Genomic DNA, 56,022 nt, shown 5'->3' with positions numbered 1-56,022 from the left:
CCGGGGCGCAACGACATGTCGGGGTCGTCGAACAGCGACCGCATGGCGGTGGCGGATCGGGCCTCCATGACGTCGAAGATCCGCGGCACGACGAGGCGGCCGACACGGTTGCGGATCACGGCCGTCATGTCCACGTAGAGGCGCTGACCGGCGTCGGAGAAGAATCCGGGACCGGCGAGGGCGTCCTCGACGGGCAGCCCGAACATGCGGCGGCCACCGGTGCCGATGAGGTGGAACACGGCCAGGCCCATGGGGGTGATGGGACGGTACAGGCCCTGGGCGACGGTGGCGCAGAGGTACGCGTGCCGACCGCGACCGTCGTTGGAAGGGCTGTCGGGCAAGGGATACAGGGTGGTGATCGGACGGGCCTGGGTCAGCCACAGCGAGCCGTCCGAGGAGATGGCCCACTCGGTGTCCTGGGGACTCCCGTAGTGGTGCTCGACGCGATCACCCAGGGCGGCCAGCGCTCGGATCTGGTCGTCCGACAGGGAAGGCTCGGACGAGTCCACCGGAACGGACTCGGTGCCACCGCTGGGAAGAGCCCGAACGGCAACCTTCTTGTCGCCGAGACGACGCTCCACAATGGACCCGGAAAGCGTGTCCACGATGAAGTGGTCGGGATTGACGGAACCGGAGACGACGGACTCCCCCAGACCGTAACTCGCGTCGATGACGGCCTGCCGCCGACGCCCGGTGACGGGGTTGGCGGTGAACAGCACACCGGCGACCTCCGCGTCCACCATGCGTTGCACGACAACGGCCAACTCGACGGTGGCGTGGGAAATGCCATTGCTGTCCCGATACGCGTACGCGCGATCGGTCCACAGCGACGCCCAGCAGCGGCGCACGGCGTCCAGCACGGCGTCGACGCCAACGACGTTGAGGTACGTGTCCTGCTGACCGGCGAAGCTGGCGAACGGCAGGTCCTCGGCGGTGGCCGACGACCGGACGGCGACCGGGACGTCCTCGCCCAGCGCCTCGTACCGCGAGCGGATCTCGGCGGCGATCTCCTCGGGGATCGAGACCCCGAGCAGCGCGGCCCGCGCCGCCGAGGGGTCGTCGACGGGCACGCCCACGGCGACCCGCCGGTACGCCTCGGTGGTCACGCAGAACCCCGGCGGCACCGGCAGCCCGGCCCGGGTCATCTCCCCCAGGTTGGCGGCCTTGCCCCCGACGGTCACCAGCATCGCGCCGTCGATGTGGGAGAAGTCGAGCGTCACCATGACGCCGAGGTTAAGACCATGCGGCGCGAAACTCAACAGCTGTTGAATAACGAACTCACGACTCGGTGTGCCGGTGCACCGCGAACATGGCGGCCTCCGATCCCTCCCCGACGCAGTCGACCAGCCGTTCCTCCAGGCCGCTCATGTCCACGCCGATCAGCACCAGGCTGGTCCGCCGCGGCTCGTTCCTGCCCCATCGGGCACGGCGGAACCGCAGGAAACCGCCGACCACCTGGAGCTCGTACCGCTCGGGCTGTCCGAAGTGGACGAAGCCCTTGATCCGGAAGACGCCGTCCGGGCGGCTGTCGAGAAAGGCCATCAGCCGCTCGGGATGCATCGGCTCGTCGGTCTCGAACACCACGCTCTGGTACAGCGCGTGCACGTGCTGCTCATGGTCCTCGAGGTCGTCGAACGACAGCTGCGCCGGCCGGGGCCGCTCGCGCCGGTCGAACAGCAGGCCGGGGTCGAGCCGGCCGTGCTCGGTGGTGACGATCGCGGCGCCCTCGGCCAGCTCGGTGACCACGGCGAACACCTCCGCCAGCTCGGCGGCGTCCACGCGGTCGACCTTGTTCAGCACGATCAGGTCGGCGACCCGCAGGTGCTTGTCGAGTTCCGGATGGCGGAGGCGGGTCGCGGCGAACTCGACGGCGTCGACCACCTCGACCAGGCCGCCGTACTCGACGGACGTGTTCGTGCTGGCCAGCACCTGCTGGGCCACGGCCTGCGGCTCGGCGATCCCGCTGGCCTCGATGACGATCACGTCCACCGACCCCGTCAGCGTGCCGAGCACGTCGCCCAGACCGCCCTCGTCTGTCACGCAGCACACGCAGCCGTTGGACAGCGACACCATGCTGTCGACCTGCCCGGCGACGGCCATCGCGTCGATGTTCACCGCGCCGAAGTCGTTGACCACCACGCCGATGCGGGTGCCGGAACTGGTGCGCAGCAGGTGGTTGAGCAGCGTCGTCTTGCCCGCGCCGAGAAAACCGGCCAGCACCACCACGGGAACAGCGGTCATGGCCCCTTCCTCGACGGATTCACGTCGATGATAACCAGGCGGGCCGATCGCCTCGCACGTGCTATTAGCTAGCGCATGGAAACCCTGCCGTGCGGCCACGTGGCGCACGCCTCCCCGATCCGGCTCTGCGAACACCTGATCACGGAGGACCCGCCGCAGTGGGCGCGTCGACTGACCGGCACCGCCGTGGAGTACGACGCGCTGTGCGTGCCCTGCGCGGACGCCGAGGCCACGCCGATGGTGGCGTGCGTCGGCTGCGTGGAGAAGATCGACCGCGACCTGTGGACTTCGGCCGGCTGGCGCGGGACGCCGGAGATCCGACACCGGGACGAGCCGCAGTCGGCGCCGGATTCCCTGCCGTGCGAGGTGATTCCACTCAACGACCACTGCCTGGCCGCGCTGCCGTCCGGCTGGCTGGCGCTCACCGCGGACGGACTGGTGACCATCGGCGGCGACAAGATCCATGCCGTGTCGCTGCCGGCCGAGGAAGGCGAGTTCAACGGCCGCACCGCCGCGCCGGCCCTGCACGTCTCCCCCGACGGCCGCTTCGCCGCGGTGGTCACGGACTACGGCCGGCACGGCGTGGTGATCGACCTCGCCGACGGGTCGGTGGCGCTGGAACTCGACCGGGGCACCTACCCCCCGAGACGACCCCGTTCCCGATCGCCTTTCTGGGGGACGGCACGGTGGTCGCGGCGACGGCCTGGAACCGCCTCGACCGATGGGTCACGGCGACCGGCGAACGCCTGACCACCGACGACGACACGAAGCTGGACTACTTCCACGGCCGGCTGACCGCGAACCCGAGCGGCCGACGCTTCGCCGACGACGGCTGGGTGTGGCATCCGGTCGGCATGGTCACGGTGAGCGACCTGGACGCCGACGAGCGGATCACCGTCACGCAGCGTGCCTACGCCTGGGACCAGCCGGTCGCGTGGCTGGACGACGACACCCTCGCGGTGCAGCGGCTCGGCCCCGACGACGAGCTGATGATCGACGGCGTCGCCCTGTTCCGGGCGCCCGGCTACGAGCGGATCGGGATGTTCGCCGGTCCGAGCGGCCGGATGTGGACGTCCATGGGCCGGCTGCACGTCGTCACCGAGGCGGGCCTGGAGGTCTGGGACCCGGCCGACGGGGCGCGAAAGGGCGTGGTCGAGGGCTTCCGGCCGACGGCGCACAACCCCGTCACCGGCACCTTCGCGGAGCTCACCGGCGGGCAGCTGCGTACCTGGCGGTAACCCGCCGGGCGGCGCAACGGCGACTGCTCCCGCTGGCGGCACTGCGGCGCGACGGCGTTTCACACCACGCATACCGGGCAGCCATGGGTCACATCCGAGTGAGGAGGAACCCATGTCGACCACTGCGATCATCGTGCTGGTCGTGGTCATCGTGGTGCTGGCGGCGGCCGCGGCCGCGGCCCGCCCGTACCTGCGGAGCAGACAGCTGCGCAACCGGTTCGGCCCCGAGTACGACCACCTGATGCGGAACAAGGGCGACCGCCGCGAGGCGGAGCGGGAGCTCGAGGACCGCCAGCGCCGGCACGACAAGTTCGAGCTGAAGCCGCTCACCGCCGAGAGCCGGGAGGGCTACCTGCGCGACTGGACCTGGGCGCAGGAGCAGTTCGTGGACTCGCCGCGCGGCGCGGTCCGCCGGGCCGACGAGCTGGTCGGCCAGATCATGCGCGAGCGCGGCTACCCCGTGGAGGGCACCGAGCAGCAGATCGCCGACCTGTCCGTGGAACACGCGTCCGTGCTGAACCACTACCGAACCGCGCACGCGATCTCCAGCCGAGGCGACGAGGACCCGCCGTCCACAGAGGACCTGCGCAACGCCATGCGGCACTACCGGACGCTCGTCGAGGACCTGCTGGACCACGCCACCACGGAACGGAGCAAGTGATGCACCAGCACGAGGACATCCGCCCCACCACCGAGGACATCGCCTCGACCGACGAGCCCCGCGAGTTCGAGCGGGAGCCCGCGCAGAGCCAGGTCGTCGAGGTCGACGAGACGGCCCGCCCGGCGGACGACACGCTCGCCGAGGACCACCAGCACCCGGACCAGGACCGGCAGCCGCGGACCCGCGAGAACGTCACCGACGTGCTGTTCGACGAGGGCGAGGCGACGCGCTTCCAGGAACGCTGGCGGGAGGTGCAGTCCCAGTTCGTCGACGACCCGAAGCGGGCCGTGCGGGACGCGGACGTGCTGGTGGCCGAGCTGATGCAGACGCTGGCCTCAGCGTTCAGCGAACGGAAGCGGCTGCTGGAGCAGCAGTGGAGCGAGGGCTCCGACACGGAGACCGAGGATCTGCGCCTCACGCTGCGCGGCTACCGGTCGTTCCTGGACCAGTTGCTGACGCACTGACCCCACCGGGGCGAAACCCTGATTTCGACCCCGAGACGACCCGGAACATCGGCGGATCCGTCGCCCGGGACGGCCGCGGCCGGGCACCATGGCCGCATGAAGACCTTGCTGAACCTGATCTGGCTGGTGCTGTGCGGCTTCTGGATGGCGCTCGGCTACGCCGTCGCGGGCCTGATCTGCTGCGCGCTGATCATCACGATCCCGTTCGGCATCGCGTCGTTCCGGATGGCGAGCTACGCGCTGTGGCCCTTCGGCCGCACCCTCGTCGACAAGCCGGGCGCCGGCGCCGGGGCGGCCCTGGGCAACATCATCTGGCTGGTCTTCGCCGGCTGGTGGCTGGCACTCGGGCATCTGGTCACCGGCTTCCTGCTGTGCGTCACGATCATCGGCATTCCGCTCGGGGTGGCCAACTTCAAGCTGATCCCCGTGTCACTGCTGCCGCTCGGCAAGGAGATCGTCGAGGCCTGATTTCGTCACGCCGCGAGCCGCGAGGGCGTGTTTGAACGCGTGCAGCGCCGCGAAGGCGTCCTTCGCGGCGCCTGCGCGTGTCACCAGCACGTCTCGGTGGTGGGGTTCCAGGGCGAACAGCGCGTCGGCGACCGCGAGCTGACGACGCTGGCCGACCGGCACCACGCTGTCGGTGCCCTCGCCCACCACGTCCTGCACCGTGCGGAACAGCCACAGCCGGGCCTGCGTGTCCTTGCCCAGGCCACGGGCCCTGGCCGCGCGCACCAGCGTCTCCGTGACCACGTCCTCGGCCCAGGCCCGGCGGCCGCCGGTCAGCCGGCTCGCGTACGCCATCAGCGCGGCCCCGTGCTGCTCGTACAACGCCCGGACGACCCGTTCACCCCTCGCCATGATTCGAGTTTCAACGATCGCCGGGCCCCGGACATCGGGGAAACCCACAGCGCTCAGTTGCGTGACGAAACCCGGCCGCGCTCGACCGCCCACGCCGCCACCTGGGCGCGGGTGCGCAGGTCCAGCTTGGTGCGGATGTGCAGCAGGTGCGTCTCCACGGTCCGTTCGGAGATCGACAGCCGGACGGCGATCTCCCGGTTGGTCAGCCCCTCCGCGGTCAGCATCGCCACGTCCAGCTCCCGCTGCGACAGCGGCGAGTCCTCGGCCAGCGGCGTCCGCAGCGAGTACGCGATCGCCTGCGCCAGCGTCATCCGCTCGCCGGCCTCGGTGGTCTCGCGGGCCGCCTGCGCGCTCAGCGCATCCCGGGCCGCGGCCATCGCGACATCCACGTGCCGCTGCCAGTACGGCTCCCGGCCCAGCCGCCACTTCCGCAGCTGCGCCGCCATGGCCGTGCCCAGCAACAGGGCGCGCTTCGGCTCGCCGGTGTGCGCGGCGACCACCGCCAGCCCCTCGATCGGGTACATCGCCGGCGAGCCCGCCTCGGGGCAGGCCTCCAGGCTGCGCAGGAAGTAGTCGCCGGCCTGCACGTGCTGCCCGCGTTCCAGGGCGAGAGCGCCCGCGGAGTGCAGGGTCTCCAGCTGCTTCACCGGGTCGGCCAGCTCCAGGTAGACCGGCAGGCTCTCCTCGATCAGCGCCGCCGCCCGCGCCAGGTCCCCGGTCGCCATCAGGGCGTAGCCGAGATTGTGCATGCTGACCGCGGTGTCCAGCGGCCGGTTGAGCGGCCGCAGCAGCTCGACGACCCGCTCGGCGCAGCGCACGCTCGCCGCCGTGTTGTCGGTCGACTGGTACACCACCGTCAGCAGGGCCAGGCCGCGCGCCAGCGCCACCGGCCGGCCGCGCGGCTCCTCCAGCTCCATCGCCTCGACGGCAAGCTCGCTGGACCGCTCGAAGTCCCCCGCGTTGTAGGAGAACCAGCCCAGTTCCTGCAACGCCAGGCTGCGATACGGGTTGTCCCGCTTGGTGATCGTCAGCGCCGCCTCGAGCAGCTTGCGGATCTGCACGGTGTGGCCCTGCCGCCGCCACGCCCCGCCCAGCGCCGCCGCCAGCACCGTCAGCCGCTCGTCGCGCCGCTCGGTGGCCCATTCCACGGCTTGCAGCAGGTTGTCCCGCTCGTCGTCGACCTTGGGACCGTCGTCCTCGACCGTGTACAGGATCTGGTCCACGTAGTGCGATTCGGCCAGCCCGGTCAGCCAGCCGACCAGGCGCTCGGTGGTCTCCGCCAGCTCGCCCGCGTCGACCAGCTTCTCCCGCGCGTAGAGCCGGATCGACTCCAGCTGGCGGAACCGCTGCACCACCCCCGGCACGGCCACGACCAGCGACTTCGCGTCCAGGTCGGCCAGCAGCCGCAGGGTGGCCTGCGGGCTCGTGCCGCACACCGCGCCGGCCGAGTCGAGGCTGAAGTCGCCGGCCAGCACGGAAAGTCGGCGCAGCGCCGCCCGTTCGGCGTCGTCGAGGAGCTCATAGCTCCACTCGATGGTCGCCCGCAGGTCGCGGTGCCGGACGGCGGCCGTGCGCGGGCCCCGGGACAGCAGTTCGAACCGGTCGTCGAGGCGGGCCAGGATGTCCTCGACGGACAGCACCCGCACCCAGCGGGCGGCCAGCTCGATCGCCAGCGGCATGCCGTCCAGCCGTACGCAGATCTCGGCGACGACCTGGCGCGTCGCGTCCGTCGGCTCGAAGTCGGGTCGCAGCAGGCGGGCCCGTTCCACGAACAGCTGAACCGCGTCGGAGCGCGCCACGGGCGTGTCGTCGGGCAGCGACAGGTGACCGACCCGGAGCACCGCTTCCCCTGGCAGGTCAAGGGATTCCCGGCTGGTGACGAGGATCCGCAGCTGCGGGCAGCCGGTGAGCAAGGCATCGGCGAGCGAGGCGCTGGCGTCGACCAGGTGCTCGCAGTTGTCCAGCACGAGCAGGGCTCGCTTTCCTTGCAGCGCCTGGACAATCGTGTCCACGAGGTCCTCGCCGCCCTGCTCGCGCACGCCCAGCGCGGCCGCGATCGTCGGCACGAGGAGGTGTTCGCTGGTCAGCGGGGCCAGCTCGACGAGCCACACGCCGTCGGGGCCGGTGGTTGCCGCACGGGCGGCGAACTCGGTGGCCAGCCGCGTCTTGCCGGCACCGCCCGGGCCGACCAGGCTCACCAGCCGCGACCGGCGCAGCAGCGCGGTGATGTCGGTCAGCTCCTGGGCGCGGCCGATGAACGCGTCGCGGCTCGCCGGCAGCGGACGCGCCGAGGTGGCCCCCCGATTGACCTCGGGCTGCTCGACCTCGGGCTGCTCGACCTCGGGCTGCTGGTCGCCGCTGCGCCGGCGGTAGGCCCGCTGGCGGCACGCCCGCGAGCAGAACCTGGCCGGCCGCCCCGGTCCGTCCCCACGCGCCGGCAGCTCGTCACCGCACGTCTCGCAGCGTGTCGGCGCCTCGGACAACGGCACTCCCTTTCCCGCACCCGTGCTTCGACCCTACCCGTGCTGTGACGGGTCAGCGTAAACCGCCGGCCTGACAGGTCACAGGGGTTGCCCGTCCGTTGCCAGATACCTCTGAGCGTTCCGGGCAGTGGGAAATGGTGCGCGGGGGCAGAGATCCGCGGTCAAACGGGCCTGCGCCAGTCCAACTGGGCCGCGATGTCGATCTCCGGCGCCGGCGCCGGGCGGGCGGCGCCGGACGTGCGGGCGGCGGTCATCCGCGCCGAGTTGGCGATGTTCTGCTCGACGCGGGGCCGGCGGAGCTCCTCGTACGCGTCCAGCGCCTCGGCCGTCACACCCAGGTCCCGCACGGCCTTGCCCAGCACGACGGCGTCCTCCATGGCCATCGACGCGCCCTGGCCGGTCGCCGGCGAGGCGGCGTGCGCGGCGTCGCCGAGCAGCAGCATCCGGCCGGCCCGCCACGGCAGCCCCTCCGGCAGGTCGGACGCATTGGTGACCATGAGCCGGCCGGTGGCGGCGATGATCTCCGCCGCGGGCGTGGCGTCCGTGCTGACCAGCGGCAACAGGGCGTCGCGCCACTGCTCGGGGGTGCCGGCGGCGATCTCCTCGGGCGTCAGCTCCGCGTCCGGCACGCGGCAGAACCAGTTCGTCTCGCCGGCCGGCGACACCGCGTAGCCGATGGCGGTGCCGCTGCCGCGCAGCATCTCGATGCGGCCCGGCTCGTGATCGGGTTTGGCGTCGGTGGTGTAGCCGTAGAAGACGCGCTGGCCGGCGTAGCGGGGGTTGGTCGGCGCGATGAGGCCGCGGACCGTGGAGTTCAGGCCGTCCGCGCCGACGATGAGGTCGCCGGTGGCCGTGCTGCCGTCGGCGAAGGTCACGGTGCCGTCGTCGACCCCGGTCAGGCGCTTGCCGTGCACGATCTCGATGCCGCGCCGCTTGGCCTCCGCACGAAGGGCCGCCCCCAGCTCGGCGCGGCCGATGCAGCGGTAGTGCCGGAGCGGGTCGTCCTGGTCGCCGATCGGCGTGACGGCCAGCACGTCGCCGGTGTGCCCGGTGACGCGCATCGAGGTCAGCGGGAAGCCGACCCGCGCGACGGCCTCGTCGGCGTCGAGCTGGGCCAGCGCGAGCATGCCGTTGCTGGCCAGCGTGAGGAATGCTCCGATGTCGGCGGCGCCGTCGGGATGCGCCTCGAACACCGTCACGTCGACGCCCGCCTTGTGCACCGCCAGCGCCGTGGACGTGCCGGCGATGCCCCCACCGATGATCAGGATCCGCGTCACGGGTCCAATAGTGCCACCGACCGAGGAGGTGCCGATGCCAGGACCGCTGACCGGACTGGTGGTCGTCGCGCTGGAACAGGCCGTCGCCGCGCCGCTGGCCACCCGCCAGCTGGCCGACCTCGGCGCGCGCGTGATCAAGATCGAGCGGCCGGGGGTGGGCGACTTCGCGCGCGGCTACGACCGGACCGTGCACGGGCAGTCCAGCCACTTCGTCTGGCTCAACCGCGGCAAGGAAAGCGTGGAGCTGGACGTGAAGGAGGACACCGAGGTGCTGCGCGCGCTGGCGGCGCGGGCGGACGTGTTCGTGCAGAACCTCGCGCCGGGCGCGGCGGAGCGGCTGGGTTTCGGGGCGGCTGAGCTGAGTTCGGCCTTTCCGAGGCTGATCACCTGTGACATCTCGGGCTACGGCTCGGACGGCCCGTACCGCGATCGCAAGGCCTACGACCTGCTGATCCAGAGCGAGGCCGGGCTCATCTCGATCACCGGCTCACCTGCTGAGCCGGCCAAGGTGGGCATCGCCGCCGCGGACATCGCGGCGGGGATGTACGCGTACGGCGGCATTCTGACCGCGCTGTACGACCGCGAGCGCACCGGGCGGGGCTCGAACATCGAGGTGTCCATGCTGGAGGCGCTCGGCGAGTGGATGGGATTTCCCTACTACTACGCCACTTACGGCGGATCGGCGCCGGAACGCAGTGGTGTGCGTCACGCGACCATCGCGCCGTACGGGGCCTTCCGGGCCGGCGACGGGACGGTGATCCAGCTCGGCATCCAGAACGAGCGCGAGTGGCAGGACTTCTGTGCGAAAGTGCTCCTGATGCCGCATGTCGCCACGAATGCGCGTTTCGTGTCGAACTCGTCCCGGCTGGCGCACCGCTCGGAGCTGGACGCCGTGATCGACTCCGTGTTCGGCGGGCTGACCGGTTCGGAGCTCGTGGCGCGGCTCGAGGACGCCCGGATCGCCTTCGGCCGGCAGCGGACCGTCGCGGAGTTCGCCGAGCATCCCCAGCTGCGGCAACGTGATCGCTGGCGAACGGTGTCGACACCGGGCGGCGACGTGCAGGCTCTGCTCCCGCCGGCGACCTTCCGTGGGTGGGAGGCCGACATGGGGCCGGTGCCGGCGTTGGGCGAGCACACCGAGGCCGTGCTGCGCTGGCTTCGATCGAATGGGGCCTAGTTCTGCAGGGCCTCCGCCAGCGGCAGGAAGTTCGTCAGGAAATCCTGCCAGGTCATGGCGCCTGCGGGTCTGAGCACGAACTTCGTCAGGCCGGCGTCGAGGTAGCCGTCGAGCAGCCGACGGGCGTCGTCCCAGCTGGCGGCGACCAGGTCGTTCGGATCCGTGCCGGGTGCGCGTTCGGTCGCGGCCCGGGCCAGCTCGGGCGGAATCCCGTTGGGGGCAACGGCAAGCGACAGCCCGTAGTGGTCCTCCTCCACCTCTCGTCCCGCCTCGGCGGCGGCCGCCTTGATCGCCTCGACGGCGAGTTTCGCCTGCTGGGGCGTGACGAAGCTGCCGAGCCAGCCGTCCGCGAGCCGGCCGATCCGGGTGAGGGCGGACGGCGCGCTGCCGCCGAGCCAGATGTCCAGCGGCCGCTGCGGGCGATCCTTCAGGCTGACGCCGTCCACCTGGAAGAACTCGCCGTGGAAGGTGACGTCGTCCTCGGTGAGCACGAGCCGGAGCAGTCGCAGCGACTCGTCGAAGACGGCCGCGCGGCGACCTGCCGGCACCGGGAACAGGTTCCACTCGCCGCGGCGGGCCGGGCGTAGGCCGAAGACCGGGAGCACGCGCTTGGGCGCGAGGCTGGCGAGCGTGGCCAGCTGCTTCGCGACCAGCACCGGGTTGCGGCCGGGCAGCACGGCGACGCCGGTGCCGACCTTGAGCTTCCTGGTGCGGGCCAGCGCGTGGGCCATGCCGATCATCGGCTCGACCTGGTTGCCGTAGACGATCTCGGACAGCCAGAGCGAGTCGACGCCGGCGGCCTCCAGTTCGTCCACGATCGCGGGAAACTCGCTGGTGGCCGTGTCCGGCCCCAGTCCGACGCCCAAGCGCACCTTCATGCCTTCGGTCTTACCAGAGCCACTTGCGCATGTCACCGAACTTACGCTTTGATAAGTACTGCACAGATGAGGGGGAAAGACATGGACCCGAGGAACTGGGACGCCGACGAGGTGCGCCGATACCTCCAGCTCGGCACGCTGCCGGCGGACACGGAAGGCGTGTCCGGCGAGGGCGAGCGGGCGATGATGGTCGGCTCCACCGGACCGTTCGCGCAGCTGGCCGGGCGGCAGGTGTTGGCGGCCGGCGGCAGCGCGGTCGACGCCGTCATCGCGACGTCGCTCGCGCAGATCGCGCTGGCCGCCGGGTCATGGGTGAGCTACGCCGGCGTGTTCAGCCTGACACACTTCGCCGACGGGGCAACGGATTCGCTGAGCGCGGGCTTCGCCACCTTCGCGGCGGAGGACGACCCGAGCACCATCCCGCGCCAGCCCACGCCCAGCGGTCGGACCGCGCTGGTGCCCGGCTTCATGGCGGGCTTGCAGGCGGCGCACGACCGGTTCGGGCGGTTACCGTGGGCCGACCTGTTCGAGCCGGCGATTTTCGTCGCCTCGGAAGGGTTTCCGGTCGGCGCCGGGCGGGCGCGGCAGTTCGCGCTGCGCAAGGACGTGCTGCCCGCCGGGTTCATGGCCGTGGAGGGCGAGGAGTTCCGGCAGCCGGAACTGGCCCGCACGCTGCGCGCCGTCGCCGCCGAGGGTGCGGAGTGGATGTACCGGGGGCCGTGGGCGCGGCAGTTCGTCGACGTCGTGCGGGCCGCCGGCGGCAAGGCGAGCCTGTCGGATCTCGCTTCGTACCAACCGATCTGGGCCACGCCGCTGGTCGCCGACTTCCACGGGACGCAGGTGCACACCGTCGGCCGGCCCCATCGCGGCGGCGCCCAGCTCGTGGAGGCGTTACGGCTGGCCGAAGGCGTCGGCGACCCGATGACCGATCCGGCGGCACTGCGAGAGCTGATCCACATCTCGCGGCAGGCCATGCGTCCCGGCAGCCACTCCGACTTCGTGCTGGCCGTCGACTCGCACGGCGCGGTCGCCGCCGCGTGCCACTCGATCAACACCAGCCTGTGGGGCACCACCGGCCTTTTCGCCGGCGGCGTCTCCATTCCCGACGCCGCATCCTTCCAGCAGCAGGCGCTCGCGCAGCTCGGGCCCGGTGAGCACCTGCCGTCCCCCGTCAACCCCGCCATTGCCCTGCGCGACGGCGCGCCTGTGCTGGCGTCCAGCAGCATCGGCGCCGGTCTGCACTGCGCCACGCTCCAGTGCCTGCATGCAGTGCTGGGGCTCGGCGTCGACATCGCCGACGCCGTGCGGCGGCCCCTGTTCCACGGGCCCGACTACCTCGCCGGCGACACCGTGGTCACGCCGCTCCAGGACCGATTACGGGGCAAGCACTTCGGTTCCGCCTGGCAGGCGGCCGTCGCGCGGGCCCGCGAGGCCGGCGTGCCGCGCTCGGAGGCGTGGGACGCCGTGCTCGCCGAGATCCCGCAGGTCGTCGAGGACCGCTTCGACCCGTCGGTCCTCCGTCGCGTCGAGGAACTCGGGCAGCCCCTGACCGTGCGACCCGTCAGCGACGCCGCCATGCCCCGGGGCTTCTGGGGCGGCATCGCGCTGGGTGAGCGCCTGGCCGGCGCCCGCACCCCGTTCTCCGGCGGCGTCGTCGAAGGCCTCTAGTCCTCGCGGACCTGCACGTCCACCACGTTCGGGTAGAACGCCACGTGATCCTTGATCTCCGCCACCGCGTCGTAAGGAGCCTCGTACGTCCACACCGCGTTGTCCGCCGACGTCTCCCCCGCCCGGATGCTGTAGTACGAGGCGTCGCCCTTGTACGGGCAGTACGTCTCGTGGTCCGTCCGCTCCAGCAGGGCGAAGTCCACGTCCTTGCGCGGGATGTACTGCACCGCCGGGTACGTGCTCTCCTGGAGCGTCAGCGCCTCCCGGGTGTCCGCGATCACCCGGCCGCCCACCGTCGCCACCACGTGCCGGCCCTGCGCCGTCACCGTGATCGGGTGCTGCTCGTTCGGGATCTTCACCGGCTTGCTCACGTGCGTCACTCCTCGAGTTGTCGGCTGTGACGTGCAACGCCCCGCAAGCCCTCCGTTGTTCCCGCCTCCAGGCCTCTCCCGATGCAGGGAAGGACGCCTTGTCCGCGTTGAAGGCAGATCAGGCGTCCTTCCCTGCATGCCTCCGGCTACGGCTGGTAGGGCGCGGTGAGGTCGGCGATCACCACGTGCAGGTTGCTGTCGTAGTACACGTAGAACTCGGTCTCGGTGCCGTGCACGGCGTCGTCGGGAGCGGCGAAGCCGGCGGCCCAGCCTTCGTTGTTCGCCACGGGTGCGGAGTCGGTCCAGAAGTACCAGCGGCCGTCGCGGGTGCGCACGAATTCGTGGACGGCGCCGTTGTTGCGGTCGGTGGCGAACATGTGGTCGCTGCCGTCGGCGTCCCAGATGTAGGCGTCGTTGCCCTGGTCCGGCGAGGCGATGCCCCGCGAGCCGGTCACGGCGGTGACGTTGGTGTCCGACCAGCCGCCGGACTGCCAGGCGGCCTCGTGCACATCGCCGTCGGGCTCGTCGTAGCGCAGCACGTACCGCACAAGGTGGCCGTCCCGGAGGAAGGCCATCGAATTGACGTTGTAGTACGACCCGGTCGCGGCCGGGCCGCCGACCCGCTGGTCGGTCCACCGCCCGGCCGGCCCGGCCAGCACGTGCGGATAGCCGTCAGCACTGATGTAGCCGATGGCCTCGCCGCCGTCGCCGAGGGAGGTGGCCGTCACGTACCAGCCTTGAGAATCCAAAGCGTAGTGACCGGTCTGGGCGGACACGTTGACGAAGTGCCACGCCTGGCCGGGCGTGAAGACGGCCTCCTTGATGGCGGTGCCGGTCTCGGCGTCGACGAAGACGACGTGCTGCTCGCCGTTCTGCTCGTACCCGTGCGTGTGCATGGCCCCGAGCGGCCCGTTGTACGTGACGGTCAGGTCGACCTTCTGCCACGTCGGCGAGGCCTCGCTCTGCCACAGCTCCATCAGGTGGTGGTTGGTGCCGTCGATGTACGAGATGTGCGAGCTGTGGTCCCACGAGTACGAATACGCCGACAGGAAGCCTGGATAGACGTTCAGCGCGGCGGTGGTCCACGTCCAGCCGCCGCCGGGCGCGGAGCTGGCCACGACGAGCCGGCCGCCGCCGTAGTAGGTGGTGTACGCGAAGTGGCGTTGCAGGTCCCACGGCGTGGACCAGCCCACCGGCTGGCCCAGGCCGACGGGTGCGTTGATGGACGCGGTCAGGTCCTGACTGGTGAAGTAGCCGGCGCCGGCGTGTGCGGCCGGCGCGCACAGCGCCGCGGCCCCCATGGCCAGCGCGGCGGACAGCGCCGTGGCCCATTTCCTTGACATGGGCGAAATCCTGACCAGGGGGAACGCAGCCGAAAATACGCAGTTGTGCGTACTACGGCTGGTACGGCGCGGTGAGGTCGGCGACCATCTGGTGCCGGTCGGGGCTCTGGTAGACGTAGAACTCCGTCTCGGTGCCGTGCACATTGTCGTCGGGCGCAGCGAAACCGGAGACCTCGCCCGGGGCATTCACGATCGGACCGGTGTCGGCCCAGAAGTACCAGCGGCCGTCGAGGGTGCGCACGTACTCGTGCACACCGGCGTTGCCGGCGATGGTGAACATGTGCTCGCTGCCGTCGGCGTCGAAGGCGTACGAGTCGTCCTTGGCGACCGCCTCGTAGCCGGTCGACTGCGGCAGGACCTTGAACACGTCGGTGTCGGTCCACGTGCCGGCGGTCAGCGTGGCCAGGTGCATGTCGATGTCGGGGGCCTCGTAGCGGAGCGTGTAGCGCACGAGGTGGTTGTCGCGCAGGAACACCATCGAGTTGAGGTTGAGGAAGGAGGTCACGGCCGGCACGCCGACCCGTTGGTCCGTCCACACCCCGTTCAGGCCGCGCAGCACGTGCGGGTAGCCGTCGGTGCCGACATAGCCGATGGCCTCACCGTCGGCGCCGAGCGATGCGGCGGTCAGCGACTCGCCGTTGTTGGGCCTGCTGCGGATCCCGGTCAGCGTGGTCAGGTTGATGAACCGCCAGCCCGGACCGGGCTTGAACACGGCCTCCCAGATCGTGCCGTCGCCCGAGCCGTCCAGGAACACGATGTGCATCTGGCCGTTCTGCTCGTAGCCGTGCGGGTCGGTCTGGATCGCCGGGCCGTTGTGCGCCGCAGTGAGGTCGACGGTCTGCCAGGTCGGCGACGACGGGCTGTTCCAGGTCTCGATCAGGTGGTGGGTGTTCCCGTTGACGTAGACGATGCGCGAGGTCTGGTCCCAGGAGTACGTGAACGCCGACAGGTAGCCGTAGTAGATGTCGGCGGGGCCGACGGCGGTGGTCCACGTCCAGTCGGAACTCCCGGCGGCGGAGCTGGCGACGATCAACCGGCCGTCGGCGGCGCGGTAGGCGATGTGCCGCTGGAGGTCCCACGGCGTCGACCAGCCGACGGACTGCGACGGCCCGGCAGTCGGCGCGCCGGCCTGCGCGGTCAGGTCCAGGGTGGTGAAGTAGCCGGCGCCGGCGTGCGCGGCGGGGGCGGTCAGCGACGCGGCGGCCAGGACCACCGCAGCCGCCAGCGCCTTGGCCTTTCTGCTCAACATGGCGACATCGTGACCAGCGCGGACACGGCCGCAAATACGCAGTTCTGCGTAGTGCCAGGAACCTGGTTACGCTCGGCCGGTGGAGCCGACTGCGATCACCGATGTCCTCGACGGACGGTGGGCGGCGCTGCGCCGCACGGTCCGCGAGCAGCTGGCCGGCGTCGAGTACCGGGACGCCAGCGACCTCACCACCGAGCAGCACCGGACGCTGGTGTTCGAGCAGCTGCACGCCCTGGCCAAGACCGAGGGCCCGCGGCTGGGCTTCGCCCGTGAATACGGTGGTGGCGGCGACATCGGCGGCTCGGTGGTCGCCTTCGAGACGCTCGGTTTCGGCGACCTGTCGCTGATGGTGAAGGCCGGCGTGCAGTGGGGTCTGTTCGGAGGTGCGGTCCAGCTCCTCGGCACGCAGCGACACCACGAGCGCTACCTCGCCGACATCATGGACCTCACGCTGCCGGGCTGTTTCGCCATGACGGAGACCGGTCACGGCTCGGACGTGCAACACCTGCGCACGACGGCGACCTTCGACAACAACGGCTTCGTCATCCACACCCCGCACCAGTCGGCCCGCAAGGACTACATCGGCAACGCGGCCCGGGACGGCAAGGCGGCGGTGGTGTTCGCCCAGCTGATCACCGGCGGCCAGAGCCGGGGCGTGCACGCGTTCATGGTGCCGATCCGTGACGCACAAGGCGATCCGCTGCCCGGAGTGTCCATAACGGACTGTGGCCGCAAGGCCGGCCTGAACGGCGTGGACAACGGCCGGCTGATGTTCGACCACGTCCGGGTGCCGCGGGAGGCGCTGCTCGACCGCTACGGCCAGGTCGACGCGGACGGCACATACCGCAGCCCGATCGCCAGCGACAACCGGCGCTTCTTCACCATGCTGGGCACGCTGATCCGCGGCCGGGTCAGCGTCGCCGGCAGCGCCGGCAGCGCGGCGAAACGCGCGCTGACCATCGCCGTCCGGTACGCCGACACGCGCCGGCAGTTCAACCGCCCGGACGACAAGCGCGAGGTCGTGCTGCTGGATTACCAGGCGCACCAACGGAAACTACTGCCGGCGCTGGCCACCACCTACGCGCTGCACTTCGCGCAGGAGGAGCTCACCGCCGCCCTGCACGAACTCCAGGGCCAGGCCGAGCCGGACGAGCGCCGGCAGCGCGAGTTGGAATCCCGCGCCGCCGGCGTCAAGGCACTGTCCACATGGCACACCACCGCGGCGATCCAGACCTGCCGCGAGGCGTGCGGCGGGGCCGGCTACCTGGCCGAGAACCTGCTCACAACGTTGAAGGCCGACACGGACGTGTTCACCACGTTCGAGGGCGACAACACGGTGCTGCTGCAACTGGTCGCCAAGGGGCTGTTGACCAACTACCGCAGCGAGTTCCAGGAGCTCGGCACGGTGGCGATGGCCCGCTTCGTCGCGGAGCAGTTCGTCGGCATGGTGACCGAGCGCCTGCCCAGCCTCGGCCGGGACGACCCCGACGCCCTCTACGACCGCAGCTGGCAGCTACAGGCGTTCGAGGACCGGGAGGCGCACGTGCTGTCGGGGCTGGCCCGGCGCCTGCGTCGGGCCGCCGGCGGCGAGGCCGATCCGTTCGAGGTGTTCAACAACGCGCAGGACCACGTGCTGCGCGTGGGCCGCGTGCACACCGAACGCCTTGTGCTGCAAGCGTTCTCGGACGCGGTCGGGCGCTGCGCCGACGGGGACGCCAAACGCCTGCTCGACCGGGTGTGCTCGTTGTACGCGGTGCACACGATCAACGAGGACCTGGCGTGGTTCCTCGCGCACGGCCGGCTGACGCCGGGCCGCGGCAAGGCCGTGAACGGGGCGGTGAACGCGCTGTGCCGCAAGCTACGGCCGCACGCGCGCACCCTGGTGGACGCCTTCGCGATCCCGGAGCGGTTCCTCGACGCGGCGGTGCTGCGCGAGGAGCCGGACCGGCAGGACGTCCAGTGGCGGCACGATCAGGCGAACGCCGCCAGCTGATAGTCCACCGGCGCCTTGGTCATCCGGTTGGCGAACGTGGACAGCGTGTAGGTGCCGATGCCCAGGACCACCTCCAGCGCGTTCTGCGTGGTGTAGCCGTGGTCGAGGAACTCCTTGAGCACGACGTCGTCCACGCCGCCGGCGGTTTCGAGAACTGCGACCGTGAACAGGCGCAGGGCCTCCAGCTTCTCGTCCGGCAGCGGCCGCTGCTCGCGCAGCGCCGCCACCAGCTCGGCGTCCGCGCCGATGCCGCCGAGCATGGCGGTGTGCATGGCGATGCAGATGTGGCAGCCGTTGCGCACGGCCACCGTCATGACCACCGTCTCCCGGGCGAGCGGTTCCAGTGTGGTCGCCTCGAACATGGCGGTGAGCTTGAGAAAGCCGTCCAGCAGCTGCGGCGAGGCGGCGAGCCGCGCCATCGGCGCCGGCAGGTAGCCGAGCTGGTCCACGGTGGCCTTCAGGGACCGGCGGGCGGCCTCCGGCGCCGTCTCCAGCGTGTGGTCGACGAACAACTTCTCCTCCAGGTGGGCTAACATAGTCAACGTGGTTGTCGAAAAGGTAAACCAGGTTGTCGAGTTGCGCAATGACTAATTCCACGGCGCCTGACCAAGATGGACCCGGCTTCGCGCTGCCCCTGCTGCTGTTCGCGGGCTTCCGCACGCTCATCGACCGCCTGCACGCCGAGCTCGCCGTGCAGGGCCACCCCGAGCTGCGGCCCTCGCACGGCTTCGCGTTGCAGGCCATCGGCACCGCCGGCACGACCGCCAGCGAGATGGGCCGCCGCCTCGGCGTGTCCAAGCAGGCGGCCGGCAAGACCGCGGATCGCCTGGAGGCGCTGGGCTATGTCGAACGCGTCGACGACACCCAGGACGCCCGGCGCAAGCTGGTGCGGCTCACCGCGCACGGCGTGGACGCCCTGGTCCGCTCGGCCCGGATCTTCGACGAGCTGCGCGCGGAGTGGGCGGCCGCTCTCGGCCCGCAACAACTCCGCGACATGGAGGCCGGCCTGCGCCGGATGACCCCGGGCAACTTCTTCCGGCTGGACGCCCCGGGCTGGTTCAGCAGCTGAGCTGGTTCAGCAGCTGAGGGGTTGAGCGATCGCTCAACCTCGGCTACCGTTTTGAGCGTTCGCTCAAACGGGGGGTAGGCGATGCGGGCTCTCGTCGTCGGGGGAGGGATAGGGGGACTGGCGGCCGCGCTGGCGTTGCACCGGCGCGGCTGCCAGGTCCAGGTGTGGGAGCGGGCGGCCGAGTTCGCCGAGGTCGGCGCGGGCTTGTCGCTGTGGCCCAACGCCATGCGCGCACTGGACACGCTCGGCCTGGCCGATCGGGTCCGCGCGCTGGGCGCCGTCGAGCGCGGCGGCGGCGTCCGCGACCGGTCCGGGCGGTGGCTGACCCGTACCGACAACGCCGAGATCGAGCGCCGACACGGCTGGCCGCTGATCGTCGTGCACCGCGCCGACCTGCTGCGGGTGCTCGTCGACGCGCTGCCGGCGGCCGTGCTGCGACCGAACACCGAGCTCACCGACCTGGCGCAGGCGCATGGCTTCGACCTGATCGTCGGCGCGGACGGCCTGCACAGCACCGTCCGGCAACTGTGTTGGCCGGACGCCCCGCTCACCCGCTACTCCGGCAGCACGAGCTGGCGCGCGGTCACCGCACCGCTGGCCCAGCCGCCGACCGAGGGCGCGGCGACCTGGGGCGCCGGGCAGCGGTTCGGCTTCACCGCCATGACCGGCAATCGCTGCTACGTCTTCGCCACCGCCCGCACCGCTGCCGGCGGTCGGCGCGATGAGCTGCGGGAACGTTTCGGCGACTGGCCGGATCCGATTCCCCGGCTGCTCGACGCCGTGACGGAAGTCGTGCGCCGGGACCTCTACGACCTGCCGCCGCTGCGGACCTATGTGGACGGCCGGGTGGCGCTGCTCGGCGACGCCGCCCACGCCATGACACCCAGCCTCGGCCAGGGTGCGTGCCAGGCGTTGGAGGACGCCGTCACGTTGGCCGCCGTGGGATTGGCCGGCTACGACCGGCTTCGCTTGCGCCGTACACAGGCGATCGTGCGGCGGTCGGCTCGGCTCAGCGCCGTCAGCCAGTGGACGTGGCCGCCGGCGGTGCTGGCGCGGGACGTCGCCGCGCGGCTGACGCCGGTGTCGGCGACGCTGCGCGCGATGGACCCGGTCCTGGGCTGGAAACCCCGTGCCTGACTGGACTTATCACCCCTTCCGCCGGATCGCCGCCACGCTGCTCGGCGAGCGCCGATCCCAGCTGGCGGCGTTGCGCCTCCTGGCGAAGGTCGGCTCCCTGCCCGGCGGTGGCCGGATCGTCGCATGTGGACTCGGCCATCGGCATCCGCCGCGGCGACTGGCCGGCAGGGTGGCCGGCGTCAGCGTGCACGTTCGGCTGGGCGCGGTGGTACCGCCGAAGGTGGCCCACGATGCCATCAGGGCCTTGCCGTTGCTCGGCGCGGGCGTGATCGAGATCGGTCCGGTACACCCGGAGGACGTGCCGACCGTCCGGAAAGCCGTTGCGGGAAGGCGGATCCCGGTGATCGCCCGGGCCTCGCCGGAAGCACGCGCGGCCGTCGCCCAGCACGTCGACGCCGTCGTCGCCGGCGACTTCGTCCACCCGCACACGATTTCCCAGGCTGCGCAAGCGCTTGCGGACCCGTCCACAGTGGTCATGGCGACCACCGCGACCCTGATCCGCGAGGGCCCCGGCTGGTTCGCCCGGGTGATCGACGCCGCCACGCCGGCCGGCGGAAAGCCGCACCGCGCCTGGGTTTGGGGCGCGCTGCTGGGCGTCGGCATGATCGTCGCCGGGCTGGCGGCCGTGGCGATCACGCTCGGGCCGCTCCTGCTCTGGTACGACCGCGACTACCTCGGCGTCTCCGCCGTCGACCACCACCTGGCGCACTTCCTCCAGCACGACCGGATCTCCCTGGCCGGCACCATGATCGCCATCGGCGTGCTGTACACCGGCCTGTCCCAAGGCATCCGGCGCGGCCACCTGTGGGCCAGGGAGGCGTTGTCGGCGTCGGGCTGGCTCGGCTTCCCCACCCTGTTCTACTTCGTCGGCACGGGTTTCGTCGACGTGCTGCACCTTGCCGCCACGGTAACCCTGTTCCCGTTCTTCCTGCTGGCAACTCGTCGCCGCGGCGGTCGCCGCCGCACACCGCTGCCCGACGGACCGGAACGCCAGCGCCGGCGCGCGCTCGTCGGCCAACTGCTGCTGGTGATCACCGGTCTGGGCATCGCCGTCGGCGGCGCGGTGGTGTCGGTCGTCGGTCTCACGACCGTCTTCGTGCCGTCCGATCTGACCTACCTGCACACCACCGGGCAGGCGCTCCAGGCCGCGAATCCCCGCCTGCTGCCGTTCATCGCGCACGACCGCGCCGGCTTCGGCGGCGCGCTGATCTCCGCCGGTGTCGGCATCGCGCTGCTCAGCGCGTGGGGTTGGCGACGCGGCGAGTCCTGGGTGTGGTGGACGCTCACGTTGGCAGCGATCAGCGGTTTCGGCTGCGCTCTCACGGTGCACGGCGAGATCGGCTACACCGATCTCGGTCACCTCGCGCCGGCGTACGCGGGCCTGGCGCTGACGATCGTCGCCCTGGCGCTCGCCCGCCCGTACCTTTGCGCGCGGCGTCCCATACCGTGATCCCATGGCCGACACCCGCCAGCGCCTGATCGACGGCGCGATCGAGACGATCCGGCAGCACGGCATCGCCGGCACGTCCGCGCGCAGCATCGCCGCCACCGCGGGCGTCAACCAGGCGTTGGTGTTCTACCACTTCGGCAGCGTGCACGACCTGCTCAAGGCCGCGTGCCTGGCCGCAACGCAGGACCGGCTGGCGCTGTTCGAGGAGCGGCTGGCGCGGGTGGAGAGCCTGCGCGATCTGCTGGCCGCCGGCCGCGAGCTGCACGCCGAGGAGCGGGCGCGCGGCAACGTGCGGGTGCTGGGGCAGATGATGGCCGGCGCACAGGGAGATCCGCAGCTGGCGGAGGCGACCGCCGGTGCGCTGCGGCTGTGGGTGACACCGATCCGCGGCACGCTGGATCGGCTGCTGTTCTCCTCGCCGGTGGCGGATCTGATCGACATCGGCGGTCTGGCCGAGGCGCTGTGCGCCGGCTTCGTCGGACTGGAGCTTTACGAGGGCGTCGACCCGGCCGGGGCCGAGGCGGCGCTGGGCACGCTGGACCGGCTGGCCGTGCTGGTGGAGGTCATCGACGACCTCGGCCCGCTGGCCCGCAAGGCGCTGCGCGCCAAACTCCGAAAGCTATGAAGGGGCCCAACCTGGACGTTCAACGTCCAGGTTGGGCCCCTTCCGAGCAACAGGCTCAGCTCAGCGTGACGGCGGTGTCGTCGATCACGAACGAGGTCTGGAGGCCGGAGTCCTCCGCACCCGTGAAGGAGATCGTCACGGTCTGCCCGGCGAGCGAGGAGACGTCGAACGTCTTCTGCACGTAGCCGGAGTTGGCGTTCAGGTTGGAGTAGGTCGCCAGCGTGGTCGAGCCGGCCTTGACGGTCAGCTTGTCGTACGCGGTGCTGGTGGTCGTCTCGGCGGTGTCGATGTGCAGCCAGAACGACAGGGTCGCGTGGCAGCCGGCCGGAATGGTCACCGACTGGGACACCGTGTCGGTGTGGGTGGAGCCGTAGCCGTCCAGCCAGGCCAGGTAGCTGCCGGAGTGCGCGGCCTCACCGGCGGAGGCGTTGCTGACCACGCCGCTGGAGGCGCTCCACGGCGAGGCGCTGCCGGTCTCGAAGCCGGGGTTGCCCAGCTGCTGGCCGGAGCAGGAGCCGCCGGAGGTGCTGACGGCCCAGGTGAAGGAGGCGCTGCCGGCCTTGCCGGCGGCGTCGGTCGCGGTGACGGTGACGTTGTAGTTGCCGGCCGTCGTCGTCTTGCCGCTGATCACGCCCGTGCCCGAGGCGATGGACAGGCCGGTGGGCAGGCCGGTCGCGCTCCAGGTGTACGGCGTGGTGCCGCCGGTCGCCTTGGCGGTGATGCTCACCGAGTCGCCGACCAGGTTGGTCTGGTTGCCCGGGTTGGTGACGGCCGGGGCGCCCGGCTGCGTGGTGCCGCCGCCGGACAGGTTCGGCACCAGGGCGTCGGCCTTCGGCGAGCCCCAGCCGCTGGCCTCGTCGAAGTTGGCGGCCGCGCTGTAGTGCAGGTTGTCACCGCTGGTGATGTCGTGGAACAGCGTGCCGTAGCTGCTGGACGAGCCCAGCTGGTACAGCGTGGAGTTGACCTGGCCGACCTTGGCGTGGCCGGCCGCGACCGCCTGCTGGTTGGCCAGCGTCAGCACGGACGCCCAGAACGGGGTGGCCGCGCTGGTGCCGCCGACGTAGGTCCACTGGCCCACGGTGTAGATCGAGTAGTTCTGGGCGTTGGCCGACACGTCCGGAACCTGGCGCAGCGAGCTGGTGCTCACGCCGGGGCCGGTCTGCCAGGACGGGCGGGCGAACTTGCTGGACACACCGCCGCCGCCGGCCCACTTGGTGGAGCCCTCGTTCCACACGGTCTCACCGGCGTAGCTGCCGCCGGAGCCCTCGCTCAGGCTGGTGCCGCCGACGCTGGTCACGTACGGGTCGGAGCCGGGGAAGTCGACCGCGAGGTTGTTGGCGTTGGGCGACTGCGTGCCGGAGTGCCGGTAGCAGTCGTACGCGCCGGAGTCGCCGGCCGCCGACAGGAAGGTCTGGCCCTGGGCCGCGCCCTGCTTGGCGACGTTGTCGACCGCGGTCTCGGTGGACGCGGTGTCGTCGAGCTCGCAGGAGCCCCAGCTGGAGGACACCACCGACACCTTGTCGGTGACGAACTTGTTCCACATGTCGATCTCGCCCTGGTCGCTGTTCGGGGCCTCGTAGACCGCGACATTGGCCTTGGGCGCGATCGCGTGCGCGACCTCGATGTCCAGCTCGACCTCGGTGACGCCGTCGCCGGCGGTGTCGTCGTCGCCGCCGTCGACCTTCACGACGGTCGGGGTCGGCGAGCCGGTGGCGTACTGCTGGTCGTACGTGCTGATGTTGGACTGGGTGAAGTGCGAGAACTCCAGCATCGCGATGCTCTGCCCGGAGCCGTCCGTGCCGCCGCTCACCAGCGAGTTCACGCCGTACGCGGAGCGCAGCTCCTGCGCGGTGTAGCCGCCGCCGGGGCCGCTGCCGACCTTGGGCGCGCCGGCCTTGGGGGCCTGCGTGTAGCTGTGCATCTGGTAGTGGTTGTTCAGGCCGGTGACGCCGCCGATCAGGCCGGCCACCGAGCTGTCCACCGACGGCGCGGTGTCGTTGGCGGTGAAGTCCTTGTTGGTCTTGTTGTCGTGGTAGCGCGACTCCGAGGTGGCGAAGGCGCTCTGCACGGTCTTGACCGGGCCGGAGGCGTCGATCAGCATCCGGTTGGAGGCCACGTCGGTGACGGTCAGGCCCTTGCCCTGGAGGTACGCGCGGACCTGGTCGACCTGCGCCTGGGTGGGCGCGAACCGGGCGACGAACTGCTCCGAGGTCAGGTAGTGGTGGTATTCCGCCGAGCTCGGGTTGTTCACCCGGGCCAGGAAGGCGTCCAGACCGGCGGCGTCCCGGTAGTTCAGCGAGACGGCGACCTTCATCTGCTGGTCGGCGTCCACCGAGCCGGTTCTTGTGGCGAACTCGAGACCGGGGGCGGCACTGTTGGCCAGCTGGGTGGTGTGCGGGTCCGCCTGCGCGCTGGCGGCGAACCCGGTGCCGGCCCCGAGGACCATCGGCGCGGCAACCAGCAGCGCCACGGAGGCGCGACGGGTCAGCTTCACGATTGCTCCATCCCTACAGGGGAGATGAAAAAATGGGCAGGGGTTATTTCCCTCGGCGAGGGAGTTGAGAGGACATTAACAGCCGTGGTACCCCGTGGGAATGGATTCCCTACCAAGGTATGGAATCACCCATCACGGTTGGCCACACCGTGACCTGCCGGTCACATGCGTGACGGGGTCCATCAGCTCACGGTGACGAAATGGCCGGCAAATCGGACAAAAAGATGCGCAGCGAGTGTTCAGCGCCACAATCCGTATCAACAGTCATCAACACCGGCGGCCCGACGAAAGAAGGATTGTCAAAACCCGTTGGCGAACCGATCATCCGCGCCGGTAACGTCGACGGCGTGACCCGAATCGACCGTTACGCGGCCGTCTCCACGGCATTGACGTTGCTCGGCGACCAGCAGGTTGCACGGTTGCTGGACACCGTGACGCCGATCGACAGCAGCGGCGTCGGGGGCGCGGCGGGGATGCTGACCGTGGCCGGTGAGCGGGTGTTCGTCAAGAGGGTGCCGCTGACCGAGCTGGAGCGCCGGCCGGAGCACCGGCATTCGACGGCGAACATGTTCGGGCTGCCACCGTGGTGCCAGTACGGCGTCCTGACCCCCGGCTTCGGCGCGTGGCGGGAGCTCGCCGCGCACGTGATGACCACCAACTGGGTGCTGTCCGGGGCGTGCGGGAACTTCCCGATGCTCTACCACTGGCGCGTGCTGGACACGCCGCCGCCGGTGCGCGAGGACTTCGGGGACATCGACGCGTTCCTCGAGTACCTGCACCACGGCGACGGCGTGCGGGAGCGGGTGGAGGCGCTGGTCGCCGCCGAGGCGAGCGTGGTGCTGTTCATGGAGTACTTCCCGCACGTGCTCAGCGAGTGGCTGCCGGACCGCCTCGCCGCCGGCGACATCGAGGGCCCGTGCGCGATGGTGGAACGCGATCTGCTCGGCGTCACGGAATTCATGGAGAGTCGCGGACTGTTCCATTTCGACACCCATTTCGGCAACGTCCTCACCGACGGCGAGCGGCTCTACCTCGGCGATCTGGGGCTGGCCGTGTCGAAGGACTTCGATCTGTCGCCGGCCGAACGCGAGTTTCTCGATCACAATGCCGGCCACGACCGGTGTTATGCGGTGTCGCACCTGACCAACATGCTCGTGCGAGTGCTCGGCAATGTCCCAGGTGGACCGCTGGACCGGTACGCCTACCTCGCGGACTTCCCCGACGACGCGCCGTTCCCCGCCGCGGCCGCCGACCTCATCCGCCGCTACCAACCCGTCGCCGTCCACTTCAACACCTTCTTCGCCGCCCTGCACGGCACCAGCCGCCAAACCCCCTACCCGCGAGTCGCGCTCACAGACAGTGCGAATGTGGTTTTCGGGTAGATCGTCTCAGCCGATCGTCGCGATCAGCTCCACCTGTCGACCGACGAGTGGGTCGCCGTGCGCGAGGCCGATCGCGCTGACGTCCTTGGGCAGCTTGGCAATGCTGTCCGGCCGGCGGCCCGGGTCGGCGGCCAGCGCCGGCGGCCCGAGGCCGAGTGTCCCTCGGTTGAAGATGAGGTCGCCGACCAGCAGCGCCCGGCTCGGCTCGTGCAGCAGCGCGATGTGCCCCGGCGTGTGGCCGGGGGTGTGGAGCACCCGCAGGTTGCCGATCATGTCGCCGTCCGCGACGTGTCCGTTCGCGGTCACGGGTGTCCAGTGCGCCAGGGGAAGTCGGTCGATGAACCGGCCGAGCCCGCCGGATCGGCCCTCGGCCGGCACGCGACCGTTCTGGAGCCATGGCGCGTCGGCGGAGTGGATCAGGACCGTCGCGCCGGTGCGAACTCTCAGTTCGTGGAGGCCTTTGACGTGGTCGGGGTGGGCGTGGGTGATCACGATCCGGCGGATGTCCCTGAGGGACCGGTTTCTTTCCGCGAGGAAGGCCTCGATTGCCTTCGGCGCACCGGCCCAGCCGACGTCGACCAGCGTGTAGCCGTCCTCCTCCTCGACGAGGAAGGCGTTGTCCCGCTTGGTGGTCGGCAGCCTGGTGATTCCGTCGATCATCGCGGCACGTAGCCTTCCCGGGCGAGCTTGGGCAGCAGGCCGCCGGCGGCGAGGATGTCCCGCACGAAGTCCGGCAGCGGCTCCGCCTGGATTTTCGCCCTCGTGGTGACGTTCTCGCACCAGCCCTCGACGAAGTCGACACGGGCGGTGTCGCCGTCGGCGAAGATCCCGCGCACGCCCGGCACGGTCAGCGCCGGCAGGCCGAAGTTGATGCAGTTGCGCAGGAACAGGGAGTTGAACTCGTCGGCCAGCAGTGCCCGCACGCCGAGCTCCAGGAACAGCGAGGCGACCGGGCGCGAGGAGCCGAGCCCGAAGTTGCGGCCGGCGACCACGACATCGCCTTCTCGCACCTCGTCTGTCCAACCGGGACGGAGATCGTAGAAGACGTGCCGGGCCGCCTCGGGCAGCGGGAGTTTCATGGCGTAGCCGGGATACATGGCGTCGGTGGTCACGGAGTCGCCGACCACCCACACGCGCCCCTCGATCTCCATCAGGCGATCTCCTTCCGTGGATCCACGACATGCCCGGCAATCGCCGAGGCGGCGACCGTGGCCGGCGACGCCATGTAGATCTCGGCGTCCGGACTTCCCATGCGCCCCTTGAAGTTTCGGGTGCTCGCGGTCAGGCAGACCTCGCCGGCGGCAACCACACCCATGTGGTAACCGAAGCAGGCCCCGCAGGTCGAGTTCGTCACGACCGCGCCCGCGTCGGCCAGCGCCTCGACGTACCCGAGCCGCACGGCGTCCCGGTATACCTTTTGCGACGCCGGCGTCACCAGCAGTCGGACGCCTGGGGCGACCTCACGGCCGCGCAGGATGTCGGCGGCGATGCGGAGATCCTCCAGCTGGCCGTTGGCGCAGGAGCCGATGAAGCACTGGTCGACCGTGCGGTGTTCCAGCTGTGATACCGGTATCGCGTTGTGGCTCACGGTGCCCGGCCGGGCGACATAAGGCTCCAGTGTGGACAGATCGATCTCGCGGATGTCCTCGTACCGGGCGTCTTCGTCGGCGTCGGCCGGCGTGTACGGGCGGTCGGTGTGCGCGTCGAGGAACCCCCGGCACACCTCGTCCACGCCGAAGGTGGCGAAGTCGGCGGAGATCTCCGCGCACTGGGTGGCGATCGTGCGCCGGTCGTGCATCGGGACCGACGCCAGGCCGGGGCCGCCGAACTCCAGGTTGCGGTTGGTGGCGTCGCCGTGCTTCCCGGCGATGTGCAGGAAGATGTCCTTGCCGCTGACGAAGTCCGGCAACGTGGCGACGAGTTCGTAGCGGATGGTCGGCGCGACCGTGAACCACGTCCTGCCGGTGCACAGGATGGAGTACACCTCGGCCGGCCCGAGGCCGCGCGCGGCCGTGTTGTACGCGCCGCCGGCGCAGGTGTGCGAGTCGGTGCAGGCCAGCACTTCGCCGGGCCGGGCCAGGCCGTTCTCGGCGATCACCTGGTGGCAGATGCCGTGCCGGCCGACGTCGTAGAAACGGTCGATGCCGTAGTCCCGGGCGAACTTGCGCGCCCGCGGACCGGCCTCGGCGTCGTGCAGGGTGGGCGCCGGCACCGCGTGGTCCATGATCACCGCGACCTTGGCCGGGTCGGCGATGCGCAGCGGCTGCACCCAGCCGGTGGCGAACTGGAGGTCGATCAGCACGGTCATGTCCACCTCGGACACCACCGTCTGGCCGGCGCGCACCTCGTCCAGACCGGCCGAGCGGGCCAGGATCTTCTCGATCATCGTCATGCCCATGACCGGGCCTCCTCGCGGTAGCGCTCCCCCAGCTCGGACCATTCCCTGAGGCCGACCAGCTCGAAGAAGCCGGCCGGGCTCGCCGACACGGGTTCGGCCTCGGCGCCGCGCAGGGCGGCCAGCGAGTGCAGCATCGCGTACGCGCTCGCGGCCAGCGCGGCGCCGGGGTGGATGGCGATCCGGAACCCCAGGCGGGCCAGGGTTTCCGCGCCGGTGTCGGGCGTGAGGCCGCCCTGCACCATGTTGATCAGCAGCGGCGCGGGCACCTCGGCGGCGACCCGCTCCAGTTCGGCGAGGCTCTGCGGGGCCTCCACGAAGATCACGTCGGCGCCCTCGGCGGCGTACAGGTTGGCCCGGTCGATCGCCTCGTCCAGGCCCAGCGGCGCGCGGGCGTCGGTGCGGGCGATGATCACCAGGTTCTCGTCGACCCGGGCGTCCAGTGCGGCGCGCAGCTTGTCCAGGTACGCGCCGGCGCCGATCAGCTCCTTGTCCGGCAAGTGCCCGCAGCGCTTGGGGAACGCCTGGTCCTCCAGGTGCAGGGCGGCGACACCGGCCCGCTCGTACTCGCGCACCGTGCGCACCACGTTCAGCGGGCCACCGTAGCCGGTGTCGGCGTCGGCGATCAGCGGCAGGTCCCCGAGCACGCTCGTGATCATCCTGGCCCGCTCGACCATCTCGGTCTGCGACACCAGTCCGATGTCCGGCAGGCCGAAGCCGGCCGCGGACACGCCGGCGCCGGTCATGTACGCGGCGGCGAAGCCGAGCCGCTTGGCCAGCGAGGCGGAGAGGCCGTCGAAGACGCCGGGGGCGGTGATCAGTTCCTCTGTGGACAACAACGCCCGTAACCGGGCTCGTGCGGCGGTCATGGTGGTTCCCATCAGTCCAACGCGCCGCACACGGGCGCGGCGAGCAGCCGGATCAGGTCGCAGATGTCGGTCGCGGTGTCGAGCGCCAACACGTGGCTTTCGATCGCCTCGGCCCGCTCGGGCTCCAGGACGCCGGCGGTCAGCGCCCGGTACTTGGTGACGATGTCGTCGTTGCTCAGCGGGTTCGCCGGACCGCCGCGCGGCTGCTCGACCAGCTCTGTCAGCTCGGCGCCGTCCTTGAGCGTGATCGTCAGCCTGGTGGCGAAGCGGCCGAGTTCGTTGTCCTGCTTGACGTCGACTCGCGGCAGCAGCGACCACACGTCGTCGCTGTCGATGCGCTGCGCGGTGAACTGCGCCGGCATCACCTCGCCGTCGAGCAGCGCGACGGCGACGGCGTAGCCGATGTTCATCTGCGCGCCGATCGTGGTCATCGGCCGTTGCGGTGTCCACCAGCCGTGGTGATACACGGTGGACGTCACGTCGATGTCGATGCGCTCGATTTCGTTGGGGGAAGCCTTGTCCCGCAAGGACAAGGCCGCCTGGATCCCGCCGTGCAGGCCACCCATCGCGGCGTGCGCCTTGATGACGCTCAGGTCGGTGTGCCAGATCTCGCCCAAGCCATGAGTGATCTGCGTGATGTCCGGGTCGTGGCCCTCGCCGAACGTGGACAGGAAACCGCCGTACCCGCGCTCGAAGACCTGCTTGATGCCGGTGTAGCCGGCGGCGGCGAGCCCTGCGGCGTAGAAGCCGTTGCGTGACGCGAATCCGTGGTGCATGCGCTTGGACATCGCTTCGTACTGGGCGGCCATCAGCCCGGACGACTGCGTGGCACCCAGCGCGATCGCATCCTCGAACTGCGCGGCGGTGAGCCCGCGCAGCACGCCCGAGGCGGCGGCGCTGGCCATCGGGCCGAACACCGATCCGGAGTGCCAGCCGCGGTTGAGCATCTGCGCGCCGTGCAGCGCCAGCCCGACCCGCGGCCCCACCTCGAACCCCGCGACCACGCCGAGCAGAAAGTCCTTTCCGGACACTCCGCCGAGCAGTTCCGCCGTGGCCAGCAGGGAAGGCAGCACGATCGAGCAGGAGTGCACCGGCGCCAGCGGGTGGAAGTCGTCCAGTTCGAAGCCCTGGATGAAGGTCCCGTTGAGCAGCGCGGCGGCCGGCGGGCTGATCGTCCGGCCCCAGCCGATCACCGTGCCGGATCCGTTTCCCTCAAAGGAGGTCACGCCTTGCACGGCGATCCTCGACCACGGCAGCTGCGCGCCGATCAGCGCGCAGGCAAGGCCGTCGAGCACCAGGTGCTTGGCCCTGGTCCGCGTTGTCGGCGGCACCGCGTCCCAGGTGAGGTCGGCCAGCCAGTTCGACAGAGTTGTCGTGGCGGTCACGGGTTCGACCTCCAGCCGGTGTCGAACAGCTCGGACAGGTGCGCGCAGGTGGTGATCAGCTTGTCCGCGAAGGACGCCATGCGGGCGCCCGTCCAACGGTCCGCCGGCCCGGACAGCGCGACCGACATCGGCTGGCCGACAACGTCAAAAGTGGACAGCACCGGCGCGGCGATGCCGTGCACTCCAGGGTGATTCGCGCCGTAGGAGAGCGCGTAGCCGTCGCGGCGGATCTCGTCGAGCGACCGGCGCAGGGCCTGCGGGTCGTCGGCGGCCATGATGATCGGCTCCGCCTCCGCGGCCGGCAGGAACGCCAGGATCGAGCGGCCGCTGGAACCGCTGCCCAGTCCCGTCGTCTCGCCGACCGTCGCCGCGCGGCGCAGCACCTGGTCGGCGCTTTCCACGCCCAGCACGAGGATGTTGCGATTGCCGGCCCGTAGATGCAGGGTCGCCGTCTCGCCCGAGGCGTCCGACAACGCCCGCAGCGCCGGCCGCGCCGCCTGGTACAGCGCGGCATCGGCCAGCACCGCTGAGGACACCGCGATCAGCCGGTTGCCGACGCGGTAGCCGCCCGCGTCGACCCGCTCCACGTACAGCTCGTCCTGAAGGACGCGGAGCAGGCGGTAGCAGGTGCTCTTCGACAGGCCGACCTGTGTCGCCAGGTCGTCGAGGCCGATCGGGTCGCCCGCGGTGACCACCGCCTCGATCAGGCGCAGCGCGCGGCGGGCCGTCTCGCCACCTTCGGTCCTCGCCGATTCACCTTGAGTCATCAGGTCCCACTATGTGAAAGTTGGGTTTCTATTGATGAAAACGGTAGGCCGGATGCGGGCATGCGTCAACCACGCATGCCCTCCTCTCGTGGGTCTCAGAACTCCAGGAAGACGATCGACGCGTCGTCGTGGGCCTTGCCGCGGGGGAAGGCCTGCCGGTCCGGGTCCGCGGACTCCGCCTGGCGCACCTCGTCGATCACCGCCTGCGCGCCCGCGTCCCTGACCTGTGCGAACAGCTCCGTCCAGCCGCCGAATCCGAACACCTCGGTCCAGCGCGAGGCGCCGTCCGACATCGCCGCCGCCGCTCGAACGTTGCTCAGGCGACCGGTGACCGCGCGCTTGGCGACCTCAGGGTCCGCCGCCGCCGTGTAGAAGCCGCCATCGGCGTTGCGGAAGGCCTCCACCGCTTGGAAGTAGGCCGGCGTGTAGCGGATTTCGCGCAGCTCCGGCCGGCGCAGGAGCTCATCGAGGCGGGTGTCGAGGATCGGTTCGATCGCGCCGTCGACGTCCACCAGCAGGACCGAGTCCGACAGCACGAGGTACTCCAGCTCGTTGGCGTCCCAGCGCAGCGCCACCACCGTCGCCTGCGGGGTTCGGCGGTGGCTCAGGTCGCAGGTGTCCTCATGCTTCGCCGCCGTCTGCGCGATGGCCTCCGCCAGGCAGTCCTGGAGCGCCTGGTCCCGGCGCGTCGCCGCCCTCTGGAGGAGCGCCGGCCCCAGCTGCTGGACATACCAGGTCACCGTGTGGATGCACCCCGTTCGGCCGTCCGGCGGCGGCGTCACCCCGTCCAGCACCAAGGCCGCCCTCGTTGCCGACAGTGCAGCGAAGTCCTCATTCGCGCGGTCCGGGGCGCCGGGGACGGAGAGCAGGTCGGAGCGCATGAGGTCAGCCTGTCACCAGCTCCGGCTCATGGCGACTTGCCCGATCCACCCGGCCGAGATCCCGGATCGGCCTCGCCGCCAGCAGCACCGCCATGCCGGTCGCCGCCGTCGCCGCCCCGACCAGCAGCACCGGGCCCTCGCCGAGCAGACCCGCCGCCGGGCCGGCGAGCGCCTGGCCGACCGGCATCATCGCCAGCGAGCCGGCGACCTCGTAGGCGTGGATGCGGTTGAGGATCGAGCCGGGGATCTGGGTCTGGATGCTCGTCGCCCACATCACGCCCCAGAACGTCTGGACCGCGCCGCTGATCGCGCACGCGCCCGCGACCAGCCAGATCGGGGCGTGCAGGGCGACGGCCAGCGGCTGCGCGCCGTAGCCGAACATCGCGATCGCGCCGGCGCGCAGCGGGTGGCGGGGGCGCAGCCGCATCGCGATCAGGCCGCCGACCGCCATGCCGGCCCCGCCGACCGAGTTGACCAGGCCGTACGCGGTGTCGCCGTGGTGGGTGATGATCTCGGTGGCGACCAGCGGGGTGAGCGGGCCGAAGCTGGTGATCATCAGGACCATCCAGACCAGGATCACCCCCCACACCCAGCCGCGGGCGGCGAACTCGCGCCAGCCCTCGACCAGATCGGCCCGGAACCGCGCTCGCTCCACCGGCCGCGGTTGGCGGCGGAGTCGCAGGCCCACCAGGCAAAGCGCACTGGTGAGGTACGTCGCCGCGTGCGCGGCGAAAACGCCGCCGACCGACGTCACGCCGATCAGCAGGCCCGCGAACGCCGGGCCGGCCACGCCCGCCACCGACTCGGCGGTGCGGATGATTCCGTTGGCGCCCTGCACATCCGTGGCGATCTGCGGGATCGTGCTCGCGATGCCCGGCTGGAACAGCGCCGCGCACAGGCCGTTGACCGCGCCGATGGCGCAGATCTGCCAGAGCACGACGTGGCCGGTGAAGAACATGACCGCCACCGAGGACTGCGTGACCACCCGGGCCAGGTCCGCGCACACCATCACCGCGCGGGTGTCGAACCGGTCCGCGATCACGCCGCCGAATATGACGAAACCCGCGAAACACGCACTGAATGCGGCCATCGCGGCGCCGACCGCGCCGACGCCGTAGCCGTACTGGATCAGGCCGGCGGCGAGCGCGACCGGCAGCATCATGTCGCCCAGGCGGGCGGCCGCGCGGGCCACGAAGAACAGGGAGAAGTCGCGGTTCCAGCGGCCGGTTCGCACGTGCCGTGACGCTACCGTGAGCGGCGTTCCTGATGCTCGGACAATCCCACCAGGTGAGCGCTTTCCCGCCACAACCGGTCGCAGCGGGCCGGATCCGTGGTGTGATCGGCGGTCGGCACCTTCCGGCGGTCCACGTAGCAGCCGCCCGTCTGTCCGTCCACTTCGGACGATGTGGCCAGCCAGCACGGCGTGTCCGCGCCGACGTCCGGCCCCGGGGACGTGCGGGCGAGTCGGTCGCCGAGTTCCTTCAGCGCGCCGCGGGCGTTCCGGCCGAGTCGGGTGCCGGCGATGATGCCCGGGTGCGCCACGTTGACGGTGATCGTGTCGAGTCTTCTCGCCAGGGCGTAGGCGAACATCGCGTTCATGTTCTTGGTGCGGCCGTAGGCCGCGAACGGCGTGAGATCGGGATCCGGCGTGGTGAGGTGCCGGGATTCCAGGTCGTCCAGGTCCACCGGCACCCGCGCGAGCGCCACCGGGTCCGCGCCGACGATCACGAACCGCGCCTTGCGGCTCTTCGCCGCCAGCAGCCTGAGCAGCAGGTACGGCGCGAGGTGATTGGTCGCCAGTAGCGTCTGGCGATCCTCCGCCGTGCGGTCGTCGAGGTTCGTGATCACCGCCGCGTTGCTGACCACCACGTCCGGCATCGGCAGTCGCTCGGCTAGGTCCCGAACCTCCTTGCCCAGCGCCAGATCCGCCTTCTCCAGCACCAGATCCGCTTGCGGCACCGCCTTTGTGATGCGTCCGCGGGCCTCTCGCAGCCGGTCGTCGTCCCGGCCGACCAGCACCACTGTCGCCTCCCGGGCCAGCCTCGTCGCGATCGCCTCACCGATGCCCGAGGTCGCTCCCGTGACCACCGCCAGCATGACTCCCCCTTAGGTTGACGCTGTCAACCTAGCTCGGCAGGTTGACAGCGTCAACCTTGGTTACGATGCCGCCATGGCTTCCGGGACCCGCGAGGCGCTGCTCGACGCCGCCGTGCGCCTGCTCGACGCCGGCGGGGTCGAGGCCGTCACGCTGCGGGAGGTCGGTCGGCAGGCCGGGGTGTCGCACAACGCGCCGTACAAACACTTCGCCAGCAAGGAAGCCCTGCTCGCCGCCGTCGCCGCCCGCGAGCTCGAACGCCGCGCCGCGCGGCCCGCCGACTCGCTTCGCGCGACCCTGCACGGCTACGTCCGGTGGGCACAGGAGACACCCGCCCGGTTCCGGTTGATCTTCGGGCCGTGGACCGTCGACTCCCCCGAACTGCACGTCGCCGCCACCGCCGCCCAGGCCCGCCTCGTCGACACCGTGCTCGCCGCTCAAGAGGCCCACCTGCTCCCCGCCGGCGACCCCGTCCGCCTCGCCTCGCTGCTGCGCTCCCTCGCCCACGGCGCCGCCGACCTCGCCTCCGCCGGCCACCTCTCCCCCACCGGCAAGGGCCACGCCTCCCCCGAGGACCTGGTGGACGACCTCCTCACCTACCTGAACCCCCGCGAGTCACGCTCAGCGTCACACCGAATGTAGGTTTCCGGCACATCGCCGTCCGCGCCTGTTTGCCGACCCCCTGGTCCGCCAGCGACCAAGATCGTTTGACGCAGCCCCCGTTTCCAGCCAACCACAAGGGCCTGACAGTCCGGCCGCATCACACCTCAGCCGCCCCTGCGGATCCCGAAAGTGTCAGCCCCACCTGCTTGGATTCTGTGTTGGATTTTTGGGGAGGCTGCGTTTCGCGGCCCAGGAGGGAGCAAGACCGTGCCGATCCTCAAGGCCGAGCCCGAGGTGGGCGAGTCCATCGACGACCCGTCGGAGGACGCGATCTTCATGCTGCTCGACGACATCGAGGAGGGCCAGGGCAACTACCTGATCATCACGCGGACCGCCGACGCCACCGGTCACACCTACGCGCAGACGTACCGCAACGACGACGGCAGTTACCTGGTCGAGTACCGCGCCGGCGGAGCCGACCGACACTTCCAGACCATCGCCGCCGACATGCGCACCGCCCACAACCTCCTGACGGCGTGGGCGTTCGAGCTCGACGGCTGGCGGGAACGCGCCGAATGGTCCCGGTTGGAGCTCTGACGGATGAACGCGGAGCCGACCCGGCGCGGGCAAGGATGCTCCATGACGGGCGGCCCGCGCCCGCGGGTCGGTTTCGTCCCGCGCACCGAGTTCGCCGAAGCGCCGCAAGGTGTTCACGCCGTCCACCTCGCGCCCGCCAACGCCGTACACCGCTCACGCAATTCGCCCGCCGCTAGGCTGCAACCGCCCGGTTGAGCATCGTGTGCCCAAAACCTACATTCGGTGTGACGCTGAGCGGACTCGCGGACGGAAGGCAGAGTGGTGGGCGGCAGGCGGTGGGCGTTCCACGATCCGACGGCGGGCATGGGCGGGGTGGTTCCGACGCGGACGGCGCGCCTGTGGCTGGCGGTGGTGGGGGTGACGCTGTGTTTCCTCGCCTGCCTGGCCTCCTTCCAACTGGGCATGACGTGGGCGGGGGTGCTGCTGGCGGGATTGTCGGCGGCGACGATGGTCAACATCGGCTGGGTGGCGTACCGCCGTCACAAGGACTGAGCTCACACCCGCCGTAGCACGTGGAGCAGGTATTCCTTGCGGTTCAACGGGTTGTGGTCCCAGCGAGCCCGGTTGGGGACGGGGCCGCCGACAGGTCGGTAGTGGTCGAAAGCAGACTCCAACACGCCTTCGCCGCTGGTCAGGGACGGTAGCCGGCGCTCGAGCCCGTGGACCTCGGCGGCGGGAATGTCGCCGACGAGGACGTGGGTACCGTCGCTCATGGACGACGTGAGCGGGGCGGCGCGGAGACGGACCAGCACCGGCAGCACGGCGGCGAAGGACTCGGCGGGAATCTCCAACTGGTAGCGGTGCACCGGCTCGTGGACCCGGGTCCCGGCCCGGGCGAGCGCGCTCATCAGCACCAACGGGGTGAGGCCCCGAAAGTCGGCGGCGGTGCTGGTCACGGAGCAATACCCGGAATGCGTCATGGTGACGACGCAGTCGATGACCTGCCAGCCGTGCAGACCCTGCGAAAGGGTCTCCCGAACGGTGTCCTCGACGGCCTTCATGAACGCATAGAGCATGGAACCGAGTTCGACCTCGAGGCGGTAATGCACGCCGCTGCCGACAGGACCCGGTTCGATGCGCAGACCGACCGTGGCACGGAACGGATTGGGCGCGACCCCGATGGTCTCGCACGCGGAGCCGACGCCGATGACGCGTTCGACGTTGATGGTCGTGGTTTCCCGGAAAACGACGTCGATTCCGAACTCCTCGGCGAGCGTGGTCTGGATGACTTCCTTCTGCACCTCGCCGTACAACGACACGGAGATCTCGCGGCGGATCTCGTCCTGACGAACGTCGATCAGCGGATCCTGTTCGGCCAACTGGTCGAGCGCCACGCGCAAGGCGCCGACTTCCGACATATGCGCAGGCAGGACAACGGTTTCCAAGGTCGGCGGCGAGAAATAGTGCTCCGCAACACCGGTCGTCGAGCCGACCGCGTCGCCGATGCGCACCCCGTTCAGCCCCCACAGCTTGGCGATGGAGCCGGCGGAAACCGACTGCGCCGGAACGCTGGCTCCGTGGGAGAACACCGAAATCGCGGTCACCTTGTCGTCGACGAGACGATCCCGCACCCGCAGCGTGCCGGCATGCATCCGCACGTAAGCGATCTTCTCGCCGGCGGCTCCGCGCTCGACCTTGAACACGGTGCCCGACATCGGGCCGTCGGCTACGGCAGCCGCTGGCAGGAACGAGGTGAGGCCCTCGACCAGCGCATCCACGCCGACCCCGGTGATCGCGGAGCCGAAGTAGACGGGGTGCACGAGCGCATGCCGGGACTGAGTCGCAAGCACCGACAACGCTTGCGCCATCGGCACCTCGCCGGCCGACAAATAGGTGGCGGTGAGTTCGTCGTCCAACGAAACGAGCCGTTCGACGAAATCGACGTCATCGACACCAAAAGGCACCACACGGCCGTCGCGGGTGCCGATACCGCGCACCGAACCCATCGGTACGATCGCCGTCGACAGCTTCGCGGACAGGTCCGCGAGCAGCGAGTCGTAGCGGGCGCCGCCGCGATCGATCTTGTTGACGAAGATGAGCGTCGGAATGCGCAGGCGGCGCAGGACTCGCATCAGAATGCGGGTCTGGGCCTGCACTCCCTCCACCGCCGACACCACCAGCACCGCGCCGTCGAGCACGCCGAGAACCCGTTCCACCTCGGCGATGAAATCCGGGTGGCCGGGCGTGTCGATCAGGTTGACCGTGTGGTCGCCGATCTCGAACGACACCACCGCGGACTTGATGGTGATGCCTCGACGGCGCTCCAGCGCCATCGAATCGGTTTGTGTGTCGCCGTCGTCGACGCTGCCGACCCGGTCGATGATCCCGGCGGCGTACAGCAGCCGCTCGGTCAGGCTGGTCTTACCGGCGTCGACGTGCGCGAGAATCCCGAGGTTGAGCACTGGCACAGGGCGTCATGTCCTTCAGAAAGGGGAAGATTCCATCTGGGGTGGACACAACAAGCCCGCGCATTTCTCAGCTCCTGGGTCGGGGACGCGGGAAGTCCAGCAGACCGGAAGGCCGGGACGCAACCGAATTACCGACGGCGAGGCGGGACGCCCGAACAAGGCGGGGTGGAGGGCGGCGATCAGGAAGGGGCAGCGGGCGACGGTCATGTGGGCGGCACTCGAGAAGGCAGCCGGCGGGCACGGCTGGGCGACCGACGGACTGGGCGACCGACGGATTGGGCGCCGGCGGGATGGGCTGCGCGGCCGATGGGCTGCGCGGCCGGTGAGCTGCGCGGCCGGTGAGCTGCGCGGCCGGTGAGCTGCGCGGCCGGTGAGCTGGGCCGGAGGTAGGCGGGTGGCCGGGGCGATCCGGCAGTCAGGCGGGACGGCGGGCGGCTATGTGGCGGAGGGCGACGGCGAGATGGTCGCTCATCTCGGCCTGCGCCACCGCTACGTCGCCGCTGCCGATGGCGGCCAGCAGCCGCCGGTGTTCGGCGGCGAGGTTGTCGCCGCCGGGGTAGAAGTTGTGCAGCTGCGCGAGGCAGAGCTGCATCTCCTCCTGCATGGCGGGGTAGATGCGGTTGAGCCGCGGGCTGCCGGCGGCGGCGATGAGGGCGATGTGGAACTCGGTGTGCAGCTCGACGCGGTCGGCCCAGCTGACGTCCGGGCCCAGCGCGTCCATCTTGGCGAGGAGGCGTTCGGGCTCGGACAGCGACGCTCCGGATTCGACGATGATCCGGACGGCTTCCAGCTCCAGGGGCGTGCGCACGAAGAACAGGTCCCGAACGTCGGCCTCGGTGAGCACGGGCACGATCAGCGACCGCCCGCTGGCCCGCCGCGCGAGGTTGCGGGCGACGAGCTCCTGGAGCGCGGACCGGATGGTGGGCCTGGCGACGCCGAACATCGAGGCCAGCATGGTCTCGGTGAGGCTGGCGCCGGGCGCGAGCTCGCCGCTGAGGATCAGCTTGCGCACCTCGCCCACCAGCGCGTCCCGAGTACTGGTCGTCTGCAACGCCGTCACACCGCGTGAGTATAGCGGTCAGACGATTGCGTATGACTGTCATACCGTCTTACCCTCGGCACCGTGAACAAGGGAGTGGTGAGCGCGGCGGCGGGCGCATTGCTGTGGGGCACGCTCGGACCGGTGGCGGCGCTGTTCGACACGGGCGACCGGATCGCGGCGGGCGGCATCCGGCTGGGGATCGGCGCGGTGGTGCTGCTGGCGGTGGCGAAGGGCCGCCCAGTACGCAAGATCTGGACGCGGGCGGACCTGCTCCCCCTGGCCGGCGGGGCGATCGGCATCGCCGGCTTCCAGCTGGCATACTTCGGGGCGATCACGAGCGCCGGCGTCGCGGTGAGCACAGCGGTCGGCATCGGACTGTCGCCGGTCTTCACGGGCCTCTGGACGGTGGTCAAGGACCGCCGCCCACCGGGCACGGGCTGGCTCATCGGCACGGCGCTCGCCCTGAGCGGCCTCACGTTGCTGGCGTTTACCCGAGGCGGCGTGACGATGTCGCCCGCGGGACTGGCGCTGTCGGTGCTCGCGGCGGCGATGTTCAGCGGGCAGGCGATCTGCATCCAGAAACTGACCGAGAGACACAGCAATGCCACCGCTCTGACCGGCATCTTCAGCCTGGGCGCCCTGATCATGTCGCCGGTCATCGCCGTCACGGCCACACCGAACCTGCTTGCGCCGCAAGGCATCGGCGGCGTGCTCTACCTCGGCGTGGTGACGACGGGTCTGTCCTACTGGCTGTTCGCCCGCGGCATCCGGCACATCGGCGCCGCCTCGGCCGTGACGATCACGCTGCTGGAACCGGCCGCGGCGGCGGTGCTCGCGGCGGCGTTCCTGCACGAGGCGCTGTCGACCGGCCAGTGGGCGGGCGTCGCGCTCATCGGAGCCGCGATCCCGATCACCGGCCGGTCGACCGAGAAAGCACCGGAACTCAGTTCGGTTGCGGTGGGATCCTGATCCCCGGCCGCCCGGCGGACGCGGCGGCCTTGGCGATCCGGGTGCCGACCTCCTTGCCCAGCCGGGCCGCCCGGCTGGGCCCGGGCTGCGTCAGCGCCGGCGGCATGACCACGACGGGACACCCGACGTGGTACATCAACCGGTGTGCCAGCAGGGTGTTGGTCTTCAGGTCGGTCCGCCGCGGCGCGTCGAGCACGAGCATCGCCGCGCCCTCGGACTCCTTGAGCAGCACGGAGACGGGCGTCCCCTTCACCAGCCGGCACTCGACCTTGGCGTCCTCGCCCAGCGCAGCGGCGACGTCGGCGCGCAACTTCTCCTCGCCGGCGGCGAAATCGGCGTCCACGTCCCGGGAGACGGCCGGTGGCCGGCCTCCCGGCGCGGCCGGCGGACGCGGTGCCCGCCAGGCCCGGACGGCGACCAACCCGCAGCGCCGGCGCCGCGCCTCGTCCGCCGCCCATCGAAGCGCGGTCGGGGATCCACTGCGGACGCTGACGCCCACGACGATGAAATCAGCCACGACTAGCCACCTCCTCGTCGTCGCGGATCCTAGCTGGCATGTTCGACGGGCGCCTTGGACAGCGGATCGGCGACGTCCTCAAGGGACTGCCCCTCGGCGTTCACGCCGAAGAACCAGGCGATCAGCCCGCCCAGGATCATGATCCCGGCGCCGAAGTAGTAGCCGATGGTCAGCGGCCCGCGGCTGGTGCCCTCGCCGACCAGCGCGCCGAACACGGTCGGCGCGATCGCGCCGGCCACCTGGCCGATGGCGAAGAAGTACGAGATCGCCTGCCCCCGCAACTCCAGCGGGAAGATCTCGCTGACGGTCAGGTACGCCGACGAGGCGCCCGCGGAGGCGAAGAAGAACGACACGCACCAGAACACCGTCTGCGTGGTCGCGGTCAGCGAGCCGGCGCTGAACAGCGCCGCCGAGATCGCCAGCACGATGCCGGCCAGGCCGTACGTCCCGAAGATCATCTTACGTCGGCCGATGGTGTCGAACCACGGCCCGAGGATGAGCGGGCCGAGCAGGTTGCCGACCGCGAACGGGAAGAAGTACCAGGACGTGTCACTGTCGCTGATGTGGTAGAAGTTGTGCAGCACCAAGGCATACGTGAAGAAGATGGCGTTGTACAGGAACGACTGCGTGACCATCATCGAGAAGCCGAGGAAGCTGCGCTTCGGGTACTGCACCAGGAAGATCCGCGACACGGTGGAGAAGCCCAGCCGCGGCGCCGGCACGATCGACAGCGCCTTGGACTCCGGCACCGGCGTCAGCGTCTTGCCCTCCGCCTGCACCCTCGCCTCGATGTCGTCGACCGTCTGCTCGGCCTCGGGCAGCCGGCCGTGCGTCATCAGCCAGCGCGGGCTCTCCGGGATGTGCCGGCGCAGGTAGATGATGATCAGGCCGAGCACCGGGCCGATGAAGAAGCCGATGCGCCAGCCCCAGTCCACCGCGAGGATGTTCGGGTTGAGCAGGAACAGGTTCGCGGTGGCGCCGATCATCGCGCCGCCCCAGTACGTGCCGTTGACGGCGATGTCGACGCGGCCCCGGTAGCGGGACGGGATCAGCTCGTCGATGGCGGAGTTGATCGCGGTGTACTCGCCGCCGATGCCGAGGCCGGCGATGAACCGGAAGATCCACAGGAACCACACGGCGAACGAGAAGCCGGCGATGCCGCTGGCCACCAGGTAGATCGCCAGGGTCAGGATGAACAGCCGTTTCCGGCCGATCTTGTCGGTGAGGCGGCCGAAGAACAGCGCGCCGACCACCTGTCCGATCAGGTAGATGGTGCCGGTGAAGCCGACCTGCACGGAGTCCATGTGCAGCGTCGACTGGTAGCCGGCCGCGGACACGATCTGGATCTCGAGGCCGTCGAGAATCCAGGACACGCCGAGGCCGATCACGATCGACCAGTGGAATCTGGTCCACGGCAACCGGTCCATGCGGGCGGGAACGAGGCTCACCTGTGGGGTCGCCGTGCCGGCGGCGGGACTGGCAGCTGTCATGGCATTCTCCCGATGTCGCGTGCGTTGCCGAAACGTTCGCGCACATGTGGCCGGCGGGTTACGAGCAGGTTTAGAGATCTACCTCCAAAACGGGCCGACCGCAACCGGTAGGACGCGTGAATGTCTGGCATGGTCACAGTTCTGCGCTGGTCACGCTGCCGGCGCGGGCGCTCACCCGGCGCGTACGCGAGCGTTTCAAACATCCTCGCGGCAATTGTCACGGTGTTGTTGCCCGAAACACCGGCGGCAGACCGAATCGGGCGTGCAGAGTGGGGTCCAGGAATGCGTCGATCGCGGCGACCCGACCGTCCCGGACGGACACCACGTTGACCGCGCCGAGCCGGAACTCGGGCCCCTGGTAGCAGGCGAACGCCAGCTGCCCGTTGGCGCGCACCGGAACGAGCCGCCACGGCGTGCGGAACATGCTCTCGGCGACGAAGCGTCGGATGCTGTCCCGGCCGTCGAACCAGGCGGCCAGCGGCGGCATCGTCAGCCTGGCGTCCTCGACGAGCAGGCCGGTCAGCGCGTCCACGTCGGCGCGCGCCCAGGCGTCGACGAAGGCGTCCACCAGTCTGCGCTGCCCGTGCTCGCCGAGCGCAGCAAGTTCATCCTGTTGGCTGAGTCCGCCGGCGCGCAGGCTCTGCCGGGCCCGTTGCAGCGCGCTGTTCACGGCGGGCACGGTCATGTCCAGCTGCTCGGCGACCTCGGCCGCGGAGAACGTGAGAACCTCACGCAGTATCAGCACGGCCCGCTGCGTCGCCGGCAGCAGTTGCAGCGCGGCGACGTAGGCGAGTTCGACGCTGGCGAGCTGATCGTGGCGGACCTGCGGGTCGGGGCACGGCTCCACCCAGGCGATCTCGGTCAGCGGCGCGCCGAGGTCCTCGACCTCCTGCCACGCCGGGCCGTGCTCGACGCTCGTGACCCGGCGACGTTCGCGGAACCGCAGGCAGGCGTTCGTGGTGATGCGGTACAACCAGGTGCGGACCGAGCTGCGGCCCTCGAAGCCGCCGAAGCCCTGCCATGCGCCGAGGAGCGCGTTCTGCAAGGCGTCCTCGGCGTCCTGGATGCTGCCGAGCATTCGGTAGCAGTGCGCCCGCAGCTCGCCGCGGTACGGCGCGACCAGGTCTTCGAAGGACGGCTCAGTCATCCGGCAATGGTGCCCGGAAGGCCGCGAATCCTGGCAGCGTTCGCCACAACACCAGCGCGCCGGCGATGGTCGACAGCCCGCCGATCACCGCGCTGAGGCCCGGCGTGGTGAGCGACGCGATGGCGCCGGCACGGAAGTTGCCCAGCTGTGGGCCGCCGAGTCCGACGACGTATTCGGCGGCGCTGACCCGCCCGCGGTACTTGTCGGGCGTCGCCAGTTGCACCATGGTCGTCCGGAACACGACGCTGATCACGTCGCAGGCGCCGCCGACGGCCAGCAGCGCGACGGAGATCCAGAGCGTGGTCGACAGGCCGAAGCCGACGATCGCGACGGCCCAGCCGATGCCGGCGAGCAGCATGGCGCGCCCCTGCCGTGACACGTGACCGACCGGACCGGACAGCAGCGAGCCGATGACGCCGCCGATCGCCGGCGCGGCGTTGAGCAGGCCGAGGGTCTGCGGGCCGCCGCCGAAGAACGCGGCGTTCATCGCGGGGAACACCGCCATCGGCATGCCCAGCGCGGTGGCGAACAGGTCGGCGAGGACGGCCCCGGTCAGCACGGAGGAGCCCTTGATGAACGTGACCGCCTCCAGCACGGCCTTGAAGCCGGGCTTGGCCAGTGAACCCTCGGGCGGCATCGGCGGCAGTCGGAACACGCCGTACAGCGCGGCCCCGAAGCTGATCGCGTCGATCAGGTAGCAAGCCTTGAGGCCCCAGGCCGCCGCGACCACGCCGGCCAGGAGCGGGCCGACGGTGGAGCTGAGGTGCATGGTCATCATGTTCAGCGCCGCGCCGGCCGGCAGCAGGTTGGGCGGCAGCAGGCGGGGCATGAACGTGCGGCGGGCCGGCGCGTTGAGCGAGACGCCCAGCGCCTCCACGACGGCGAGCACGTAGAGCAGCCAGAGCTGTCTCAGGTCGAGAAACGCCTGCACGGCGAACAGGGCCGAGACCACCGCGAGCGCCGAGCTGCTGAACAGCACCAGTTTGCGGCGATCCATGGCGTCGCCGATGCTGCCGGCGAGCATGCCGAAGGCGATCACCGGCACGGCCGTGCACAGGCCGACCGCGCCGACCGCCAGGGAGCTGTTGGTGAGGGTGAAGACCTGGTAGGTGACAGCGAACAGGGTCATCGTGGTGCCGACCGCGGAGACGCCTGAACCGATCCAGAGGCGGCGGAAAGCCGGAGATTCGCGGAGAGGGGCGGAGTCGACCAGCAGGCGACGAGGCATGGTCACCGGGTCGAGCGTATTGGCGGGGGTCCCCGCGCGCGACGGATTTTCCGGCCGGGCCGAGGTGGTCGCCGGTCCCGTGCGACCGGAATTCCGGCCGGCGCAGGCCCAGGCAGCGGCCAGCGATCCGTCACGCGCGGCGGAATTCCGGCCGGCGCAGCTCGGGGGCCGGCGGGTGGGATTCCCCACGCGCTGTGGAATTTCCGCCCTGCGGCCGCGCGTTGGAATAGAGATGAAGGCAACCATCAACGGCCGTGTCGTGGCCGAGGCGCCCGAGTCCGAGCTCGTCTCGATCGAGGGCAACTGGTACTTCCCGCCGTCATCCTTCGTGGACGGCGCGCTCGCCGACAGCCCGACCCCGTACACCTGCCCGTGGAAGGGCACAGCCCAGTACCACGACGTCGCCGGTCAGAGCGACGCCGGATGGAGCTACCCGACGCCGCCGCAGTCCGCGGTCGACCGCGTGGGCCAGGATTTCGCCGGTTACGTGGCTTTCGACCGGCGCAGGGTCGAGGTCAGCTGAGGTCCAGCGCCGCGCGCACGATGCTGTCGGCGTCCAGGCCGTGATAGCGGTAGACGTCGTCCAGCGCGCCGGCCTGGCCGAACCGGGTGACCCCCAGCGAGATCGAGGGCACCCGGTTGACGGTGGCCAGAAACGCCAGCGTGTGCGGGTGGCCGTCGAGCACGGTCACCAGCGGCGTCGGCCGCAGCACCTGGTCGAGCACCCATGACGGTCCGTCGGCAAGGCCCTGCCTCGCCTGCTGCGCCTGGAAGAGCAGGCCCGGGCTGGTCACGCAGAGCACGTCCGCCTCGATGCCGACCTGCTGGAGCCGGTCGGCGGCGTCCAGCGCCTGCGGCACGACCGCGCCCATCGCGGCGATGGTGACCGCCGGATTCTCCTTGCGCCGCAAGGTATACGCCCCGGCGACGACCTGCCGTCGACGGCGCTCGCGGGCTGCCGGATCCGTCGGGACATCGGCCAGGGCCTGGTCGACGGGGCGGGTGGACAGCCGCAGGTAGGCCGAGGTGCCGTCCGGTCTGCCGAGTTTGGCCAGGCTGGCGAGCAATGTCCACTCGACGTCGATCGCGAACGCCGGCTCGTAGGTGACGCAGCCGGGTTGTTCGAGACCGATCGACGGCGTGGTGATCGACTGGTGCGCGCCGCCCTCCGGCGCCAGCGTGACGCCCGAGGGCGTACCGACCAAAATGGACTGTCCACCGGCGTAGATGCCGAAGGACCAGGGTTCCAGGGCGCGCGAGACGAACGGGTCGTACAGGACGCCGATCGGCAGCAGCGGCTCGCCCCAGCGGCTCCAGGTCGCGCCGAGCTCGCCGAGCAGGCCGACCAGGTTGGTCTCGGCGATGCCGAGCTCGATGTGCTGTCCCTGCGGGCTTTCCCGCCAGTGCAGGATGGTGTCGGCGTCGTCGGCGAACCAGTCGACCCGCTCGCTGGCCGACCACACGCCGACCTTGTTCACCCAGCCGCCGAGATTGGTGCTGGAGCTGACATCCGGGCTCACCGTGACGATGCGGCGGGCCGCTTCCGGCGCGCGGCGGGTCAGATCCAGCAGCGTGCGGCCCAGTGCGGCCTGCGTCGTCGTGGTGCCGCCCTGCGTGCGGCCGAGGTCGAGCGGCACCTCGGGCGGTGTCGTGGCCGGGATTTCCTTGCGGTGCAGTCGGTTTGCCGTCTCCTCGCACAGCCGTGCGGCCTCGCTGCCGTCCGGGAAGTTCTGCCACGGGCGGTCGACGTCCGCGCCGAGGCGTTGGGCGAGTTCGGCGAACTGGTCGGCGGTCAGCAGCGAGGAGTGGTTCTGCGGGTGGCCCTGCGTCGGCAACCCGTTGCCCTTCACGGTGTACGCGAAAATCACCGTCGGGCGGCTGTCGTCGATCTCCTCGAAGGCAGCGTCCAGCGTGGCCAGGTCGTGACCGGCGAGATTGCGGACGGCCGCCAGCAGCGTGTCGTCGTCCACATCGGACAGCAGGCGCTCGACGTCGGGATCCCCCGCCGGCAGGCGTTCCCGGAGCTGCGCGGCGTCGCAGCGGAGCAGCCGCTGGTACTCGGGATTGGGCATCTTGTCGATACGGTCGCGCAGAGCAGCGCCGCCGGGGCGGTCGAACAGCTCCTCCAGCAGGCGCCCGTACTTGAGGGTGATCACCTGCCAGCCGGCGCCGGCGAACATGTCACGCAGCCGGTCGGCGGCGATCTGCGGCACCACGCGGTCCAGCGACTGCCGGTTCAGGTCGACGATCCAGACGATCTCCCCCAGCTCGGCGACCTGCGGGTCGAGCACCGCCTCCCAGACCGCGCCCTCGTCCAGTTCGGCGTCGCCGATCAGCGAGTACTGGCGGCCTGCGCCCCCTGTCCCGATCGACTTGGCCACGTAGCGGCGGGCGATGGCTCCCCAGATCGGGGCGGTCGCGCCGATGCCGACCGAGCCGGTGGAGTAGTCGACCGGGTCCGGGTCCTTGGACCGGCTCGGATACGACTGGAGGCCGCCGAAGGCGCGCAGCGTCGGCAGGTAGGCCTCGTCCAGCTCGCCGAGCAGGTAGTTGATCGCGTGCAGCACCGGCGAGGCGTGCGGCTTGACCGAGACCCGGTCCTGCGGGCGCAGGTGCCGGAACCACAGCGCCGTCATGATCGACACCATCGAGGCGCTGGACGCCTGGTGGCCGCCGACCTTGAGGCCGGACGGGTTGGGGCGCACCAGGTTCGCGTGGTGGATCACGGCCGTGGACAGCCACAGCACGCGCCGTTCGATCTCGGTCAGCACCGCCAGCGTCTGCCTGGCCATCTCGCCACCTTTCCTGGTGCACAACGTCCGTGAATGACAACACCGTCACTCATGTCGCACAATGCGGGTGCTTCGAGTTGAGCAGATCGCATAATTGGATCTTGGTGCCGACCGGGGAGAGCGAGCAGAGTGCGCAACGACGACCGCTTCGATCAGACCGACGCCCGGCTGCTGCTCGCGCTGGCCGCCCAGCCCCGGGCGACCGCCGTGGCGCTGGCCGAGGAGACCGGGCTGTCCCGCAACACCGTGCAGTCCCGGCTGCTGCGGCTGGAACAGCCCGGCGTGCTGGACACGTTCGAGCAGCGGATCCCGCCGCGGGCCCTCGGTTACCCGCTGACCGCCCTCGTGACGATGGTCGTGACCCAGCAGCGGCTGGACGAGGTGGCCGACGCCCTGGCCGGCGTGCCGGAGGTGCTCCAGGTGCACGGCATCAGCGGCCAGCCCGACCTGTTCGTGCACGTCGTCGCCGAGGACGCCGACGACCTGTACCGCATCGCCGGCCAGATGCTGGCGATCCCCGGCGTCGAACGCACCAACACCGCGCTGGTCATGCGCGAGCTGGTGAGTTACCGCATCAGGCCGCTGCTGGAGAAACGCGTGCTGCCGCCCGCCTCGCGGTGACGGGTTCAAGCTCGGTGACCACGACGGCGAGTCCCGACCAGCGTCAGCGCGAGTCCCGCCCAGCGTCCGACCGGTGCGCGTCCACCACCGCCCACGCAGCCGCCGCGTCCTGCACCCCCAGCCCCGTGCTGTTGTAGAAGATCACGTCCGCCGGGCTCGTCCGCGGCGAGCGAAGGCCGGCAATCACGTCGCCCAGCGCAACCAGGTCCGCTTTCGCGACGACCCCGATCACCGGTCCGGCGTGGCCGGCGGCGGTCTCCGGGTCGTCGACGACCACGGCGGCGGCGCGACGGACCAGCTCCTCGTCCACCTCGCGCCGGGTCGGCTCGAACGAGCCGACACTGACCACCGTCGCCCCGGGGGCGAGCCACGCGCCGCGCACCACCGGCTCCCGGCTCAGGGTGCAGGTGGCGACGATGTCGGCCCCGGCGACGGCCTCCTCGGCACTGTCGACGGCCCGAGCACCGAGCTCCGCGGCGGTCCGCACCCGTCGTTCGGACGGGCTCCAGATGCGAACGTCGGTCAGGTTCCGGACCCGGGATATCGCCCGCGCATGGGCCTTGGCCTGCACGCCTGAGCCGATGACGGCCAGCGTCGACGCCGTCCGCGCCGCCAGCGCGTCCACCGCGACGGCGCTACCGGCGGCGGTGCGCAGGGTGGTCACCGCGCCGCCGTCCATCGCGGCGACGGGCTCGCCGGTGACGGGGTCGAAGGCGATCACCAGTGCGTGGATGCTGGCCAGCCCGCGCGCGGCGTTGCCGGGATTGATGCTGCCGACCTTGGCGACGGCCCCGGTGTCGCCGGACATCCTTGCGGCGTAACAGAAGACCACCGAGTCGTCGAAGCCGCTGGGGTGCATGATCTTGTGCGGCAGGTCGACCGCGCCGCCGGCCAGCGCGGCGAACGCCCGGCGCTGCGAGGCGATCGCGGCGTCCGGATCCAGCAGGGACTCGACCTCGGCCGCCGACAAGAACAGCATGTCCCCCAACGTATCAGCCCTTCCGGGACCGCCGAATGCCGTGCACGGTCACGTAGACCAGTGACGCCGTGGTGAGCAGTTCCGCCCAGAAGAATGCCCCGTAGTCGATCAGCACGCCGATCGGCGGCGAGCCGGGCGCGGCGTTGCGGAAGCCGACCAGCGCGAACAGGGTGGCCGCCATCCAGCCCATCGCCGGCCACACCAGGCCCATGTGCTTGGACACGATGGTCAGCGCCGCACCGAACACCGCCAGGGCCAGCGCCCACATCGCGACCATCAGGAACCACGCGAGCGCGGAGGAGCCGATCGACCGGGTGGCGACGGCCTGGGCGGTCAGCGCGCCCGGTTTGAACACGGCGTCGTCCAGCCGGCCGGTGAACAGGGAGTCGTAGCCGCGGAACGTCAGCGAGATCGGCACGTCCTGGTCGGCGGCGGTGACGTAGAAGCTGATCGCCGACGAGTAGGCGTCGAGCGGGTAGTCCGACACCAGCCCGTCGTCGACGCCGAACCGCACGTCCTGGAGCGAGACGCGGTCGTGGGCCTTGAAGTGCAGCGCGCCCGCGGTGAGTGACGACGTGTCCACCACGAGGTCGCGGGCCGGCAGACCGGCTCCGCCGGCGGCCAGATTTCCGTGCAGCACCGGGATGATCCGCAGGTCCAACTCGCGCGCGGTGACGTCGACGCGTTGCAGGGTGATGTCCAGTTCGACCCGGTTCGGGTCGTCGCTGCCGACGGTGTACTCGTTCAGGCCGCGGCGGGCGTCCGTGCGGTAGCCGATGACGCCGGCGGTCGCGAGCACCGCGATCACCACACCCACCGCGACGATACGTCCCGTCCTCACCTGCCGGCACGCTAGGCGAAGCGGCCGCCCCCGGCGCGGCGAGTCACCTGTTGGTGTGGCTCAGGAACGTCTCGACGGCGGCCGCGAAATCGTCCGGCCGGTGCTGGTGCACGAGGTGGCCGGCGTCGATCGTCACCAGCTCGGCGGCCGGCATGAATCCCGCCATGGCGGCGAATTCCGCCTGCGGGAGGTGACTTCGCTCGCCGCCGGCGACGATCAGCGTCGGCGCCTCGATCGCGGCCAGCCGCGCGGGCCAGTCGGGGTCCGGGGCGTTCAGCTCGGCGATGATCGCCGGTCGCAGCGCCCAGTCGTAGTCCAGCTCGCCCGCCGGCCGCTCGGCCAACTGGAGCCCGAGCGGGACCGGCGGCGGCGCCTCCTCCAGCACCATCGCGGTGACCCGCTCGGGGTGCCGCTCGGCATAGCGGTAGGCGACGACCCCACCCATGGAGTGCCCGACGAGCACGGCCCGCTCGACGTCGTACGCGTCGAGCAGGCCGTGCAGGTCGTCGGCGAACAGGTCGAACGAGTAGGCCTCGGCGCGCGGGCTCCGGCCGTGCCCGCGCAGGTCGGGGGCGATGCGGCGCCAGTCGCCGAACCGCCCGGCGAACTCCTCCCAGGTGCCGCCGTTGGCCGATGCTCCGTGCAACAACACCATCGCCGGCCGGTCCGAGGACCCCCAGGTCCGGGTGAACAGCGTCATGCCTAACAGTTTGGCGTAGGCGCCTTGCCCGCGAACCGATCCCCGAGCCAGTTCAGCGCCGCCGTGCCGTAGACGCTGATCGCGACGATGTGGCCGGCGAGCGGAACCGATTGCCACTGCACGGAAGCGCCGAGCCCGCAGAGCCGGTCTCGGAGTTCCTCCCCGACCTGGAAGGGAATCAGCTCATCGGCAGTGCCGTGGTAGAGCAGCACCGGCGCGGTCGGCCTGTGCGTGCCCAGCCGGTTCTCCGCAAGCCGGGCCTGCCACCGCGGATCCTTGATCATGTCCGGCACGGTGGTGAGGTCGTTGAGGTGCCCGAACGGATCCGCCAGCGCCAGCTCGACGACGCACGAGTTCTCCACCTTCTGCACGACGTCCCGCCCCTTGGCGTTGAGCACGTCCATGAACGGCAGCTCGGGATACGCCGTGGCATATCCGACCGCCGCGCCGGCAACGAGGCTGAAGCCCAGGTTCCCGTCGTTGAAGGCCGCGACCTCGCTCAGATCGGCCGGCACGCCACCCTCGGCTATGCCGACGACGTGCAGTTCCGGCGCGTACGTCGGCTGCAGCTCACCCGCGGCCGCCGCGGCCTGCCCGCCTTGCGAGTAACCGAACACGCCGACCGGCGCGTTCGGGCTCAGCCCCGCCCCGCCGACCTTGCTCGCCGCCCGGGCGACATCGAGCAGCGCGTGCCCCTCGGAATTGGCGACGGCGTACGTGTGGGTGCCCGGCGTGCCCAAGCCCTCGTAGTCGGTGAGGGCGACGGCGTACCCCTTGAGCATCGCCTGCGCGAGGAAGGCGATCTCCACCTCGGTGCCGGTGCGCAGGTGGTACGACGGCGCGCACTCGTCGGCGAGGCCCTGCGTGCCCATGGCGTACGCGAGGACCGGACGCGGGCCGGGGCCCGTCCACGGGATCGGCGGCACCAGCACCATGCCGGACACCGCGTTGGCCGTGCCGGTGGCGGAAGTGGAGCGGTAGAGCACCAGCCAGGTCTGGACCGGGGCCTGGAACACGCGGAACGGCTCCGGATACCAGTCGACCTGGCGCTGGCGGATCAGGTCGCCGGCGTTGCCGGTCAGCGGCGACGGCGGCGTGTAGAAGGGGTCCTGCGAGGGCGCCGGCGGTCGGGCGTCGGCCTGCGCGACGACGGGTGCCGTCAGCAGGGCCGTGCACAGGGCGAGCAGCGGCACGAGAACTCGGCGAAGCATCGTTGCCTCCGAGCTGAAGTGGTAATCAGGATTTTCACAAGGTAGGGCGGGTCGGGTAATCTGGCAATCCCGATTACCAGTTTTTGTCACGCCGGTGAGGAGTCCGCCATCGCCAGACGCGCCTACGCCGGCATCGCCTCCGAGCAGCGCCAGGCCGACCGCCGCCAGCGCCTGCTCCAGGCCGCCCTGGAGCTGTTCACCAGCACCGGCTACCGGCAGACCAAGATCGTCCAGATCTGCGCCGCCGCCGGCGTCTCCACCCGCAACTTCTACGAGGAGTTCGCCGGCAAGGAGCAGGTCCTGCTGACCCTGCACGACCTGATCAACGCCACCGCGCTGGACCGCGTGACCGAGGCCCTGACGACCCTCGACTCCCATGACGTGGTCACCCGCATCACCGTCCTGCTGGACGCCTTCGTCTCGGCCGTCACCGCCGACCCCCGCCTACCCCGCCTCAACTACGTCGAGGCCGTCGGCGTCAGCGAGGACCTCGAGCGCCAACACCAGGAGTGGGTCACCCGCTGGGCCGACTTCATCGAGTCCGAGGCCCAGCACGCCGCCGCCCACGGCGTCGCCCCGACCCGCGACTACCGCCTCACCGCCATCGCCCTGGTCGGCGCCATCACCGGCCTCCTCCGCGAATGGCAGTCCCACCAGCCCCCATGGCCCGTCGCCGACATCGCCGCCGAGATCCGCGCCCTCATGCTCGCCGCCATCCTCCGGGCGTCTGCCTGAGGCTTACATTCGGTGTGCCCGAGCGCGCGACTCGCGGGGGTTCACCACGCGAGGAGGACGGTCCGCCGGCGCCAGGCCCAGCGGAGGAGGCCGAAGCTCACCGCCAGGGTCGTCGCGTTGATGGCGAGTTCCAGCAAGCCGTTGCCGCCGGGCAGCCACCAGATGCCGTTCTCCATGTCGTAGAGGGAATCGATACACAGCAGGTAGACCCCGGCCCCACCGCCGGCCAGCAACCAGAACAGCGTGGTCGGACGGCGCGCCAACAACGAGGCACCCGCCCCGATCAGACAGACCAGCAGCCAGGTGTCCGCCAACGGGAAGGAGTTCTCGAACTCCACGTACCCCGACCGAGTCTCGCTCGCCACCACGTCCCGCGCGAAGATCCACAACACGATGTACGACACCGTGATCACCGCGGACACCGCCAGCACCGCGACGACCCGCCGCCGACTACCCTCGCTGATCTCCATGCCTCGCATTTTGCGGCACCCGGCGGCGGCTTGGCGCGAGACCGATCCGGTGAACCCCACGGAATCCGTTGTCCCGATGGGACAGTGGCAGCGGAACCGATCGGCCGAGTCCGACAACCCTTTCGGTCCACCGTGGACACCCCGTCCAGTGCGAGCCGCCGACGCGACCCCGGCACCGGACACCCGGATCTATCGGACGAACCCGACGCCAGTCCCGGCCGTCACGACGCGTTTATCGATCTCACGCTGGGTCACTCCGCTCCCGACAACGACAACCGCAACACCCGGCGGGACAACTACCGTCAACTGTCACCGACCACCCGTCCGAACATCACCGCCACCGCCCGCCACCTGGCCGGACACCGCAGCGCCGGTTGCCTCGGGACGGCGCCGGAGCTGTTCCCGCCCGTGCTCGCGCAACCGAATTCCCTGAGCATGGGATGAACCAGGACGGTGCGGTGATCGTGTCTTGGGGAAGGAGGAGAGGAGTTAGGCTCGGCGATGCCGCACCAGGGCGCAGCAAATGCGACACAGGTCACATCCCACCGGGAAACCATCCGGGCCGCCGCGATGTTGTTGAAATTTGAACATATACACGGTCGTAGCCCGGCCACTGGCAGATCGGAGTCCACCATGTCGACGAGCGACGCCGAGGCAACCGTCCGCACCCGGGTGCGCATCCCGCTCCGCTTCGCCGACGGCTTCTCCGTCACCGCCGACGCGGTCACCTTCCACGGCCTGGCCGACGGCCTCGAGCACGTCGCCATGGTCTTCGGCGACCCGGCCAGCGGCACGCCGCTGGTCCGCCCGCACTCCGAGTGCCTGACCGGTGACGTGTTCGGCTCCGCCCGCTGCGACTGCGGCCCCCAGCTGCGCGAGGCCGTCGAGCGCATCTCCGTCGCCGGCGGCGTGCTGCTCTACCTGCGCCAGGAGGGCCGCGGCATCGGCCTGTACAACAAGCTCGACGCGTACGCGCTGCAGGACAACGGCCTGGACACCTACGCCGCGAACGCCGCGCTGGGCCTGCCCGAGGACGGCCGGGACTACACCCCCGCCGCGCAGATGCTGGCCGCGCTGGGCGTGTCGCGGATCGACCTGCTCTCCAACAACCCGGACAAGGCCGAGCAGCTGCGCGCGCTCGGCGTCACGGTGCGCCGCCGCGTGCCGACCGGCGTGTTCGCCACCGAGAACAACCTGCGCTACCTGCGGGCCAAGGTGGACCACACCGGGCACACCATCACACTGTCCAGCCTCGTGAGTTGAGGCCCATGAAACTGCCGTATGTCGTGCTGTCGGCGGCCGTGAGCATCGACGGCTGCCTGGACGATGCCGGATGCCGGCGCCTCCTGCTGTCCTGTCCGGAGGACTTCGACCGGGTGGACGCGGTCCGGGCCGACGTGGACGCGATTCTGGTCGGGGCCAACACGATCCGCCGTGACAATCCGCGCCTGATCGTGCACTCCGAGCAGCTGCGGCAGGAACGGCTGTCCCGCGGGCTGCCGGCGCACCCGATGAAGGTGGTCGTCACCGGCTCCGGCGATCTCGATCCCGAGCTCGCCGTCTGGAGCTGCGGCGGCCGCAAGCTCGTGTTCACGGTGGACTCCGCGGCGGAGAAGGTGACCGACCGCCTCGGCGACCGGGCCGAGGTGGTCAGCACCGGCCCGGTCTTCGACTGGCACAAGGTGTTGGCGGGCCTGGGCGAACGCGGTGTCGACCGGCTGATGGTGGAGGGCGGCGGCACCGTGCACACCCAGCTGGTGGCGCTCAACCTCGCCGACGAGCTGCACGTGGCGGTGGCGCCGCTGGTGGTCGGCCAGGCCGACGCGCCGCGCTTCCTCGGCCCCGCCAACTATCCCGGCGGGACCACCGCCCGCATGAGACTCCTCGGCTGCACCCAGGTCGGCGACGTCGTGCTGCTGCGATACTCGCCGAAGGACCTGACCTGCTGCCAGTAGGAGGAAAACATGCCCCTGTTCGACCTCTCGGAACCGGAGCTGGCCGAGCACAGGGTGACCGCGACCGAGCCGGACGGCCTGGACGCGTGGTGGGCGGCGCGCATCGCCGCGGCCCGGGAGCTGGCCGAGCCGGTGACGCTGACCCGGCACGAGGAGCTGGCGTACGGACCGATGCCGGTGTGGGACGTGGAGTTCTCCGGCGACGGCGGTGACCGGATCCGGGGCTGGTACCTGCGACCGGCCGGTTCGGACGGACAGCGGCTGCCGGTTGTGGTGCGCTACATCGGGTACGGCGGCGGGCGCGGCCTGCCGCTCGACCACACCCTGTGGGCCGCCGCCGGATTCGCCGTGCTGGTGATGGACACTCGCGGGCAGGGCGCGCGCTGGAGCATCGGCGCGACCGGCGACCCCGGTCGGACGCCGGCCGGCCCCGAGTTCCCGGGCGTGATGACCCGGGGCATCGCCAGCCCGGAGACGTACTACTACACCCGGCTCTTCGTGGACGCGGTGCGGGCGGTCGACGTGGCGTCCGAACTGGACGGTGTGGATCCGACGCGGATCGCGGTGGCCGGCGGCAGCCAGGGCGGCGGGCTGGCGATCGCCGCGGCGGCGCTGTCCGGGGACCGGGTTCGGGTGTGCCACGCGGACATCCCGTTCCTGTGCGACTTCCAGCGGGCGGTGCGGATCGCGCCGAAGACACCGTACAGCGAGATCAGCGACTTCCTGGCCCAGCACGTGGAACTGGTGCCGGCGGCGCTGGACACGCTGCGGTACGTGGACTGCGCGCTGCTGGCCCGACGGATCACCGCGGCCAGCCTGTTCAGCGTCGGGCTGATGGACATGGTGTGCCCGCCGTCCACGGTTTACGCCGCGTACAACGAGATCACCGCGCCGAAGGAGATCGCGGTGTCCCCGTTCGGCGTGCACGACGTGCCGCGCGGGCACATCGAGCGGCAGCTACGGCATCTGCGCGAGCACCTCGGCTGAGGAGCTCCTGGGCAGCAGCGCGGCGCCGCCGGCGACGAAAAGCCAGATCTCCGCGGGATATCCGGCCAGTCGCTCGGCGCCGCCGACGCCCAGCAGCTCCGGCGCGAACAACATCAGCACCGCGCCCAGCAGCCCGAACGCCGCCACCACGACGCCGAACATGCCCACCCGGGTGTGCCGGATGGACAGACCCAGCAGCAGCACCGCGACCGTGCCCAACGGCAGGTTGACGACGCCGATCATGTGCAGCCAGGGGTCCTCGTTCTCCGGCGTGGCGCCG

At 70.7% G+C, this 56,022-nt stretch carries 56 protein-coding genes (2 of these 56 cut by a window edge); 23 read left to right on the top strand and 33 right to left on the bottom strand.

The features are described 5' to 3' along the window. Both BCF44_RS07500 and BCF44_RS07495 read right to left on the bottom strand, forming a co-directional pair. Positions 1-1,223, bottom strand: the beginning of a protein-coding gene (locus tag BCF44_RS07500; protein ID WP_116173385.1) for a PEP/pyruvate-binding domain-containing protein. The gene continues 1,387 nt to the left of window position 1, outside the view; the window shows 1,223 of its 2,610 coding nt (coding positions 1-1,223); the start codon lies at positions 1,221-1,223; its stop codon lies beyond the left edge, outside the window. Between the two features lie 55 nt (positions 1,224-1,278). After that, positions 1,279-2,241: a CobW family GTP-binding protein gene (locus tag BCF44_RS07495; protein WP_116173384.1), complete on the bottom strand. Its 963-nt coding sequence runs from the start codon at positions 2,239-2,241 to the stop codon at positions 1,279-1,281. 75 nt (positions 2,242-2,316) lie between these two features. On the opposite strand from BCF44_RS07495, the gene BCF44_RS07490 reads away from it, so the two are divergent. From BCF44_RS07490 to BCF44_RS07470, 5 genes are all read left to right on the top strand, one after another. Further along, a complete protein-coding gene (locus BCF44_RS07490; RefSeq protein WP_116173383.1) occupies positions 2,317-2,991 on the top strand; it encodes a hypothetical protein in 675 nt (224 codons plus the stop codon). Continuing rightward, entirely contained in the window at positions 2,928-3,479 is a 552-nt protein-coding gene (locus tag BCF44_RS55355; protein WP_170217381.1) for a hypothetical protein, read from the top strand. The genes BCF44_RS07490 and BCF44_RS55355 overlap by 64 nt, the downstream gene beginning before the upstream one ends. Before the next feature lie 112 nt (positions 3,480-3,591). After that, positions 3,592-4,140, top strand: coding sequence for a hypothetical protein (locus BCF44_RS07480; protein ID WP_116173382.1), 549 nt, complete (start codon positions 3,592-3,594; stop codon positions 4,138-4,140). After that, a complete protein-coding gene (locus BCF44_RS07475; RefSeq protein ID WP_147328423.1) occupies positions 4,140-4,604 on the top strand; it encodes a hypothetical protein in 465 nt (154 codons plus the stop codon). The genes BCF44_RS07480 and BCF44_RS07475 overlap by 1 nt, the downstream gene beginning before the upstream one ends. A 96-nt stretch (positions 4,605-4,700) precedes the next feature. Further along, positions 4,701-5,072 (top strand): YccF domain-containing protein, encoded by a 372-nt coding sequence (locus BCF44_RS07470; RefSeq protein ID WP_116173380.1) that lies wholly within the window; start codon positions 4,701-4,703, stop codon positions 5,070-5,072. Here the strand turns inward: BCF44_RS07470 and BCF44_RS58485 are convergent. From BCF44_RS58485 to BCF44_RS07455, 3 genes are all read right to left on the bottom strand, one after another. Beyond that, positions 5,034-5,462 (bottom strand): sigma factor, encoded by a 429-nt coding sequence (locus BCF44_RS58485; protein ID WP_116173379.1) that lies wholly within the window; start codon positions 5,460-5,462, stop codon positions 5,034-5,036. The genes BCF44_RS07470 and BCF44_RS58485 overlap by 39 nt on opposite strands. A 53-nt stretch (positions 5,463-5,515) precedes the next feature. Further along, on the bottom strand, positions 5,516-7,945 hold the full coding sequence (locus tag BCF44_RS07460) for an ATP-binding protein (RefSeq protein ID WP_147328422.1): 2,430 nt from the start codon (positions 7,943-7,945) through the stop codon (positions 5,516-5,518). A gap of 161 nt (positions 7,946-8,106) precedes the next feature. Beyond that, complete coding sequence (locus tag BCF44_RS07455) at positions 8,107-9,222, bottom strand: FAD-dependent oxidoreductase (RefSeq protein ID WP_116173377.1); 1,116 nt, start codon at positions 9,220-9,222, stop codon at positions 8,107-8,109. A gap of 34 nt (positions 9,223-9,256) precedes the next feature. Here BCF44_RS07455 and BCF44_RS07450 point away from each other — a divergent pair, with 34 nt between their 5' ends. Continuing rightward, positions 9,257-10,399, top strand: coding sequence for a CaiB/BaiF CoA transferase family protein (locus BCF44_RS07450; protein ID WP_116173597.1), 1,143 nt, complete (start codon positions 9,257-9,259; stop codon positions 10,397-10,399). Here BCF44_RS07450 and BCF44_RS07445 read toward each other — a convergent pair. After that, entirely contained in the window at positions 10,396-11,277 is an 882-nt protein-coding gene (locus BCF44_RS07445) for a TIGR03854 family LLM class F420-dependent oxidoreductase (protein ID WP_116173376.1), read from the bottom strand. The two genes, BCF44_RS07450 and BCF44_RS07445, sit on opposite strands and share 4 nt — an antisense overlap. An 81-nt stretch (positions 11,278-11,358) precedes the next feature. Between BCF44_RS07445 and BCF44_RS07440 the strand changes: the two genes are divergently transcribed. Then, the gene (locus BCF44_RS07440) at positions 11,359-12,945 is read left to right on the top strand and encodes a gamma-glutamyltransferase (RefSeq protein ID WP_170217380.1); all 1,587 of its coding nucleotides are present in this window, start codon (positions 11,359-11,361) and stop codon (positions 12,943-12,945) included. Here the strand turns inward: BCF44_RS07440 and BCF44_RS07435 are convergent. The 3 genes from BCF44_RS07435 to BCF44_RS07425 all read right to left on the bottom strand — a co-directional run bounded on the left by BCF44_RS07435 (position 12,942) and on the right by BCF44_RS07425 (position 15,908). Next, positions 12,942-13,316 carry a DUF427 domain-containing protein gene (locus tag BCF44_RS07435; protein ID WP_379799878.1) on the bottom strand — a complete coding sequence of 125 codons (375 nt, stop codon included), beginning with the start codon at positions 13,314-13,316 and terminating at the stop codon, positions 12,942-12,944. The two genes, BCF44_RS07440 and BCF44_RS07435, sit on opposite strands and share 4 nt — an antisense overlap. 146 nt (positions 13,317-13,462) lie before the next feature. Beyond that, positions 13,463-14,659, bottom strand: coding sequence for a hypothetical protein (locus tag BCF44_RS07430; RefSeq protein ID WP_147328421.1), 1,197 nt, complete (start codon positions 14,657-14,659; stop codon positions 13,463-13,465). Between the two features lie 52 nt (positions 14,660-14,711). Continuing rightward, entirely contained in the window at positions 14,712-15,908 is a 1,197-nt protein-coding gene (locus tag BCF44_RS07425; RefSeq protein ID WP_116173372.1) for a hypothetical protein, read from the bottom strand. Between the two features lie 79 nt (positions 15,909-15,987). Between BCF44_RS07425 and BCF44_RS07420 the strand changes: the two genes are divergently transcribed. Continuing rightward, positions 15,988-17,901: an acyl-CoA dehydrogenase family protein gene (locus BCF44_RS07420; protein WP_116173371.1), complete on the top strand. Its 1,914-nt coding sequence runs from the start codon at positions 15,988-15,990 to the stop codon at positions 17,899-17,901. Here the strand turns inward: BCF44_RS07420 and BCF44_RS07415 are convergent. Further along, the gene (locus tag BCF44_RS07415) at positions 17,880-18,413 is read right to left on the bottom strand and encodes a carboxymuconolactone decarboxylase family protein (protein WP_116173596.1); all 534 of its coding nucleotides are present in this window, start codon (positions 18,411-18,413) and stop codon (positions 17,880-17,882) included. The two genes, BCF44_RS07420 and BCF44_RS07415, sit on opposite strands and share 22 nt — an antisense overlap. 71 nt (positions 18,414-18,484) lie before the next feature. On the opposite strand from BCF44_RS07415, the gene BCF44_RS07410 reads away from it, so the two are divergent. From BCF44_RS07410 to BCF44_RS07395, 4 genes are all read left to right on the top strand, one after another. Beyond that, positions 18,485-18,970 (top strand): MarR family winged helix-turn-helix transcriptional regulator, encoded by a 486-nt coding sequence (locus tag BCF44_RS07410; RefSeq protein ID WP_116173370.1) that lies wholly within the window; start codon positions 18,485-18,487, stop codon positions 18,968-18,970. Between the two features lie 81 nt (positions 18,971-19,051). Beyond that, on the top strand, positions 19,052-20,107 hold the full coding sequence (locus BCF44_RS07405) for an FAD-dependent monooxygenase (RefSeq protein WP_116173369.1): 1,056 nt from the start codon (positions 19,052-19,054) through the stop codon (positions 20,105-20,107). Further along, a complete protein-coding gene (locus tag BCF44_RS07400; RefSeq protein WP_116173368.1) occupies positions 20,100-21,557 on the top strand; it encodes a hypothetical protein in 1,458 nt (485 codons plus the stop codon). The genes BCF44_RS07405 and BCF44_RS07400 overlap by 8 nt, the downstream gene beginning before the upstream one ends. Before the next feature lie 4 nt (positions 21,558-21,561). Next, positions 21,562-22,182: a TetR/AcrR family transcriptional regulator gene (locus tag BCF44_RS07395; RefSeq protein WP_116173367.1), complete on the top strand. Its 621-nt coding sequence runs from the start codon at positions 21,562-21,564 to the stop codon at positions 22,180-22,182. A 55-nt stretch (positions 22,183-22,237) separates the two neighbouring features. Here the strand turns inward: BCF44_RS07395 and BCF44_RS07390 are convergent, their stop codons facing one another. Beyond that, entirely contained in the window at positions 22,238-24,676 is a 2,439-nt protein-coding gene (locus BCF44_RS07390; protein WP_170217379.1) for a protease pro-enzyme activation domain-containing protein, read from the bottom strand. Between the two features lie 347 nt (positions 24,677-25,023). Here BCF44_RS07390 and BCF44_RS07385 point away from each other — a divergent pair, with 347 nt between their 5' ends. Beyond that, entirely contained in the window at positions 25,024-26,058 is a 1,035-nt protein-coding gene (locus tag BCF44_RS07385; RefSeq protein ID WP_116173366.1) for a hypothetical protein, read from the top strand. A 6-nt stretch (positions 26,059-26,064) separates the two neighbouring features. On the opposite strand, the gene BCF44_RS07380 is transcribed toward BCF44_RS07385, so the two are convergent. The 9 genes from BCF44_RS07380 to BCF44_RS07335 all read right to left on the bottom strand — a co-directional run bounded on the left by BCF44_RS07380 (position 26,065) and on the right by BCF44_RS07335 (position 34,452). Continuing rightward, the gene (locus BCF44_RS07380; RefSeq protein ID WP_116173365.1) at positions 26,065-26,718 is read right to left on the bottom strand and encodes an MBL fold metallo-hydrolase; all 654 of its coding nucleotides are present in this window, start codon (positions 26,716-26,718) and stop codon (positions 26,065-26,067) included. Beyond that, positions 26,715-27,209, bottom strand: a complete 495-nt coding sequence (locus BCF44_RS07375) for a LeuD/DmdB family oxidoreductase small subunit (protein ID WP_116173364.1) — start codon at positions 27,207-27,209, stop codon at positions 26,715-26,717. Before BCF44_RS07375 ends, BCF44_RS07380 begins: the two co-directional genes overlap by 4 nt. Continuing rightward, positions 27,209-28,456 (bottom strand): 3-isopropylmalate dehydratase large subunit, encoded by a 1,248-nt coding sequence (locus BCF44_RS07370; protein WP_116173363.1) that lies wholly within the window; start codon positions 28,454-28,456, stop codon positions 27,209-27,211. Before BCF44_RS07370 ends, BCF44_RS07375 begins: the two co-directional genes overlap by 1 nt. Further along, positions 28,447-29,322 carry an isocitrate lyase/PEP mutase family protein gene (locus BCF44_RS07365; RefSeq protein WP_116173595.1) on the bottom strand — a complete coding sequence of 292 codons (876 nt, stop codon included), beginning with the start codon at positions 29,320-29,322 and terminating at the stop codon, positions 28,447-28,449. The genes BCF44_RS07370 and BCF44_RS07365 overlap by 10 nt, the downstream gene beginning before the upstream one ends. A gap of 11 nt (positions 29,323-29,333) precedes the next feature. After that, entirely contained in the window at positions 29,334-30,707 is a 1,374-nt protein-coding gene (locus tag BCF44_RS07360; RefSeq protein ID WP_211352924.1) for an MmgE/PrpD family protein, read from the bottom strand. Further along, positions 30,704-31,474, bottom strand: a complete 771-nt coding sequence (locus tag BCF44_RS54680) for an IclR family transcriptional regulator (protein ID WP_147328420.1) — start codon at positions 31,472-31,474, stop codon at positions 30,704-30,706. Before BCF44_RS54680 ends, BCF44_RS07360 begins: the two co-directional genes overlap by 4 nt. A 95-nt stretch (positions 31,475-31,569) precedes the next feature. Further along, positions 31,570-32,355 (bottom strand): protein phosphatase 2C domain-containing protein, encoded by a 786-nt coding sequence (locus BCF44_RS07345; RefSeq protein ID WP_116173361.1) that lies wholly within the window; start codon positions 32,353-32,355, stop codon positions 31,570-31,572. Positions 32,356-32,359: 4 nt separating this feature from the next. Then, positions 32,360-33,589 carry an MFS transporter gene (locus BCF44_RS07340; protein WP_211352923.1) on the bottom strand — a complete coding sequence of 410 codons (1,230 nt, stop codon included), beginning with the start codon at positions 33,587-33,589 and terminating at the stop codon, positions 32,360-32,362. Positions 33,590-33,600: 11 nt separating this feature from the next. Further along, positions 33,601-34,452, bottom strand: coding sequence for an SDR family NAD(P)-dependent oxidoreductase (locus BCF44_RS07335; RefSeq protein ID WP_116173360.1), 852 nt, complete (start codon positions 34,450-34,452; stop codon positions 33,601-33,603). A 73-nt stretch (positions 34,453-34,525) separates the two neighbouring features. On the opposite strand from BCF44_RS07335, the gene BCF44_RS07330 reads away from it, so the two are divergent. The 3 genes from BCF44_RS07330 (at position 34,526) to BCF44_RS07320 (ending at position 36,142) form a co-directional block, all read left to right on the top strand. Beyond that, complete coding sequence (locus BCF44_RS07330) at positions 34,526-35,092, top strand: TetR/AcrR family transcriptional regulator (RefSeq protein ID WP_116173359.1); 567 nt, start codon at positions 34,526-34,528, stop codon at positions 35,090-35,092. Positions 35,093-35,320: 228 nt separating this feature from the next. Then, complete coding sequence (locus BCF44_RS07325) at positions 35,321-35,650, top strand: hypothetical protein (RefSeq protein WP_116173358.1); 330 nt, start codon at positions 35,321-35,323, stop codon at positions 35,648-35,650. Between the two features lie 261 nt (positions 35,651-35,911). Continuing rightward, complete coding sequence (locus BCF44_RS07320; RefSeq protein ID WP_147328419.1) at positions 35,912-36,142, top strand: hypothetical protein; 231 nt, start codon at positions 35,912-35,914, stop codon at positions 36,140-36,142. A gap of 2 nt (positions 36,143-36,144) precedes the next feature. Here the strand turns inward: BCF44_RS07320 and BCF44_RS07315 are convergent, their stop codons facing one another. Continuing rightward, positions 36,145-38,058, bottom strand: coding sequence for an elongation factor G (locus tag BCF44_RS07315; RefSeq protein ID WP_116173356.1), 1,914 nt, complete (start codon positions 38,056-38,058; stop codon positions 36,145-36,147). A 415-nt stretch (positions 38,059-38,473) separates the two neighbouring features. Then, positions 38,474-39,118, bottom strand: coding sequence for a GntR family transcriptional regulator (locus BCF44_RS07310; RefSeq protein ID WP_116173355.1), 645 nt, complete (start codon positions 39,116-39,118; stop codon positions 38,474-38,476). Positions 39,119-39,181: 63 nt separating this feature from the next. Here BCF44_RS07310 and BCF44_RS07305 point away from each other — a divergent pair, with 63 nt between their 5' ends. Then, positions 39,182-40,069, top strand: coding sequence for a DMT family transporter (locus tag BCF44_RS07305; RefSeq protein ID WP_116173354.1), 888 nt, complete (start codon positions 39,182-39,184; stop codon positions 40,067-40,069). Here the strand turns inward: BCF44_RS07305 and BCF44_RS07300 are convergent. The 4 genes from BCF44_RS07300 to BCF44_RS07285 all read right to left on the bottom strand — a co-directional run bounded on the left by BCF44_RS07300 (position 40,044) and on the right by BCF44_RS07285 (position 44,451). Continuing rightward, complete coding sequence (locus tag BCF44_RS07300; protein WP_116173353.1) at positions 40,044-40,586, bottom strand: universal stress protein; 543 nt, start codon at positions 40,584-40,586, stop codon at positions 40,044-40,046. The genes BCF44_RS07305 and BCF44_RS07300 overlap by 26 nt on opposite strands. Before the next feature lie 29 nt (positions 40,587-40,615). Beyond that, positions 40,616-42,076 (bottom strand): MFS transporter, encoded by a 1,461-nt coding sequence (locus tag BCF44_RS07295; protein ID WP_211352922.1) that lies wholly within the window; start codon positions 42,074-42,076, stop codon positions 40,616-40,618. Positions 42,077-42,293: 217 nt separating this feature from the next. Next, positions 42,294-43,223 (bottom strand): RNA polymerase subunit sigma-70, encoded by a 930-nt coding sequence (locus BCF44_RS07290; protein ID WP_116173351.1) that lies wholly within the window; start codon positions 43,221-43,223, stop codon positions 42,294-42,296. Beyond that, positions 43,216-44,451: an MFS transporter gene (locus BCF44_RS07285; RefSeq protein ID WP_246014894.1), complete on the bottom strand. Its 1,236-nt coding sequence runs from the start codon at positions 44,449-44,451 to the stop codon at positions 43,216-43,218. Before BCF44_RS07285 ends, BCF44_RS07290 begins: the two co-directional genes overlap by 8 nt. Positions 44,452-44,683: 232 nt before the next feature. On the opposite strand from BCF44_RS07285, the gene BCF44_RS07280 reads away from it, so the two are divergent. Further along, entirely contained in the window at positions 44,684-44,974 is a 291-nt protein-coding gene (locus tag BCF44_RS07280) for a DUF427 domain-containing protein (RefSeq protein ID WP_116173349.1), read from the top strand. Here the strand turns inward: BCF44_RS07280 and BCF44_RS07275 are convergent. After that, positions 44,967-47,243, bottom strand: coding sequence for a transketolase-like TK C-terminal-containing protein (locus tag BCF44_RS07275; RefSeq protein ID WP_116173348.1), 2,277 nt, complete (start codon positions 47,241-47,243; stop codon positions 44,967-44,969). The two genes, BCF44_RS07280 and BCF44_RS07275, sit on opposite strands and share 8 nt — an antisense overlap. A 129-nt stretch (positions 47,244-47,372) precedes the next feature. Here BCF44_RS07275 and BCF44_RS07270 point away from each other — a divergent pair, with 129 nt between their 5' ends. Further along, on the top strand, positions 47,373-47,864 hold the full coding sequence (locus BCF44_RS07270) for an Lrp/AsnC family transcriptional regulator (RefSeq protein ID WP_116173347.1): 492 nt from the start codon (positions 47,373-47,375) through the stop codon (positions 47,862-47,864). Positions 47,865-47,907: 43 nt separating this feature from the next. Here BCF44_RS07270 and BCF44_RS07265 read toward each other — a convergent pair whose 3' ends face one another. The 4 genes from BCF44_RS07265 to BCF44_RS07250 are packed head-to-tail and all read right to left on the bottom strand — an operon-like array spanning position 47,908 to position 51,595. After that, positions 47,908-48,843, bottom strand: a complete 936-nt coding sequence (locus BCF44_RS07265) for an ornithine cyclodeaminase family protein (protein ID WP_116173346.1) — start codon at positions 48,841-48,843, stop codon at positions 47,908-47,910. Positions 48,844-48,856: 13 nt separating this feature from the next. Continuing rightward, a complete protein-coding gene (locus BCF44_RS07260; RefSeq protein WP_116173345.1) occupies positions 48,857-49,684 on the bottom strand; it encodes a DUF4436 family protein in 828 nt (275 codons plus the stop codon). Positions 49,685-49,727: 43 nt separating this feature from the next. Further along, on the bottom strand, positions 49,728-50,384 hold the full coding sequence (locus BCF44_RS07255) for an alpha/beta fold hydrolase (RefSeq protein ID WP_116173344.1): 657 nt from the start codon (positions 50,382-50,384) through the stop codon (positions 49,728-49,730). A 2-nt stretch (positions 50,385-50,386) separates the two neighbouring features. Beyond that, the gene (locus tag BCF44_RS07250) at positions 50,387-51,595 is read right to left on the bottom strand and encodes a lipase family protein (RefSeq protein ID WP_116173343.1); all 1,209 of its coding nucleotides are present in this window, start codon (positions 51,593-51,595) and stop codon (positions 50,387-50,389) included. A gap of 108 nt (positions 51,596-51,703) precedes the next feature. Between BCF44_RS07250 and BCF44_RS58935 the strand changes: the two genes are divergently transcribed. Further along, a complete protein-coding gene (locus tag BCF44_RS58935) occupies positions 51,704-52,330 on the top strand; it encodes a TetR family transcriptional regulator (RefSeq protein ID WP_116173342.1) in 627 nt (208 codons plus the stop codon). A 41-nt stretch (positions 52,331-52,371) separates the two neighbouring features. Here the strand turns inward: BCF44_RS58935 and BCF44_RS07240 are convergent, their stop codons facing one another. After that, entirely contained in the window at positions 52,372-52,800 is a 429-nt protein-coding gene (locus BCF44_RS07240) for a hypothetical protein (protein WP_116173341.1), read from the bottom strand. A 633-nt stretch (positions 52,801-53,433) separates the two neighbouring features. Here BCF44_RS07240 and BCF44_RS07230 point away from each other — a divergent pair. The 3 genes from BCF44_RS07230 to BCF44_RS07220 are packed head-to-tail and all read left to right on the top strand — an operon-like array spanning position 53,434 to position 55,742. After that, positions 53,434-54,063 carry a GTP cyclohydrolase II gene (locus BCF44_RS07230; protein WP_116173339.1) on the top strand — a complete coding sequence of 210 codons (630 nt, stop codon included), beginning with the start codon at positions 53,434-53,436 and terminating at the stop codon, positions 54,061-54,063. Positions 54,064-54,068: 5 nt separating this feature from the next. Continuing rightward, positions 54,069-54,755 (top strand): RibD family protein, encoded by a 687-nt coding sequence (locus BCF44_RS07225; RefSeq protein ID WP_116173338.1) that lies wholly within the window; start codon positions 54,069-54,071, stop codon positions 54,753-54,755. A 9-nt stretch (positions 54,756-54,764) separates the two neighbouring features. Then, positions 54,765-55,742: an acetylxylan esterase gene (locus BCF44_RS07220; RefSeq protein WP_116173337.1), complete on the top strand. Its 978-nt coding sequence runs from the start codon at positions 54,765-54,767 to the stop codon at positions 55,740-55,742. Here BCF44_RS07220 and BCF44_RS07215 read toward each other — a convergent pair. Beyond that, positions 55,713-56,022: the end of a DUF998 domain-containing protein gene (locus tag BCF44_RS07215; protein ID WP_116173336.1), read on the bottom strand. 338 nt of this gene lie beyond the right edge of the window; the window shows 310 of its 648 coding nt (coding positions 339-648); its start codon lies off the right edge, out of view; its stop codon occupies positions 55,713-55,715. The two genes, BCF44_RS07220 and BCF44_RS07215, sit on opposite strands and share 30 nt — an antisense overlap.

It is taken from the genome of Kutzneria buriramensis, from assembly GCF_003387475.1.
GTDB classification, from domain to species: domain Bacteria; phylum Actinomycetota; class Actinomycetes; order Mycobacteriales; family Pseudonocardiaceae; genus Kutzneria; species Kutzneria buriramensis.
The sequence above is the reverse complement of the archived record's forward strand: the minus strand, read 5'-3'. Positions and strand labels throughout refer to the sequence as shown.

Excerpts from the sequence above, each read along its gene's own strand:
- BCF44_RS07255 (WP_116173344.1), bottom strand. The coding sequence starts at position 50,384 with ATGACGCTGTTCACCCGGACCTGGGGGTCCTCGGACCGGCCGGCGATG.
- BCF44_RS07425 (WP_116173372.1), bottom strand. The coding sequence starts at position 15,908 with ATGTTGAGCAGAAAGGCCAAGGCGCTGGCGGCTGCGGTGGTCCTGGCC.
- BCF44_RS07475 (WP_147328423.1), top strand. The coding sequence starts at position 4,140 with ATGCACCAGCACGAGGACATCCGCCCCACCACCGAGGACATCGCCTCG.
- BCF44_RS07265 (WP_116173346.1), bottom strand. The coding sequence starts at position 48,843 with ATGCTGTTCTTGTCGGCGGCCGAGGTCGAGTCCCTGCTGGATCCGGAC.
- BCF44_RS07450 (WP_116173597.1), top strand. The coding sequence starts at position 9,257 with ATGCCAGGACCGCTGACCGGACTGGTGGTCGTCGCGCTGGAACAGGCC.
- BCF44_RS07280 (WP_116173349.1), top strand. The coding sequence starts at position 44,684 with ATGAAGGCAACCATCAACGGCCGTGTCGTGGCCGAGGCGCCCGAGTCC.
- BCF44_RS07285 (WP_246014894.1), bottom strand. The coding sequence starts at position 44,451 with ATGCCTCGTCGCCTGCTGGTCGACTCCGCCCCTCTCCGCGAATCTCCG.
- BCF44_RS07275 (WP_116173348.1), bottom strand. The coding sequence starts at position 47,243 with ATGGCCAGGCAGACGCTGGCGGTGCTGACCGAGATCGAACGGCGCGTG.
- BCF44_RS07405 (WP_116173369.1), top strand. The coding sequence starts at position 19,052 with ATGCGGGCTCTCGTCGTCGGGGGAGGGATAGGGGGACTGGCGGCCGCG.
- BCF44_RS07495 (WP_116173384.1), bottom strand. The coding sequence starts at position 2,241 with ATGACCGCTGTTCCCGTGGTGGTGCTGGCCGGTTTTCTCGGCGCGGGC.
- BCF44_RS07490 (WP_116173383.1), top strand. The coding sequence starts at position 2,317 with ATGGAAACCCTGCCGTGCGGCCACGTGGCGCACGCCTCCCCGATCCGG.
- BCF44_RS07375 (WP_116173364.1), bottom strand. The coding sequence starts at position 27,209 with ATGGAGATCGAGGGGCGCGTGTGGGTGGTCGGCGACTCCGTGACCACC.
- BCF44_RS07370 (WP_116173363.1), bottom strand. The coding sequence starts at position 28,456 with ATGGGCATGACGATGATCGAGAAGATCCTGGCCCGCTCGGCCGGTCTG.
- BCF44_RS07230 (WP_116173339.1), top strand. The coding sequence starts at position 53,434 with ATGTCGACGAGCGACGCCGAGGCAACCGTCCGCACCCGGGTGCGCATC.
- BCF44_RS07430 (WP_147328421.1), bottom strand. The coding sequence starts at position 14,659 with ATGTCAAGGAAATGGGCCACGGCGCTGTCCGCCGCGCTGGCCATGGGG.
- BCF44_RS07330 (WP_116173359.1), top strand. The coding sequence starts at position 34,526 with ATGGCTTCCGGGACCCGCGAGGCGCTGCTCGACGCCGCCGTGCGCCTG.
- BCF44_RS07470 (WP_116173380.1), top strand. The coding sequence starts at position 4,701 with ATGAAGACCTTGCTGAACCTGATCTGGCTGGTGCTGTGCGGCTTCTGG.
- BCF44_RS07250 (WP_116173343.1), bottom strand. The coding sequence starts at position 51,595 with ATGCTTCGCCGAGTTCTCGTGCCGCTGCTCGCCCTGTGCACGGCCCTG.
- BCF44_RS07290 (WP_116173351.1), bottom strand. The coding sequence starts at position 43,223 with ATGACTGAGCCGTCCTTCGAAGACCTGGTCGCGCCGTACCGCGGCGAG.
- BCF44_RS54680 (WP_147328420.1), bottom strand. The coding sequence starts at position 31,474 with ATGACTCAAGGTGAATCGGCGAGGACCGAAGGTGGCGAGACGGCCCGC.
- BCF44_RS07365 (WP_116173595.1), bottom strand. The coding sequence starts at position 29,322 with ATGACCGCCGCACGAGCCCGGTTACGGGCGTTGTTGTCCACAGAGGAA.
- BCF44_RS07380 (WP_116173365.1), bottom strand. The coding sequence starts at position 26,718 with ATGATCGACGGAATCACCAGGCTGCCGACCACCAAGCGGGACAACGCC.
- BCF44_RS07395 (WP_116173367.1), top strand. The coding sequence starts at position 21,562 with ATGGCCGACACCCGCCAGCGCCTGATCGACGGCGCGATCGAGACGATC.
- BCF44_RS07295 (WP_211352922.1), bottom strand. The coding sequence starts at position 42,076 with ATGACAGCTGCCAGTCCCGCCGCCGGCACGGCGACCCCACAGGTGAGC.
- BCF44_RS07240 (WP_116173341.1), bottom strand. The coding sequence starts at position 52,800 with ATGGAGATCAGCGAGGGTAGTCGGCGGCGGGTCGTCGCGGTGCTGGCG.
- BCF44_RS07410 (WP_116173370.1), top strand. The coding sequence starts at position 18,485 with ATGACTAATTCCACGGCGCCTGACCAAGATGGACCCGGCTTCGCGCTG.
- BCF44_RS58485 (WP_116173379.1), bottom strand. The coding sequence starts at position 5,462 with ATGGCGAGGGGTGAACGGGTCGTCCGGGCGTTGTACGAGCAGCACGGG.
- BCF44_RS07225 (WP_116173338.1), top strand. The coding sequence starts at position 54,069 with ATGAAACTGCCGTATGTCGTGCTGTCGGCGGCCGTGAGCATCGACGGC.
- BCF44_RS07445 (WP_116173376.1), bottom strand. The coding sequence starts at position 11,277 with ATGAAGGTGCGCTTGGGCGTCGGACTGGGGCCGGACACGGCCACCAGC.
- BCF44_RS07345 (WP_116173361.1), bottom strand. The coding sequence starts at position 32,355 with ATGCGCTCCGACCTGCTCTCCGTCCCCGGCGCCCCGGACCGCGCGAAT.
- BCF44_RS07440 (WP_170217380.1), top strand. The coding sequence starts at position 11,359 with ATGGACCCGAGGAACTGGGACGCCGACGAGGTGCGCCGATACCTCCAG.
- BCF44_RS07480 (WP_116173382.1), top strand. The coding sequence starts at position 3,592 with ATGTCGACCACTGCGATCATCGTGCTGGTCGTGGTCATCGTGGTGCTG.
- BCF44_RS07335 (WP_116173360.1), bottom strand. The coding sequence starts at position 34,452 with ATGCTGGCGGTGGTCACGGGAGCGACCTCGGGCATCGGTGAGGCGATC.
- BCF44_RS07220 (WP_116173337.1), top strand. The coding sequence starts at position 54,765 with ATGCCCCTGTTCGACCTCTCGGAACCGGAGCTGGCCGAGCACAGGGTG.